Genomic DNA, 57,039 nt, shown 5'->3' on the forward strand with positions numbered 1-57,039 from the left:
CTTCACGGTCAATCGCCCGCACTCTGAAGTGATGGCGGTAAACCACGCGGCGGGCAGCCACCCGGTGGTGGTTAGCCCGCCGGTTTACGAGCTGATAAAACGCGCCAAGGCCGTGAGTTTGCTCGAAGACAGCCTGTTCAACTTCACTATCGGCCCTGTGGTAAAACGCTGGAAAATTGGCTTTAGCGGCCACAGCGTGCCCGCCGCCAGCGATCTGCAAAGCCTGCTCGCCCTGACCAATCCCCATGACGTGGTGCTCGATGACACCGCGCGCTCCGTCTTCCTGCAATACGCCGGAATGGAGATCGACTTAGGCGCGATAGCCAAAGGTTATATTGCTGACGTGGTGAGGGATTTCCTGCTGTCCGAGCAGGTGCCGCACGGGCTGATTAACCTCGGCGGCAATGTCCAGACGCTGGGCGCCAGTGGGGAACAGGGGTGGGGGATTGGGCTGAAAAAGCCGTTTGCCGCCGAAGATGCGCTGCTGGGGGTGATCCATGTCAGCAACAAATCTGTGGTTACGTCGGGCATCTACGAACGTTATTTCGAGCTGGACGGCCGCCGCTACCACCATATTCTCGACCCGAAAACCGGGTATCCGCTGGATAACGAGTTACAGAGCGTGACGGTGATTTCTGAGGATTCCATCGACGGCGATATCTACACCACGCTGTTGTATGGCATGGGGGTAGAAAAAAGCCTCGAGTATCTGCAAGACCTTGCACATATCGAGGCGATTTTTGTCACTAAACAGCAGCAGATTGTCTGCTCGTCACAGCGCCAGTTTGGCTTCACGCTGCTGGATAATAGCTACCAGCTGCTGCGCTAATTCCCCAAATACTACTGGCAATACTGTTTTAGCAGGGCGTGATGATCTTCTTGCAGCCGATAGCGATAGACCGGCCTTCCCGTCACCCCGTAGTGAATGCTGGTGAACAGGATATGGCTGTCAGCTAGCCAAATCAGGTACTTACGGCAGGAAACGCGCGAGATATTCACCGAGTGCGCCAGCTCGTCGGTGGAGAACTCGGTGTCAGGATGGGCGTCAATCCACTGGCACAGGGTGCGCAGGGTCTGCGGCGTTAAGCCCTTCGGCAGCTTTTTGTTGTCAGACGTGGTCTGCGGCTCGCCGTGTATCAGCCGATCCACGTCAGACTGCTCATAATACTGATGGTGATCCATCAGCGTTTTCTTCTGCTGCCAGTGGGTCAGCGCCTCTTCAAAACGCGGGAACTGGAAAGGCTTGATCAGGTAATCCACCACGCCGTAGTTCAGCGACTTCTTAATGGTGGCGGCATCGGCGGCGGAGGAGATCACAATCACGTCGATTGGCCGACCGGCATCGCGCAGTACGGGGAGCAAATCCAGCCCGTTCTCCTGCTGCATATAGACATCAAGCAAAATAAGGTCGATAGGATGTTGAGGATTCAACACCAGATCTTTGGCTTGTTGTAAGGTTGAGGCCACGCCAGTGCAGGTAAACCCTTCAATCTGAGTCACATAACAGCGGTTAAGCTCTGCAACCATGGCATCATCATCGACTATCAGCACATTGATCATGCCGGTTTCCTCTCACTATCCCACGGGAGTTGTACAAAAAATTGGGTGTATACGTCAGGTTCTGACTCAACGCTTATGCTTCCGCCAAGGTTCTCAATTTGCTGTTTCGCCAGGGATAACCCGACGCCGCGCTCTTCACCTTTCGACGAAAACCCTTTCTCAAAAATAGCATCAATATGCTCAGGCGGAATGCCGGGGCCGTCATCGCTGACCACGCCAGCGAGCCAGCCATTCTGGTAATGCAGCAACACGCTTATCTCTCCGTTCGGCTGCTGGCCCAGAGCGTCCAGCGCATTCTCAATCAAATTACCTAGCGCGGTGATCAGCGCCGCCACCTGATCTTCATTGGCATTGTCGGGCAGCAGGCTATCATCGCTGAGCGTCAGCTGATGGTGCATATCCGTGGCGCGTTTCATCTTGCTTAACAAGAAACCGGCAATAACAGGCGATTTGATTTTTAACAGCAACGAGCCAATTTCTGTCTGATAGTTATTGGCCGTTTTGAGAATGTAATCCTCAAGCTGCGTGTAGCTCTTCATGTGCAGTAACCCGAGGATCACGTGCAGCTTGTTCATAAACTCGTGCGAGCGCTCACGCAGCGAATCGGCGTAGTTTACCATGCCGCTCAGGCGCTGCATCAACTGGCTGACTTCGGTCTTATCCCTGAAGGTACAGATAGCGCCGATAATCACCCCATTGCTGCGCACCGGCACGGTATTACTCAGCAATAAACGGCCTTTGACATTGATCTCTTCATCCTGACGCGGCACGCCAGTTTGCAGCACGTCGTTAAGATTATGGATCAGTGGCTGGGAGCCGCCGATGTTTTCGACATTAATGGAAAACTCGGGGGCGGTTTCGCCAAACAGGTGGCGCGCTTCCTGATTAATCAGCGTCACCCGCGCGTCTTGGTCTACGGCAATCACCCCCTCTTTGATCGACTGTAACATCGCCTGCCGCTGTTCAAAAAGCGTCGATATTTCATAAGGTTCCAGCCCGAACAAGATGCGTTTGAGCATCTTCACCAAGGCGAAGGTCCCCAGTGCGCCGACCAGCGTACCAAACAGCACGGTCCACAAAATGCTCCAGCGGCTCTTATTGATTTGCTCGGTCACTTTGCTGAGGGAAATGCCAATCGCCACCACGCCAATTTGCTTGTGCTGGTCATCATAAACTGGCGTGAACACCCGCAGCGCCTCCACCAACACCCCGTGATTGATCGCCACATTCTCTTTGCCCTGCAAGGCTGGATTGATGTCGTCACCAATAAAGCGGCGGCTAATCACCTCTTTATTCGGATGCGAGAAGCGAATGCCGCTCATGTTGGTCACCACCACGAACAGCAGGTCATTTCTCTTCTGCGCCGCGTCGGCAATCGGCTGAATGATGCCGCTGTCCGAAGGCTGAGTCAGCCCGCGCCTGATTTCCGGCAGGTCAGCCAGCGTGCGGGCCACCGCCAGCGCCTTCTCTTTCACGCCGTCGCGGGTGGTATCGCTGACCTGAATAAGATAGAGCAGATGTACAACCAGCAGGACGGAGAGGATCACTGCGCCAATCATCAAAATGACCGAGGTCATCAGTTTCATGGGGCGTTTGCGCGTGGCAAAAGGTTGTTTGGTGTCTCTCATTGAAGTCTCAAGGAAAAGTGTCGTTAACCATAGGGGGTAGCTTATGGTCCACGTTTGTCAGCCGAGAGTCTAGCTTGTTACTCTATTGCCGCAAACTGAACGCGAAGCTTTCTCGCCTGATGGCTAAACGATTATTTTTTGCTCAACTCCCGTGTCGAGGGCGCGCAATTTATGTTAAAACGTTCGCTCTCAAAATTCGCACCCGCTCGACTCTCTCCACCAAAGGTTTCATGACATATGACAGATAATCTTCTCGAACGCATTTCGACAGCGTTAGAAGCAGAATATACGCTCGAAGGACTGGTTCGGCAGTTGCTGGAGATGCTCGAGCTGGTGACCAATATGGAGTCCACCTACCTGACTCGTATTGACGAAGATGGCGGGCAGCAGCACATTCTGTTTTCCCGCAATGGCAGCAATATGCATATCCCCGAGGGGCTGTCGGTGCCTTGGGGAGACACCCTGTGCAAGCGCGCGCTGGACGAAGGCCGCCGCTACACCTGCGACGTTGCTGGGATTTGGGGGGATTCAGAAGCCGCGAGGGCGCTGGGGATCACCACCTATGTCAGCACGCCGGTAACGCTGGCCGACGGCTCGCTGTACGGCACGCTGTGCGCCGCCAGCTCTGAACACCGCGAATTGTCCGAGCGCAGCGAGCAGGTGCTTCAGCTGTTCGCCAACCTGATTGCTCAACAGATCCAGAGCGAGCAGTTGTTGAAGAAATTACAGCTCGCCAACGACGCGCTGACCACCGCCAGCTATACCGATGAGCTGACCGGCTTGCCGAACCGCCGTTCGCTGTTCAACCAGCTGCCGACCCTGTTTTCTCAGGCCCACGCCACTTCGCGCTATGTGCTGATTGCCTTTGCCGATCTGGATGATTTTAAAGAGATCAATGACCTCCACGGCCATGAAGTGGGGGATGATTTTCTGGTGGCGGTGGGAGAGAGGCTGAAAGAGGGCGTGCGCGGCGATGAAGTGATGGCCCGCGTGGGCGGCGATGAGTTTGTGGTCGCGGGGGCCGGGCCGATGGAGTTTAGCGAAGCTCAACAGGCGGCGCAGGCTTTCAAAAAGCGCCTGTCCGAACTGCTGACCGGCGAATATCAGCTGCAATCTTGTCTGATTGATTACGCCGGGCCGAGCATCGGCGCGGTGGCCATCAACCCGACGGACAGCACGCCGGACATGGCGCTGCGCGAAGCCGACGCCCAGATGTATGAAGAGAAAAACCGCCGCAGAAGATGGCGCGTGGCCTGACTTTTTCCTTTCGCCCGGCAAAATCCCCCAAACCTCCCCAGTAAACGGGGAGGCATTGTTGATTCAATCAGTCGTTTTTCTTCTGGGGAATAAAGCCCGGCACGCCCGTCTCCACCACCGAGTTCAGGCGAATGCGGGTAGTAATCTCCTGCTTCATTCTGCTCAGCGCGCTCTCCGGCAGGGTCGAAATATCCCAGTTTTCTTCAATGTGGCTGCGGCGGGTAGACGTGGTCAGGAACGCTGTGCCGCGCTGCGCCGCCCAAGCCAAGGCCACCTGCGCCGGGGTTTTCTCCACCTGCTGAGCGATTGTGGTGATCACGTTATTCTCCAACACTCGCGGCTCCATGCCGTGCCCCAGCGGGGCGAATGCCAGCAGGATAATGCCCTGCTGTTGGCAAAACTCCAGCAGCTCCCACTCGGGCAGGTAAGGGTGGGACTCCACCTGCACCACCGCCGGTTTGATGCGCGCGTCGGCGACAATCTGTTTTAACGCGGGCAGGGTGATGTCGGACAAACCGATAGCCCTGCAGCGCCCGTCGTCCACCAGCTTCTCCATCGCCCGCCATGTCTCGAGTAAGGTCACGCCAGAGTCATAAATCACTTTCCCCTCGGCGTCGCGCGGGTCGAGATTGTCTCCCGGCTGGAAAGCAAATGGCGTGTGAATCAAATAACAATCCACATAGTCCACCTGCAAACGGCGGCAGCTGGCCTCCAAAGCCGGGGCGACATATTCCGGGCGATGGTGGGTATTCCACAGCTTAGTGGTGACAAACAGCTGCTCGCGGCTAACCTTTCCAGAGGCTAATGCCTGCTGAAACGCCGCGCCAACCTGAGCTTCATTTTGGTAGCGCTCGGCGCAGTCGAAGTGGCGGAAACCGGCCTCCAGCGCCTCTGTTACTGCCTGCGTGGTGACGCTAAGATCCTTAAATAGCGTGCCAAACCCTGCCGCTGGCATCGCGCCGCTGCCGTGTTGAATCGGGAATCTTGTCTCGCGGAGCCTGTCTTGGGTACTCATATTCTGACCTCTTGGGTTCTATTTACGGGCTGGGTTTTCGTAACAGCAGCACCAGTGGACTCACCACCAGCATCACCACCATTAACGTTTTGAACTGGCCGATCAGGGCGATAAACGCCGCCTGGCCGGTGATGGCTTCATTCAGCGCCGCCAGCTGTGGCAGATTGGCGGCGGGGATGCGATCAGCCGCGAAGTAATACGGCGTCAGGTGGCTGGCGAAAGCCAGGTGCAGCGCCTGCGTATGGTTGAAAAACAGCGCCTGCACCACGGCGACCCCCAGAGTGCTGCCATAGGTGCGGGCTAAATTAAACAGCCCGGCCCCTTCTGGGCGAAGCTGCGGGGCAAGGGTGCTAAAGGCGACATGGCTCAGAGCTGGCATTAACACCCCCAGCCCAAGGCCCTGAATCGCTCCGGCAATCGCCACCGGCGGCCAATCCATTAACGGCGAGTAATCGAGCATCGTGGCATTGGCATAAATCACCGTGGCGGTTCCCGCCGCTACCGCCAGCCGACGGTCAATCCCCCTCGGCGCGCGGCTCATCAATACAAACCCACCGACAATGCCGATGCCGCGAGGAAGGGTCAGCAGGCCGGTCGTCATGGGCGGGTAGCCCAGCAGCTCGTCGAGCATCGGCGAAGTCAGCGCCATGGTCGGCAGCAGCACAAAACCGGCGGCGAAAAACAGCAGTGTGCACAAGACAAAATTGCGATCGCGAAACAGCGCTTTGCTGAGGAAATGGCTTGGTGAAGTCAGCACGTGCACCACCAACCAACAGAACCCAAGCAGCGCCGTGGCGGCTTCCAGCCAAATCTCTGGCGAGTCCCACCACTCCAGCCGTTCGCCTCGATCCAGCACCATTTGCAGGCCGATAATGGCGGCGGTAAAACTGATAAAGCCAAAGAAATCAAAGCGTGCGGGCTGCGCGGATTTTTTCTCCAGCAGATCCAGACTGGTCACTAAGGCGATAAACGCCACCAAGGGAATGCTGGTGAGAAACAGCGACGGCCAGCCAAAGTCGTCGGCCAGCCAGCCGCCAATCGCCGGGCCGCTGACAATGCCGAGCAGCACGATGGCGGTCCAGCTCGCTGCAAAATGGGGGCGACGCTCCGGGGGCAGGGTTTCCAACGCAATCGCCATGGAAAGGGGCGCAATAATGCCGCTGGCCGCGCCCTGAACAATACGCGTGGCGATAAATCCCAGTGGGGTATTGGCCGTGGCCGCCAGCCATAGGCCGCAAGCAAAGGTTGCTAAGGCCGCCAGATAGGTCCTCTTCAAGCCAAAACGGCCCGCGAGCCACTGGGCAATCGGCAGGGTAATGCCGCTGGCGGCCAGATAAGAGGTGAAAATCCAGCCCGCCTGATCGTCCGCCATCGACAGGCCACCCTGAATAAAACGCAGTGCCGAGTTGGGGATGGACAGGTTCATCGCCTGAAGATAGGTCGCCAGCAGGGCGGCAAAACGCAGCGCGCGGCGACTCATTTTGCTATCAGCCCGCTTAAGGCTTGCCACCAACTATGCTTGCCGGTTTCCACTTGTACGCTGGCGCTGGTGCCGGAAAACAGTGGGATTTGCGTCGCTATCTCCTCCAGTTCCAGGCGCACCGGCACGCGCTGCACCACTTTGACCCAGTTACCCGTGGCATTTTCCGGCGGCAGCAGGGAAAAGTCAGACCCAGCTCCCGGACTCATGCTGACCACGCGGGCCTTAAAAGCCCGGTCTGGGTAGCTGTCGAGATGCACGGTCGCCGACTGCCCGGCGCGCATCTGGCTGATTTGGGTTTCGCGGAAATTGGCCTCAATCCACACGTGTTTCTTTGACAGCAGGGCAAAGGCCGGCGCGCCGCTATTGATAAAGTTGCCGACCTGTAAGTCGTCAACCTTGGTGACAATGCCATCTTCTGGCGCGCTGACGGTGGCGTAAGAGAGGTAAAGCTGGGCCTCGTCGAGCTGGCTCTGGGCCTCGCGTACCGCCGGGTGGCTGTCGACGTGGATATTTGGATCGCCATTCAGGGACACCAGAATATTCGCCACCTGCTGTTCAATGGAGGCGATGCGCTGGCGGGCGACTTTCAGGTCGGTATCGGCGCGCTCGTACATCGACTGCGACACAAACTGATTCGCCAATAAGGCTTTTTTACGGGCAAAATCCTTTTGCTCGAAATCGGCCTGTTCGCGGGCTGATTGCAGCTCCGCCAGCTGTTCGCGGTAGCTGGTTTTCAGCCCTTCAATCCGCAGGCGAGCCACGCTGAGCTGGGCCTGCGCCCGGTTTACTGCGATTTGTAATGGCTCTGGGTTTATCTGGAACAGCACCTGACCCTTGCGCACCGGCTCATTGTCCACCACGGCAATATTGACCACCTGCCCCGACACTCTGGCGTTAATGGCGGTTTTCGCCACTCGCGCATACGCGTTATCAGTGGAAACCGAATTTAGCGTTGCCAGAAAGTAGCCGCCGCCCACCAGCGTGAGCAGCACGGGCAATCCCACCAGCAGTATCGGGCGTGTAAAGTGGAGGCGTTGCCGGGTTTGAGTGGCAGTGTTATCAGCGGCTTGGGTCATGGTAACTATCACTTTTCTCAGAGTGCGTGGTGAAAACCTGGAGCGATTTCAGCTCAGACAGGCACAGTTTTTATTTTTGTGCGACAATGTAAGAATATCGATCCGCTAACCGAATTCAAGGAATTTTGTACAACATGGCACAAAATAAAGCGAAGGAGTCAAAAGGCCGTGGGCGTCCTCGCGCCTATAACCCTGAGGAAGCCTTAGGGCAGGCGTTGGGCGTATTTTGGAATACCGGCTTTTCAGCGGCGTCGCTGGACAGCATCGCCAGCGCGGCGGGCATGAATCGCCCAAGTTTGTATGCTGCATTTGGCGATAAGCACGCGCTCTACCTCAAGGCGCTGGGCCATTATTGGTCGCAGGCCGCCGCCGCCATGGACGCCGCGCTGGGCGATGACGGCCTCACGCTGCGGCAGGCGCTGATACAGTTCTACCAAGGCCAACTGGAGATCTATTTCTCGGGCGAGGGACAGCCTCGCGGCTGCTTTATGATTGGCACCGCCGCCACGGAAGCCATTGAAGATGCTGAGATTAAAGCTTTTCTGCTCGAGGGGATGGGCAAACTGGATGCTTTTCTTACCGGGCGAATTCAGGCTGCCATTGACGCCGGAGAGCTAGGCCAAGAGGCCAGCGCCGCGACCTTGGCGATGCTGGCTTCATCGGTTTTACACAGTATTTCGATACGGGCGCGGGCCGGGCAATCTCGCGCAGAACTGACCGAGATTGCCGATGGCGCGGTGAAGATGATTTGCGGTTAGGAAGGCTTAAACCCGCCAGAACTTCTTCTTACTGGTTTTGCCGACCCCGGCGTTGAAACTGTTGGTTGGGTCAAGCTGGTGCATATGCCGCTCGTAGTCCGGCGAGGCGTGGTACTGGTTGCCGACATTGTGCTCGGCGGGGTATTTCGCCCCGCGCGTTTCGACATACTCCAGCACGCCGTGCTTGAAGGCAGTCGGGTCATAGCCGGGTTTGAGGATATAATCCTGATGATTGACGAAACAGAAGAAGTGGCCGCAGCAGGACTCCAGCAGCACCTGCTGTTGTAAATGAGCCGGTAGTTTCAGCCGCCATTCGGGGTCGTTGGAGCGCAGCGCTACGTCGAACGCCACCAGACGCTGGTTGATATCCAGCCCCTTGCCTTCGCAATAGTAGACGGTACAGGCCCCGACGCCGAAGCGAATCAAAAACGCATTCTTCTCTTCGGCGCTGCTGCACTCAAAGAATTTACCCTGCCGGCTGGCAAAGAAACTCTGCAAAAGTTCTTTCAGCTCCGGCGCGTCTTTTTGCTCGGTTTTCAGCATCAGGTGATGCTCAAACTGGTGGTGGAAATCCATGATGCGCGGCTCCACGCCGTCTGCCGTGACGCGATTGTAAAGCTGGATCAGGCTGTCAAACGCGTGGTTTGGCAGGATCGGGATGGCGCGAACGATTTTATCAATCTGGTTTTTCTGCGCGAACATTTCAGGGATCTTTGCCGCGCCCTGTTTGCCAATGGCCTTATACACGTGTTTGGCATAGCGAATAGTTAAATCAAAGGCCTGACGGTGAATGTATTCAGCCTGCAACGGCGAGGCTTTAAGGCTTTTTAGCAAAAAGCGGCGCAGCTCCACCAGTTCGGTTTCGTCATTGGCGCCGATGTAAAACGTGGTGGTGCCACGGCTGCTTTCAAAGGTCGGCAGGCGCACCGAGAATACCGCCAGCTTGCCGCTGGAGCCGGCACTTTCGTGCAGATATTCAGGGTTGCCGTTGTAGCGCGTCGGCTGGTCAGAATCGACATCGCGCAGCTTTTTCTCATAATCATCGGCCCAAATCCGCCCCTGCCAGTCCGCCGCGTTGCCGGTGGTGTATTTTTGGCTGACCAGATTGGCGAGGATCTCTTCGGGCGTTTCGCCCAGCTCAATGCCCAAATGGTTAATCAGCTGCAGCTGGCCCTGCTCATCAATGGCGGCATAGAGCGATTTTTCAGTGAAGGCAGGCCCACGGCGGATCAGCGAACCGCCAGAGTTATTGCAGATGCCACCAATCACCGACGCCCCGATGCAGGAGGAGCCAATCACCGAGTGCGGCTCGCGTTGGTAAGGCTTCAGGGCATTTTCCAGCTCGGTGAGGGTCGTGCCGGGGAAGGCCAGCACCTGATTGGCATTATCCAGCAGATGCAAACCGTTAATTTTGCGAGTGCTGATAATCACGATATCGCGGTCATAATCATTGCCGTCCGGGGTGGAACCGCCGGTGACGCCGGTGTTGGAGGCTTGCATCAAAATGATGACATCATGGGCGACGCAGACTTTCAGCAGCTGCCACATCTCTATCAGTGAATTCGGCAGCGCGACGGCCAGCGCCTCGCCCTTGCCGACGCGAAAACCTTTGGTGTAGGGCACTTTGTCGTTGGCTTTGGTCAGCACGTGGCTATGCCCAACCACGTCTTTTAACTGGTTAATCAGAGAGGTAGTCATGATAAATGCTCGTTTTAGTTGATTTTCTTCCTACTGTATCAATTTATGACCAGATTGCATGTGAAAGTCAGCCAAGAAAATGCGCATAAAAAAGAGGCTCGGGGAGCCTCTTGTCGAAGGGAGTTAGCCAGCGATTATTGGAAATCGGTTGAGCGCGAAACGGCTTCCCACTCGCTGAACTCCTGCTGCAAAAACGTCAGCTTTTCGCCAACCAGTTTCACCGCGTCGCTGCCCAGCAGCAGGTGCATCGGCGGGTTTTCCGTGGCGATCAGCTTCAGCATCACCTGCGCGGCCTTGACTGGGTCGCCCAGTTGCTTGCCGCTGTACTCCTGACGGCGCTGGCGCAGCGGCTCGAACACGACATCGTAGTCGCCGATGCTGCGCTCGCCGCGAGTCATCGAGCGACCCGCCCAGTCGGTGCGAAAACCGCCCGGTTCCACGGCGGTGACGTGAATGCCCAAGCCTTTGACCTCTTTCGCCAGACTTTCCGAGATGCCCTCCAGCGCAAATTTGCTGCCGTGATAGATGCCCAGGCCCGCCATGGTGATAATGCCACCCATCGAGGTGACGTTGAGAATGTGCCCCGCGCGGCGCTGGCGCATATAAGGCAGCACGCCCTGAATCATCGCCACCGCGCCAAATACGTTGACTTCAAACTGCTGGCGCACGGCGTCCAGCGAAGCTTCTTCCACCACGCCCTCGTAGCCGTAACCGGCGTTGTTCACCAGCACGTCAATCGGCCCGACCTCGGCTTCGATATCAGCAAGAGTGGCGGGGATCAGTTCATTGTGAGTGACATCAAGCACATAGCCGAAGGCGCTGCCCGGCTTGAGTTGTTCGAACGCCTTGGCGTCCTGCATATTGCGCAGCGTGCCTGCCACTTTGTGTCCCTCTTTGAGCGCCTGCTCGGCCAAGGCGCGGCCAAATCCAGAGGAAACACCGGTGATCAGAAGCGTTTTTGCGGAAGATGAATCTGTCATTTTGCGACCTTATTTATCAGAAGGGATGCCTGTAGAACTCGCTACAGGCTACTCCTCAGGTCGCGGGGCGATAATCCGTATAATGGTTGTCGAGTCATGAAGAAAAACTTCACAATTAGAACTGATGGGCGAAGCTATCTTTGGCGATGGTCGAGCCGGAGGTGGCCAGCTCCTGCTTTAAGAAGTCGATAAACACGCGCAGTTTCAACGACATTTGGCGGCGGTCGGGATAATAGAGGCAAAAACCCGGCACCTGCGGGCACCAGTCGGGAAGGATCGAAATCAGCCGCCCCTCGGCGATCAGGTTTTCCACGTAGCCGCTGATCATCCATGAAACACCCACGCCGTCGAGGGTGGCCTGCATCATCGCCAGCGAGTCGTTGATAATAAAGCGACCATTGACTGGCAGAGTTAGCTCTTCGCCATCTTTGCTCAGGCTCCAGCGTTCGCGCTGGCCGCTGGTGTTGTGGCGGAAAACGATGCAGTCGTGATGCAGTAGATCGGTAGGTTTTTCGGGCATGCCGTGGCGCTCAAGATACTCGGGCGTCGCGACAATATAGGTTTTCAGCGGCGGCCCGAGCGGCACGGCCACCATGTCTTTATCCACCATCGTGCCGAAACGGATCCCGGCATCGAAGGCGCGACCGACAATGTCTACCAGCGCATTTTCGATCATCACTTCCAGCTGGATCCCCGGCCACGCGTCAAGAAAACGGCGCAAAATCGGCTGGAGAAGAATCAGATGGGCACTGCGGGGAATGTTAATGCGCAGCAGCCCGGTGGGGGTTTCGCCAGACTGGCCAAGTTCTTCGCTGGCTGACACCAACTCCTGCACACAGGGCAGGGCGCGCTCCATAAACTGCTTACCGGCGTCGGTCAGCGACACGCTGCGCGTGGTGCGGTTGAACAGCGTGGCGCCCAGCCGCTGCTCCAAGGTGCGGATTGACTGACTAACGGCAGAAGGGGAAACACCAAGACGCGCCGCCGCCGCAGAGAAGCTGTACTCTTCCGCCACCACGATAAATGACACTATGCCGTCCAACTGATTTTGCCGCATATTTGTTCCTCTGACGCTCTTGCCCGGCGGCTACTATATCGCTGGCGCAGGCGTCATTACAGCCCCCGATTGAGCATATTGCGCAACACTGCCCGCTTGCCCACCATCGCGTGAAAACGGGCAGAACGCGCGCTGCGATTTTGCCGCTAAATCCCGGTTTTTAGTGATCCTTTTCACAGATTAGCCGCGCAATCACCCGATGAGGCGGGATGCCTCTTTCCAATCTTCCGCGAAGTGATAACCATCCCTACAGAGGATGCGCCGAGGTGAGGGGAAAAGATGCAAAAAAAGATCGTGATTGTTCTGGACTGTGGAGCCACCAATATTCGCGCGATGGCCATCGATAGCCAAGGCAATGTGTTGGCCAGCGCACATGAGCAAAATTTTACGCTGAACTCGGCAGAAAATCCGCTGTGGCACATTTGGCCGCTGGCGAGAATTATGCAAAGCCTCGAAAGCTGCTGCCAGTCGTTGGTGGCCAAGCTGCCCGACCATCCGGTGCGCGCCCTGACCGTCACGGCCTTTGGCGTCGACGGCGCGCTGGTGGACCGTCAGGGCGAGCTGCTTTACCCGGTGATCAGCTGGAAATGCCCGCGCACCGAAGCCGTGATGAACAACATCGATAAATACCTTCCCGCCGCCGAGCTTAAGGCCATTACCGGCATCGCGCCTTACAGCTTCAACACGCTGTATAAGCTGATTTGGCTGCGCGAAAATGCTCCAGACTTGCTCGACCGCGCCCACGCGTGGCTGTTTATGTCGTCGCTGATTAGCTTCCAGCTGACCGGCGAAATGACCACCGAAAGAACCATGGCGGGCACCAGCCAGCTGCTGGACGTCACTCAGGAAGTGTTCAGCCAGCGGCTGCTGAAACTGGTGGGCATCGACGCTTCGCTGTTCCCGCGCATGATTAATGCCGGAGATAAAATTGGCGAATTGCAGCCGCAGATGGCGGCGCGGCTGGGTTTGACGCCGGGCATTCCGGTGATTTCTACCGGCCACGACACCCAATTTGCCCTTTACGGCTCGGGCGTGGGCATCAACCAGCCGGTGCTGTCATCCGGCACTTGGGAGATTTTGATGGTCCGCTCGGCCAGCATCAATACGGATCTGCTGCAATCTCACCACGCGGCGACCTGTGAGCTGGACAGCGCCCATGGCTACTTTAATCCCGGTTGCCAATATCTGGCTTCCGGCGTGCTGGAGTGGATCCGCAAACTCTATTGGCCTGAGGTGCCCGCGCCGCAGGTTTATGAACAGATGCTGCTGGAGGCCGGGCGTATTCCGGCGGGGAGTGAAGGGGTGACCATGCGCAGCGACCTGATGGGTGATAAGCAGGCCGGGTGGCAGGGCGTCACGCTTTCCACCCAGCGCGGCCATCTCTATCGCTCGGCGCTGGAGGCGCTGTCTGTGCGCCTGCGCGAGCAGTTGGCGATGCTGGAGCAGGTGGCCGGATTTAACACTCAGGAGCTGGTCTTAGTCGGCGGTGGCAGCCGCAATGCCCTGTGGAATCAGATAAAGGCTGATACTTTGCAACTGCCGGTGAAGGTGCTGGCAAAGGCGGAAACCACGGTGTCGGGCGCGGCGATGTTTGCCTGGGCGGGAATTGGTGTTTATGGCTCAGCCGACGAGGCGCGCCAGCAGGTCAGCTTCGATTACGATACCTATTATCCCCGTTAAATTATTGGCGGATAACCGTCGTCACGGCCGAAACCTGGCCGATAATCACCTCACCGCTGCGCTCAATTTTGCTGGAATCCACCAGCAAAATGCTTTGCAGGCTCTTCTTCAGCATAAATTTTTTAAACAGCGTGTTGCCGTTATCCGTGTCCCAGATATTGCCGTCGGCATCCACGCCGTCGCAGGAGAAAATGAATAAATCGATGTCGATATTGCGCACCATGTGCAGCGGCGAATCATTAATATAACTGGCGTATTTCCTGTCCAGCGTGCCGCCAGAGCATAAAATCTCAATCTGCGCTTTTTTCTCTAACTCGTGGCAAATTCGGTAGCTGTTGGTGTACACCGTCAGCGGCTGGTCGCGCAGTTTCTTCGCCAAGTGCCAGCAGGTTGAACTGGCATCCAACGCGATGCACATCCCCGGCGTTATCCACTCAATACCTTTATCCGCCAGTAGGCTTTTGCGCTGGGCGTGGCTTTTCGAGCGCGACTCGAAGGCCACGCTCGGGTCGTCGGAGGGGCGTTTCAGGCTTTTGGCTTTACCATACTCCCTCACCAGCAGGCCTTTGAGTTGCAGATATTTGAGATCCCGGCGCAGCGTCTCTTTGCTGACATTCAGTGACTCGGCGAGATCATTGACCCGCAGAGAGGCATTGCCTTTGAGTAAGGCAACAATTTCATCCAGCCGTGCCTGCTTGTTCATCTTCACTGCAACCCCTTATTCGACATTCGGCGGCTCAATAAATGGCACTTTTCGGCCCGCCAAGTCAAGGATGCGCCAACTGCCCGTTTGTCGCAAAGGCGCTGAAAACGGGCGCTGGAGAGGTTTTTCGGCGTGGGTGAAATCGCGCTTTTTTCAGCGATATTTTGAAGACGGTCACACATCCACGCGGCCAACTGTTGCCAGCCGGCATCGCACCAGAAGATAGGCGCAACGTCACCACACCGCAGTTTGCCGCGCCGAGGAAATCACCATGGAAAGAAACGTTATTGCACGCCAGATAATCGACACCTGTCTGGAAATGAGCCGCATGGGCCTGAACCAAGGCACCTCTGGGAATATCAGCGTTCGCTTTGGCGACGGCATGCTTATCACGCCGACCAGCGTGCCCTACGAGCAGTTGAGCGAAGACGACATCGTGTTTGTCGATGGTCAGGGCAATGCCGAAAGGGGTAAAACCCCCTCCAGCGAATGGCGTTTTCATCTGGCGATTCTGCAAGCCAAACCGGCGGAAAACGTGGTGTTGCATAACCACGCGGTACACGCCACGGCGGTGGCGATTCTGAATAGTGAGATCCCGGCGATCCACTACATGGTGGCAGCGGCGGGTGGCAAAAAGATCCCCTGCGCGGGGTATGCGACCTATGGCACTCAGGCGCTGTCGGACCATGCGGTGACGGCGTTGACCGGCTATAAAGCCACGCTGTTGCAGCATCACGGCATGATAACCTGCGGGAAAACCTTAGAAAAAGCGCTGTGGCTGGCGCAAGAGGTCGAGGTGCTGGCGAGGCTCTATCTGCTGACGCTGGCCGTCACGCCGGAAGTGCCGTTGCTGAGTGATGAAGCCATTGATGAAGTGCTGCGCAAATTCCACGGCTATGGCCTGAGCGACGTGGCCTAAACAGCCATAAAAAAGGGCACGCGAGGTGCCCTTTTCCACTATCGGCCGTTATTACAACACCTTACTCAAGAACGACTTGGTGCGCGGATTGGTTGGATTGGTAAACAACTGCTCCGGCGTGCCTTGCTCTTGGATCACGCCCTGATCGATAAACACCACGCGGTCGGCCACTTCGCGGGCAAAGCCCATTTCGTGGGTAACGATCACCATCGTCATGCCTTCCAGCGCCAGCTGTTTCATCACCGCCAGCACTTCGCCAACCAACTCCGGGTCCAGCGCCGAAGTCGGCTCATCAAACAGAATCAACGCCGGTTCCATCGCCAGTGCGCGAGCAATCGCTACGCGCTGCTGCTGACCACCGGACAGGCTGGAAGGCCAGGCGTCGATTTTGTCGATCAGACCGACCTTTTGCAGCAGCTTTTCAGCGCGCGACACGGCTTCGGCTTTCGACAACCCTTTCAAAGACATAGGCGCCATGATCAGATTTTCCAGCACCGTCATGTGCGGGAACAGGTTGAAGCGCTGGAACACCATGCCCACGCCGGAACGCAGCGTGTTCAGGTTGGTTTTCGGGTCGTGCACCGCAAAACCGTTGACCACTACTTCGCCGCCGTTTGGCTTCTCCAGCGCGTTTAAGCAGCGCAGGAAGGTACTTTTGCCAGAGCCTGACGGGCCAATCACGCAGACCACTTCCTGCTCCGCGATATCGCAAGAGATGCCGCGCAAGACGTGAGTTTCGCCAAACTGCTTCTGTAAATCCTTAACGTGAATCACTTTTGCCGAACCTCTTTTCCATGTGTTGAACCAGCAGCGACAGCAGGAACGTCAGTACCCAATAGACTAAGGAGATAGTCAGGTAGGGTTCCCAATAGGTGGCATAAGCGCCGGAAACGGTACGCGCGGCGTAGGCCAGGTCGGCCAGCCCGATAGCCGAGGCCAGCGAGGAATCTTTAACGATGGCGATGGCGTTGTTGCCCAGCGGCGGCAGAATGCGGCGAAACGCCTGCGGCAAAATCACTTTGCGCATGGTTTTGCCCCAGCCCATGCCGAGCGCGCGGGACGCTTCCATCTGGCCGTTGTCGATTGACTGAATACCGGCGCGGAAAATCTCCGACACGTAGGCACCGGCGTTCAGGGTGATCGCCACTACACAGGAGAGGAACGCGCCGTAGTCCGATCGCAGAGAGCGAGCGAAGTCCGAGGACATCAGGCCGTTGGCGACTAAAATGCCGTCACGCGGGTTAATAAATAATGGCACCAGTGCGAAGTGCACCACCATGATTTGCACAAACAGCGGCGTACCGCGGAAGGCGCTGACGTAAACGCGCACCGGCCACTGGACCGCGAAGCGCAAAATGAGTTTCCACGGACCATCATCGGCGCGGGCCATGCGACCCAGACCCAATAACAGCCCCCAGGCGGTGCCCAAAATAACGCAAATAATGGTGCATTTGATGGTCATCAACGCGCCCTGAACAAACAGCGGGGCATATTCGGAGATGATCTCCCAACGAAATCCGGTCATGCTTTTCCTTGATTGGGGGCCGATGAAGCCCCCCTTTTTATGCGTAATTACTTAGTTGGCAGGGTAGGAACGTTGCTATCGAACCAGTTGGCGTAAATCTTGGCGTAGGTACCGTCGGCAATAATGGTTTTCAGACCGGCGTTGATTTTGCCCAGCAGCTCGGTGTTACCTTTCGCCACCGCGATGCCGAAGTACTGGCGCTGGAATTTGCTGTCCGGAACCAGCTTCAGCGCTTTCTCAGGATGGGATTTGATGTAGTACTTCACCACGCCCACGTCGCCAACCGCCGCGCCGATACCGTCTTCAGACAGCTCTTGCAGCATCAGCGGGGTGTTGTCGAAACGTTTGATATCTGTGCTGTTTTTGCCCAGCTCGTCAGACACCACGATGTCGCCGGTACTGGAGTTAACTACGCCCACTTTCTGGCCTTTCAAGGCCGCGACGGAGTCTACTTTTGAATCCGCTGGCACCACGATGGACTGCTCGGCCGGGAAGTAAGGAGTAGAAAAATCAACCATTTGCTGACGTTTGTCAGTGATAGTGATACCGGAAATGATGATGTCGCGGTCGCCAGAGTTCAGCGTCGCGAAGATACCTTCCCACGGCGTATTCACCAGTTTCACGTTGAAGTTCTCGGCTTTGGCGATGGCTTTAATGATATCAATATCAAAACCTTCCAGCTCTTTCTGGTTGTTTTCATATTCGAACGGACGGTATGTACCACCTGAGCCAACCACGTAGGTTTGCTGTGCCGCGAAAGCAGAAGTGGCGAGAGAGGAAAGCAGGCACCCGGCGAGAATAAAGGACTTAAACATGGTAACTCCTGTTGTGTTTGTTGTTTTATGCACTTAACTTGCATAAAAATACATAAGTTGACGAATAGCTTCAACTAAAAACAACGGAGTTTTGTGTATTACATGGCGGGCAAGCGAGGTGGATTAAGGGTTCCAGCACCAATGCCAGGGTTCGTAAATGAAGCCCCAAGGGTTATTCGGCGGGAAGGAGAGGGTGAAACCAAAACGCGTCGCGTTGCCGCTAAGCCAGCGGAAAGCCTCGGTTTCGCCGAAAACGCCGGTGACTTCGTCACAATCGGGGGTATTGATGTCCACCGCACGGCCGGTGTGGTGTTCGCTACAACCTGGAGGGGCCAGCGAGCTGAAAATCTTCTCGGGCGAAAGCCCGGCTTGCAGCTTCTGCTCAATCAGCCCGGATTGATAAGCCACATCGCGCCATGCCGAAATCAGCACAATCTCCACGCCATCCAGCTCGGCGGCGCGCTTCATCGTCAGCCAGGCATCGGCAGCGGGGGCCGTCAGCCGATGGGCTTTGCCGGTTTGGTCCGTCTCGGCAATGACCAGCAGGCTGGGATCGATATCCTCGAAAAACGGCAACGCGCGGTGAGCAATCACCTGTGGGTCAATGCCCAACGCGCGTAAGGCCTGTTCGGTGGTCGCAGCCAGTGGGCGACTCATTCTTCAGCCTTGCCCAGACGGTTCATCGCCAAGGCCATGGCCCGGCCGCTGCTACGCATGTTCTGCTGATAATGGGTGGCGGCGCTGACGAAGGCGGCTAACAGCTGCTGGTCCTGCTCATGCTGCTGATATTCAGGATGCCACTGCACGCCAAGGCAAAAATCGTAGCCTTCGCACTCAATCCCTTCGATCACCCCGTCCGGCGCGACGGCGTTGACGCGGCAACCTTCGCCGACGCTTTTCACCGCCTGGTGGTGGGAGCTGTTGACCTCATAACGAGCAGCCTTCACGCAGCGAGCAAGCAGGGTATCAGCCACAATGTCGACCTGATGGCGGGCGCGCTTTTTGCCGCCAGCGTTCTCGGTATCGACCGTGGTGCTGTGCTCGAGGGCGTCAGGCAGGGCGTCGGGAATGTGCTGATGCAGAGTGCCGCCGGTCAATACCGCCAGCAGCTGTTGCCCACCGCAAATACCCAGCAAGGGCATGTTGCGGCGCATTGCCCCTTGGATAATGGCGATTTCGAACTCAGTTCTGGCAGGTTTCAGGCGAATCTGGTCGCTCGACTGCTGCTCGTTAAACAGGGCGGGGGAAACATCAAACGCGCCGCCCGTGACTACGATGGCGTCGCAGAGTGACAAATACTCTTCAGCCAACTCGCCGTGATGAGGGAGCGCCAGCGGCACCGCGCCGAGCGAAGCCAGACTCGTCATATAATTTTGCCGTAACGCATACCATGGAAAATCGGCATAGCCTCCAGCCTCTTCACTATCAAGTGTCACACCAATAACCGGTTTAGAGGGAAAATTCGCGCTCATAGCTCTCCGCCGAGTTCTGTTATTAACTCAAATTAAAATGATGAGAAAAACACTTTCCCTCAACATATCAACAGGGCGGCGCGTGAAACAATACAAATTATCAATGTTTTTGTTATTTGATATTTGGCTCTGTAATGGGTTCGTTACGCTGGCTGGAAAGGTTGGTTTAGAGTGGGGAAGTGGCGTGCGTGCCAACTTTACTGATCCCACGGCGCTGGGGTATTCAGTAAAGCATGCAGACGATCATTGCTCAGGGCTGGTTTTTCAATACGAGTGACCAATTCGATGTAAGTCTCTGGACTAACCGTTATCACACCTTGGTCCAGCAATATAGCTTGTGCGCTTTGCTCTGGTTCTAGTTTCATTTTCTAACACTCTGGAAGGTGGAGGTTATTAATTTGGCGCCAGATAGCGCCAATGTTGCGAGTTTCAGATTAAATACTCATATTTCTTCAACACCAACTGGGTGCCCTCATTGAGCAAATCATTAATCGAGTGCCCCGTGGCCTGTGAAGCTATAACCAGCGCTTCATGGTAGGCCGGAGACAGTCGGGTGGTGACTTTGCCACTGAAGGATTTAAACGGATTTATCTCTTTCTCTTTGCAGACGTCGAAAAACACCTTCAGGGAAATAGCCCCTTCTTTCTTCAGCTGCTCAACACTGTCGGCGTAAAAATCGGCACCGCCGTTAAGGTTTAAAAACTCGCCGCGAAACATTTCAATGTCCGGGTCAAAAGTGATAACAGCCGTGACTCCGTCAATTTTAAGGGTATTGCGCATCATGGTTTAAACCCTAATTTTTGGCATGATTTTCATACAATGATGATACCAAAAAATGACACTACGACAAGCTGTTTTAGTGTCACAAAATGGTGTCATTGGTTGGTAATCTTTCTCACTTACGCTCAATTCAATGTTAGAATTCCACCCATTCACCCGAAATATACTTTCTTAATTGTTAACGCAATCTTTGCGTAGTCCTAAAACCGCCGCAGGTATTTTTCGGGATAATAAATGCCGGGTAACGGAACTCTCTGGTTGAAGGATCGTTTTCAGCTGCTTTCTTCTCATAATTAGTGCGAAGCCAATAACTTTATGCTGCCAAATACCTCTTCTCGTCCTAAGAACCGCAATAGATTGTGGTTAGTCATCGCGGTGATTATCGCGGCTATTCTGGTTTGGTATTTTGCCTTCCATCACAGCAGTTCGAGCGCGCCAGAAAAGCATGCCGGGCAGGGCCGTGGCGGTATGCGCGGTGCGGCCATGGCGGGGATGCAAACGCCAGTGCAGGCGGGGAAAGCGGAACAGGCCGACGTGCCGGTTTATTTGCGCGCGCTGGGGACCGTGGTCGCCAATGCCACGGTGACCGTCACCAGCCGGGTGGACGGTCAACTGATGAAGGTCTACTTCACCGAAGGGCAGAAAGTGGAGCAGGGGCAGCTGTTGGCGCAGATTGACCCACGCAGTTATCAGGCGACGTTGGAGCAGTATCAGGGCGAATTAGCCCAGAATCAGGCGCTGGCGAAAAGCGCCGAGCTGACCCTGGCGCGCTATAAGAAACTCTACGCGCAAGACTCCTTAGCCCGACAAGATTTAGAAAGCCAGATGGCGACCGCCGGTCAGTACGCCGGTGCGGTGAAGGCCGATCAGGCGCAGATCGCCGCCGCCAAGTTGAACCTCGAATTTGCCAAAATAACCGCGCCGGTCAGCGGCCACGTCGGCCTGCGTCTGGTCGATCCGGGCAATATGGTGACTAGCGGCAGCACCACGGGCATCGTCACCATCACCCAAACTCAGCCGATTGCCGTCACCTTTAGCGTGCCGCAAAGCAATCTGCAAACCCTGCTCAAAGCCCTGCGTGGCGGGCAACAGTTGCCGACCACCGCCTTTGACCAAGACGGCAGCGAGGTGCTCGGGCAGGGCAAGTTACAGTTCATCAGCAATGAAATCGACACCAGTACTGGCAGCATCAAGCTAAAAGCCCTGTTCGACAATCAGGATGAAAAGCTCTATCCGAATCAGTTTGTAAACGCGCGTCTGCAAGTTGGCACGCTGGAAAAAGCCACGGTGATTCCGGCGGCGGCCTTGCAGCTCAGTGGCAACGGCGACTTCGTCTATGTGGTGAAAGCCGACAACTCCGTCGAGCGCCGCGAAGTGAAATCTGGCCCAGCCTTTGGCGATGACAAAGTGGCGATTCTGTCCGGCATTCAGCTGGGTGAGCAGGTGGTGACGACCGGCATTGACCACCTGAATAATGGCAGCAAGGTGCAGGTGGTAACCGCCAGCGCCGAGGATGAAGCCACCGCCAGCAAGGCCGGAAGCTCGAAACAGCGCGCCGAGCAAGGCGGCGTTGATAAGGCCACCACCGGCAAAGACAGCGGGTCGAAATGAATCCATCACGCCTCTTTATCCAAAGGCCGGTCGCTACCATCCTGCTGATGGTGGCGGTGATGCTGTCGGGCATTTTCGCCTACAACATGCTCTCTACCTCGGCCTTGCCGCAGGTGGATTACCCGACCATTCAGGTGACCACGCTCTATCCGGGCGCCAGTCCTGACGTCATGGCGTCGGGCATTACCGCGCCGCTCGAGCGCCAGCTTGGGCAGATGGCCGGGCTGAGCCAGATGTATTCCACCAGCGCCAGCGGCTCGTCGATTATCACCCTGAAGTTCTCGCTAGACCTCTCTCTCGACGTCGCCGAGCAGGAAGTGCAGGCGGCGATCAACGCGGCGGACAACCTGCTGCCAAAGGACTTGCCGAACCCGCCAACCTACAAAAAGGTTAACCCGGCTGACAGCGCGGTGCTGACCATGGCAGTCACCTCTGAGTCGCTGCCGCTGACCAAAGTGCAGGATCTGGTGAACACCCGCGTGGCGCTGAAGCTGTCGCAGATTTCCGGCGTCGGCATGGTGACGCTGGCCGGCGGCAACCAACCGGCGATCCGCGTGCAGGTCAATCCGCGCGCGCTGGCGGCCCACAATCTGACGCTGGAAGACATCAACACGCTGATTGGCAACAGTAATGTTAACGGCTCGAAGGGCGGTTTCGACGGCAAGCACCACTCCATCACCATTGACGCCAACGACCAGCTGCGCACCGCGGCGGAGTACGGCAACCTGATTGTCACCTACCAAAACGGCGCTGCGCTGCGTCTGCGGGACCTCGCCACGCTCTCCGAAGCGCCGGAAAACCAATATTTATCTGCCTGGGCCAACAAGCAGCCAGCGATTATCATCAGCGTTCAGCGCCAGCCGGGGGCCAACGTGATTGCGGTGGTCGACGGTATCAAGCGCCAGTTGCCGACGCTTCAGGCCGCGCTGCCAGACTCGGTCAAAGTCACTATTTTGTCCGACCGCACCCAGACCATTCGCGCTTCAATCAGCGATGTGCAGTTCGAGCTGATGCTCTCCATCGCGCTGGTGGTGATGGTCACTTTCCTGTTCCTGCGCAACGTGGCGGCGACGCTTATCCCGAGCGTCGCGGTGCCGCTGTCGCTGATTGGCACCTTTGGCGTGATGTATCTCTGCGGTTTCAGCCTCAACAACCTGTCGCTGATGGCGCTCACCGTCGCCACCGGCTTTGTTATTGATGACGCCATCGTGGTGGTGGAAAACATTACCCGGCGGCTGGAAGAGGGCGAAACGCCGATGCAGGCGGCGCTCAAAGGCTCGGCGCAAATCGGCTTCACCATCATCTCTCTGACCTTCTCACTGATCGCGGTGCTGATCCCGCTGCTGTTTATGGGGGACGTGGTCGGGCGGCTGTTCCGCGAATTTGCTATCACGCTGGCGGTGTCGATATTGGTGTCGATGGTGGTCTCCTTGACCCTAACGCCAATGCTCTGCGCCTATTTGCTGCGCCACATTCCCGAAGAGAAACAGAGCTGGTTCTACCGCAAAGGCGGCCAAATTTTTGACCGACTGATAGCCGGTTATGACCGTCTGCTGATCGTGGTACTGAATCATCAGCGCATCACTCTGCTAGTGGCGGCGGCGACCTTGGTATTCACCGCGCTGCTCTATGTGATGGTGCCGAAGGGCTTCTTCCCGTCGCAAGATACCGGCATGATTCAGGGGATCACCCAGGCCTCGCAGGACGTCTCTTTCGGCGAAATGGGCCGTCGCCAGCAGATGCTGACTGCCGCTATTTTGCAAGATCCGGCGGTGGACAGCGTCTCCTCCACCATCGGCGTGGACGGCAATAACACCAGCCTGAACAGCGGCCGTCTGCAAATTAACCTTAAATCCTTCGACCAGCGCGACGAGCGCGCTCCGGCGATTATTGCCCGCCTGAAGCAAGAAACCGCCTCGGTGCCGGGCATTTCGCTCTATATGCAGGCGTCGCAGGATTTAACCGTGGACGATCAGGTCACGCCAAGCCAGTACCAGTTCACCCTCGACGATGCCGATAGTGAAAATCTGGTGACCTGGACGCCGAAACTGACTGAAAAGCTCAGCCAGCTGCCGGAATTCAGCGACGTGGTGAGCAACCTGCAAAATCAGGGGCAGGTGGCCTATGTCGAGCTGGACCGCGACGCCGCGGCGCGTTTTGGCATTACCGCGTCGGATGTCGATACCGCGCTGTATAACGCCTTTGGCCAGCGTCTGGTGTCCACCATCTTTACCCAGTCGAACCAGTACCGCGTGGTGCTGGAAGTCGCGCCGCAATATCAGCAGTCTCCGGCGTCGTTCGACGATATCTATCTGGCGACCAGCAATACCAATTCGTCTTCGTCGGCCTCTACCGATGCCAACAGCACCACCACCACCAGTGCCTCGGGCTCGACCACCTCGACGTCCGACACCGGCACTTCCACCAGCTCGGCGACGGGCATGGTCAAGCTGACCTCGATTGCCAAAATCCATATGCGCACCGGCGCGCTGTTGCAGGCGCGATTAAACCAGTTCCCGACGGTGACGGTTTCCTTCAACGTCAAAGACGGTTATTCGCTGGAGCAGGCGCAGGCCGCCGTCAAGCAGAGCATGGCCGAGCTGAAGGTGCCGGACAGTATCACGTTGCGCTATCAGGGGGCCGCTGCCTCGTTTGAAAGCGCCACCGGCAACACCCTGTGGCTGATCCTCGCCGCGCTGCTGACCATGTACGTGGTGCTGGGCATTCTGTACGAAAGCTTTATTCACCCGGTGACTATCCTGTCGACGCTGCCGTCGGCGGCGGTGGGGGCGCTGCTTTCGCTGCTGTTTGCCGATACGGAGTTCAGCCTGATCGCACTAATTGGCGTTATCTTGCTGATTGGTATCGTGAAAAAGAACGCGATTATGATGATCGACTTCGCGCTGGAGGCCGAAACCAAGCACGGCATGTCGCCGCGCGAAGCCATTCATCAGGCCTGTTTGCTGCGATTCCGCCCGATCTTGATGACCACCATGGCGGCGCTGCTCGGCGCACTGCCGCTGATGCTCGCCAGTGGATCGGGTGCTGAACTGCGCCAGCCGCTGGGCTTGGTGATTGTCGGCGGGCTGATCTTCAGTCAGGTGCTGACCCTGTTCTCCACGCCGGTGATTTACCTGATGTTTGACCGTCTGGCGACCCGCTGGAACCCGCGGCTGAAACGCAAACGCGCCGCTAAGCTGAACCAACAGCAGGCTGGCGAATAGATGAATATCTCGCGCTTTTTCATCTTCCGGCCCGTCACCACGCTGCTGCTAACCAGCGCGGTGCTGCTGCTCGGGCTGCTTGGCTATCGCCTGCTGCCGGTGGCCCCGCTGCCGCAGTTGGACCTGCCGGTGATTCTGGTGAGCGCCAGCCTGCCGGGAGCCAGCCCGGAAACCATGGCGGCCACGGTGGCGACGCCGCTGGAGCGCGCGCTGGGACAGATTGCGGGCGTCACTGAGATGACCTCCAGCAGCTCGCAGGGCACCACCAGCGTGGTGCTGCAGTTCGACCTCGACCGTGAAATCAACGGCGCGGCGCGCGACGTGCAGGCGGCGATTAACGCCTCGCGGGCGCTGCTGCCGAGCAGCATGCCGTCGCTGCCGACCTATCGCAAAGCCAACCCGTCCGACGCGCCGATCATCATGCTCTCTCTGACTTCGGCCACGCGCAGCAAGGGCGAGCTGTACGACATTGCCTCCAGCCAGTTGCAGCAAAAAATCGCGCAGGTGAACGGCGTGGGGCAGGTTTCGATTGTCGGCTCGGCGCTGCCCGGCGTGCGTATTGACCTGCGCCCGGAGGCGATCAGCCATTACGGCATTTCCCTCGACACCATTCGCGCCGCCATCGCTAACAGCACCACTAACTTGCCGAAGGGCGTGCTGCAAGGCTCGAACCAGTCGTGGATGATTGAAGGTAACGGCCAGCAGAGCACGGCGGCGCAGTACAAAACCCTGATTGTGACTTATATCAAGGGCGCGGCCATTCGCCTGAGCGACGTCGCCAATGTCTATGATTCGGTTGAAGATAAATACAACGTAGGCTACTACAACAGCACACCGTCGGTGATGCTGGGCGTGACGCGGCAGGCCGGGGCCAACATGCTGGAAACCATTCAGGCAATTAAAAATGCGTTGCCGCAGATGGAAGAGAACCTGCCGGGCGACGTTGAGCTGCACATCGCGCTGGACCGTTCCGGCACCATTTCTGGCTCGCTGCGCGCCACCGAAGTGACCCTGCTGGAAGCCACGGTGCTGGTGATCGCCGTGGTGTTCGTCTTCCTGCGCAACCTGCAGGCGGTGATCATTCCGGCGCTGGCGCTGCCCGTCTCGCTGATTGGCACCTGCTCGGTGATGTACCTGCTGGGCTACAGCCTGGATAACCTATCGCTGATGGCGCTGATCATCGCCACCGGCTTCGTGGTGGATGACGCCATCGTGGTGCTGGAGAACATTACCCGGCATATCGAAGAGGGGCTGGGGCCAGTGCGCGCGGCAATCAAAGGCGCGCAGGAAGTCAGCTTTACCGTGCTGTCGATGACCCTTTCGCTGGTGGCGGTGTTTATTCCGCTGCTGCTGATGGGCGGCATCCTCGGGCGGCTGTTCCGCGAGTTCGCCGTCACGCTCACCGTGTCGCTGGTGATTTCGATGCTGGTGTCCCTCAGCCTGACCCCGATGCTGTGCGCCCGTTTTCTGCGGCGTAAACCGGCGGTGGAAAAGCGCCAGCCGCGCATTTATCGCCTGATTGAACATTGGCTTAATCGCCTGCTGGCGGGCTATGCGGCGGCCCTCGGCTGGGTGATGCGCCACCAGTTGATCACCATGTTCGGCCTGCTGCTGACCATCATGCTTAACTTCTACCTGTACACCGTGGTGGAGAAGGGCTTCTTCCCCGAGCAGGATACCGGCATGCTGATGGGGATGATGCGCGCGGATCAAAACACCTCATTCCAGACGATTCAGCCGAAGCTGCTGGAGTACAGCAAGATCATTCAAGACGATCCGGCGGTGGACGCGGTAATGAGTTCGGCGGGCAGCGGCGGCTTTGGTTCGCGCAACACCGCGCTGTTCTTCGTTCGCCTGAAAGACATTAAAGACCGTACCGCCACCGCCAGCCAAGTGGCCAACCGGCTGATGGCGAAAACCAGCAAACTGGCCGGGGCGCAGCTGTTTATGCAAGCCGCGCAGGATCTGCGAGTCGGCGCGCGCAGTGCTAACGCGCAATACCAGTACAGCCTGCAAGCCGATGACCTTTCGCTGCTGCGCGAGTGGGGGCCGAAGGTCAAAGCCGCGCTGGAGAAGCTGCCGCAGCTGACCGGCGTGGATTCTGACTCGCAAACCGGCGGGCAGGAAGTGATGTTGAACATTGACCGCGACAAGGCCACGCGGCTGGGGGTTAACATCAAGATGATCGACACGCTGCTCAATAACGCCTTCAGCCAGCGGCAGATCGCCACCATCTACAAGACGCTGAACCAGTACCACGTGGTGATGAATCTGACCGACGACTACACCAGCAATCCTGACGTGCTAAACCAGCTTTACGTGGTCACGGACAGTGGCGAGCAGGTGCCGCTGTCGGCCTTCACCACCTTTAGCGGAGCCAACGCGCCGCTGTCGGTGGCGCATCAGGGGCAGTCGGCAACCACCACGCTGGCCTTTAACTTGTCCGACGGCGTGGCGCTGGGGGATGCCCAACAGCTGATTAAAACCACCATGGCGAAAATCGGCCTGCCGGACACGGTTCAGGCCGGATTTGCCGGCACGGCGCAGGCTTTTGACTCGTCGGTGAGCATGATGCCGTGGCTGATTCTGGCGGCGCTGGCGGCGGTGTATATCGTGCTCGGCATGCTCTATGAGAGTTACATTCACCCGCTGACCATTCTGTCCACGCTGCCCTCCGCCGGGCTGGGCGCGCTGCTGCTGATGCTGCTGACCAATACCCAGCTGACGGTGATCGCGCTGATCGGCATCTTGCTGCTGATTGGTATCGTGAAGAAGAATGCGATCATGATGATCGACTTCGCGCTCGACGCCGAGCGCCGCCTCGGGCTGACGCCGCAGCAGGCGATCACCCAGGCCTGCCTGATGCGTTTTCGCCCGATCTTGATGACCACGTTGGCGGCCTTCTTCGGTGCCTTGCCTCTGGCGCTGGGCAGCGGCGGCGACGCCGACCTGCGCAGCCCGCTAGGCTTGGCGATCGCCGGTGGTCTGGCCCTGAGCCAGATTCTGACCCTGTTCACCACGCCGGTGGTCTATCTCTATATGGACCGTTCGAGCCGGGCGACGCGCCGTTTATGGCATCGCCTGCGCCCGCACCATGAGCCATCGCCACCGGCAGGTTCACATGACTAATTCATTGAAAAGCGAAACGACTTTGATGACATTGCGTAATTCCGGCTCCGCCGTTTTCCGTCTCGCCCCGCTGGCGTTGGCATTGCTGCTGGTGGGTTGTACCGTCGGGCCTGACTATCAGCGGCCTTCGGCCCCTCTCTCTTTGGAGTTTAAAGAGGCTAAGGGCTGGACGGCGGCCATCCCGAAGGATACCCAAACCAAGGGCGACTGGTGGGCGGTGTATCAGGACCCTGAGCTGTCGTCTTTGCTGAGTCAGGTACAGATTTCCAACCAAAACGTAGCCCAGTACGCCGCGCAGTATCGCCAGGCGCAGGCGCTGGTTTCCGAGGCGCGCGCCGGGCTGTTCCCGACGATTAGTGCTACCGGCGACAGCACGCGCAGCGGCACGGCGCAGGCGGTGACCAAGCAGCAGTCGGCCAAGCTTGGCGCCAGCTGGGAGCTCGACCTGTGGGGCAAACTGCGTCGCACCGAGGAGCAGGACCGGGCCAGCGCGCAGGCCAGCAAGGCCGAGCTGGCAAACGCCACGCTGAGCGCCCAGTCTGAGCTGGCGCAGGATTACTTCCAACTGCGGGTGATGGATGAACAAATCGCGCTCTATCAGCGCAGCATTGCCGCCTACGAGCGCTACCTGACGGTGATCCAGAACCAGTATGAAGGCGGTAATACCTCGCGCGCCACGCTGGCTCAGGCACAAACTCAGCTGGAAAGCACCCGCGCCTCGGCGCTGGAGGCCCAGTGGCAGCGCGCCCAGTTGGAGCACGCCATCGCGGTGCTGATTGGCAAGCCTCCGGCACAGTTCACCCTGACCGCGCGGGAGATCAAATTCACCCTGCCGTCGATCCCGCCGGGCCTGCCGTCACAGCTGTTGCAGCGCCGCCCTGATATCGCTATTGCCGAACGCAACATGGCCTCGGCCAATGCGGCGGTGGGCGTGGCGACTGCGGCCTATTATCCGGATCTGACCCTCAGCGCCAGCGGCGGTTTTGCCAGCGACGCCTTCCACAACCTGTTCTCCCTGCCGAACCGCGTCTGGTCGTTGGGGCCGGAACTGAGCCAGACGGTGCTCGACTTCGGCGCGACCAGCAGCCGCGTAGCGCAGGCCGAGGCGGCCTATGACGCGCAGGTGGCCGCCTATCGCCAGAGCGTGTTAGGGGCGTTGCAGGAAGTGGAGGATTATCTGGTCGAGCTGCGCACGTTGGATGCCCAGACGCTGGCCCAGCAGCGCGCCGCCGACGCTGCCAAGGAGTCGGCGCGGGTGACTTACAACCAATATCAGGCGGGGATGATTGACTATCTCGACGTCGCCACCACTGAGAACACCAGCCTCAGCCAGCAGCAAAACGTCCTGTCCCTGCTCAGCACCCAGATGGTCACCAGCGTTAAGCTGATTGCCGCGCTGGGCGGCGGCTGGAATGGCGATGTAGGTCAGTAAGGTTTTAGATTCAGCTAAAGAAAAGGCCAGCGCTGAGCTGGCCTTTTTGCTTTGGTTTTGGGCCTATTTTGAGGCGTCGCGTGCCGCTTTCACCTGTTCGGCGGTGACGGCTTCGGCCTGATTTCCCCAGCTGTCGCGCAGCGTGTTAGTCAGCTCCGCCACTTGCTGATCGTTCAGCGCCCAGCCGTATCCCGGCATGGTTTTCGACATATGCTCGGCGGTGACTGGCGTCTGCCCGCCACTCAGGATAACCCGCAGCAGGGTTTGTGGATTTGGCGAGGTGACCGTCACATTGCCCGCCAGCGCCGGAATGTTGAAGTCCTGACCTTCGCCCTGAGTGCCGTGACAGGTCGAGCAGTAGCGCGCGTAGGTCTGCTGGCCGCTGGCGGTGACAGTTGCCGGTTTCGCCGGGGACCCGGCTGGCTCCGCTTTCAGACTCAACAGATAAACCGCCATGCTGTTGAGGTCGGCGTCGGTCATGAACTGCGTGCTGTTGGTGATCACTTCGCCCATCGGCCCGCTGACCGCCGCGTGGGTGTTGCGGCCCGTTTTCAGCAGGGTAACCAGCTCTTGCTGGCTGCCTTTTATGCCGCGCAGGGAAGGGGCGTACCAGCCGTCCAGCTCGCCACCGCTGAGGAATTTAGCGTCGCTTTCATCCTCGGCTTTCTCCTGCTGCGCCCAGCCCCGTGGCGTATGGCAGGCACCGCAGTGCCCCGCGCCTTGCACCAAGTACGCGCCGCGATTCCACTCCTCGCTTTGATCGGCCCGTGGCTTAAATTCGCCGGAGGAGAGGAACAGCGAGTTCCACACCCGCAGCGGCCAGCGCATTGACAGTGGCCAGCTGATGGGGTTTTCGCGATTGGCTTCTGGCTGGGGTTTCACCTCATTCATCAGATAGGCGTAGAGCGCGCGCATGTCCCTGTCGCTCATTTTGGCGTAAGACGTATAAGGCATGGCCGGGTAGAGCGGATGGCCGTCTTTGGCGATGCCTTGGCGCATGGCTTTGTCGAAATCGTCAAAGCTGTAATTACCGATTCCGGCGGTTTTGTCTGGTGTGATATTGGTGGAGTAGATGTCGCCAATCGGCGTGGCAAAGCGCAGCCCGCCCGCCATGTCGCGGCCCTGCGGCGCAGTGTGGCAGGCGGCGCAGTCGGCAGCTTTGGCGACATATTCCCCTTCGGACATCGCCAGCGCCGAGGAGCTGGCCACCATCAGCACGGTAAACATCATCAACTTTTTCATGCGTTCACCTTCTTCATGGCGGTCAGTTCGTTGACGGCGCGCCACGCCTGATCGATGGCCGAGTTGGCGTACGGGCTCCAGTCTGCGTCGGAGTTGGCAATGGTGATACGTCCGACCGGCTGGCGGGCGCGCTGAATGATTTTCTGCGCTTCGGCTTCATCATCGAACATGCCGCTGAGGAAGTAGGAGTAGCCGTGGGACCAACGATTGACGGTGATCGCCATGATGTCGCGCTGATGGTCAAAACCGGCTTCGCCAAACATGCCTTGCAGCTGCTCGCGGATCATCTTCTCGTGGGCGTCAAACGAGGTGCCCAGCAATAAAGCCCGTCCCTTGCGCGACTGCTCGCGCGGGCTGAGGCCGCTGCCCGGCAGGGTCGGCACGTAAACCATATGCAGACCAATGGGCTGGTTAGGGTCGCGCGGGTGCTGGTAGCCGCCCATGTTGACCGGATAGTCGAGCTTGACGCGGCTGTAGGGCGCGGCGGGGGAGTAAATCTCATGCACACCAAGCTTGATGAACGGCTGCCAGTTGCGGATCACCACTTTGGAATAAACCAGCGGCGCTTTGACGTTCTCTTTCAGCGCGGCTTTCTGCTCTTCCGCCATCTCCGGCACCAGATAGGGGATCATCATGTTGTAACCCGCCATCACCGCCTGCCCGGCGCGCACGCGGTGCAGCTTGCTGCCGGTCATGTAGGTGACTTCCACCGCAGGCTTGCCCTGATGCTCAATGTTTTCGACGTGCATGCCGGTGCTGTTAAGGCGCAGGCGCACCGGCGCGCCGTCGCGGTCGAGCTGGCTGTAATCGAATTTCGCCAGCACCACGTCGTCCATGGTGCTGCCCGGCGCCACTTCGGGGATCAGATGGCGCACCATCAGCCGCGCCAGACCGGCGTTGCCGTCCGGGAAGTGGAAGATGTAAGGCTCGTCGAGGTCGGCGAGGGATTCGGCATCCAGCGGCGGCAAGCCCATGCCTTCCAGACCCGGCAGGGCGCAGATCCGCGCGTCGCTGCACGAGGTGGCGTCAATGCCCACGGCCTGGAAATCGTTGGTCCGCTGCTGGAAGTAGCGAATGGCGATTTCGCTCAAGCCCACTTTTTCGCGCAGGAACTGGGTGTAGCTGTGGCTATCGACCCACTCGATTTTCTGCTCTTTACTCATGCCTGCCAGATAATCTTTTGACTCCGTATGTAGCGCAATCAGCGCCTTACGGTCGGCGTCCGACAGCGGGAAATCGCTGATAAAGTCGCTGATGTCGCGGCCGTTGAGGCGCTCTGGCGGGATGTCATCGGCCACGGCGCGGCCCGGATCGCCACTGACGATTTTATCCACGCCGAAGTTTTTGCGGTCGAAATAGACGCCGCGGCTGAGGTGCAGGTCCGGATAGAAGGTCTGGTCGAAGTCTTTCGCCATGCGCTCGATATCGACATCCAGCGTCTTCAGCAGGCCCATCGCCACCGGGCTGAAATTGGTGCGCGGTGACTGAAAAGACTCACTGCCGCCGTAGCCGAGAATAGTTTTATCTTCGACGTGAAATTCATTGCGCTTGGCGTGACCGCCAAAGTCGTCGTGGTTATCCAGCAGCAGGATACGTTGCTGCTTGCCATGCTGCTCCTGCCAGAAGCACGCCGCCGCCAGCCCGCTGATGCCCGCGCCGACAATCACCAGATCAAATTCACCCTCAATCGGCAGGCTGGAAGGATCGACTTTTTTGCCTTCACGCCCAAGCAGGTGCGCCGCCTCATAAGAGCCCTGATGGTTGCCGCGCAGCCCGGTGAGCGAAGGCGGATAATAGAGCGTTTGCGTCGCGGTTTGCGGCGAGGCCTGCAGCGCCTGCCACGGCGTCATGCCGGCAGTGACGGTAATAGCCACACCGTTGAGAAAATCGCGGCGAGAGATAGCCATAGTGCTTCCTTAAAGAGTCTTGATTAACCCGCGCTTGGAGTGACGCGGTAAAAGTAGGGCTTTTATGGGGTAGTAATATTTTTAACAATTTTAACATAAGGAGATGTTTTGTAGGAAGTTGGTGGTACAGCTGCCCTTTATTAAACAAGCAAACGCTTGTTTAATTGCGTGGGGATAGGGTATGGTGGCCGGGTGAATTTCCAGCAATAGGATGCTAAATATGGCTATTTTGACGACTCCCCATGCAGTGATTGATTATCAGGACAGCGGCGTTGGCGAGACGGCGCTGCTGCTCATGCCGGGATGGTGCCAGCCAAAAACCGTTTTTGCCGAGTTCTCCACGTTGGCTGCTCCTCACTTTCGCATCATCAGTATCGACTGGCGCGGACACGGCCTGTCCACCACGGATGGCGAAGATTTTGCTGGCGAAGCCTTGGTTGAAGACGCGCTGGCGCTGGTGGATCATCTGGAATTGAAACGCGTGGTGCCGGTGTCCGTGGCGCACGCCAGCTGGGCGGCGGTAGATCTGGTGGAGCGTTTGCAGGATCGCGCTCCTGCTGTAGTTTTTCTCGACTGGATCATGAACCACCCCGCGCCGGGCTTTTTTGCGTCAATCAGCCAAATGCAGCAAGAGCACAGTTGGCTGCAGGCGCGCGACGCGCTGTTTGAGTTTTGGCTAGCGGGGGATACTTCGTCAAAGATGACGCAGCATATGTATCGCGATATGGCCGAATCCAGCTTTCAACTCTGGCGCCTTGCCGGGCAGGTGATCGCCGATGCCTACCACCAATACGGCTCCCCGCTACAGCGCCTCGCCGGGCTGAAAAAACCGCCAAAATCCCTGCACATCTACTCCCTTGACCGAGACGACGAGTATCTCGCCCTCCAGCAGCGTTTCGCGGCAGAGCATGATTTCTTTAAGGTGAAACGCCTGCAAAATGCCAAAACGCATTTGGCGGTGCTGGAAAATCCGGAGGAGGTGTTGCAAGGGATTCGCGGAGTTTTAGCTTTAGTCTAGTGGCATACGATATACCCCAAACTGTGATCCCATTCATACTCTCGGTCATTATGTCTATACAACTATACATTATGGTCTTTACTCAATAGGTGGTTCTTTTTTCGCCAACTTATTGAGGGGAAACGGATGATCAAACTAGGCAGCAAAATCCACGATCTGGGTAAAGCGCTGATGACGCCGATCTCAGTGATCGCGGCAGCCGGTATTTTTCTGGGTCTGGCGGCGGCATTGCAGAACCCGGCGGTAACGGGCGAAGCGTTCGCTGAGATAAAATCCTTACAACTGGTGATCGGCTTTATTCGTCAGGTTTCCGGCGCGCTGTTCGCCAACCTGCCGCTTTTCTTTGCCGTTGCGACGGCAATGGGGCTGGCCAATGCAGAGAAAGCCACGGCGGCTTTCTCTGCAGTGATCGGCTTTGTGGGGCTGCACGTTGGGGTTAATTATAGCTTACTGGCGCAGAATATTACGCCAGACACCATCAGCGTGGCGCACCTTACCGCGCAGGGCATGTCGCAAAGTGAGGCGATGATTTACGCCGCCGAGTTCACCCAAACGCTGGGTATTTTCACCTATAACATGAGCGTGCTGGGCGGGGTCTTGGTCGGTTTGATCACCATGTGGCTACACAATCGCTTCTACACCATCACCTTACCGACGGCCATCGCCTTCTTCGGCGGTCGGCGCTTTGTACCGATTATTACCGTGCTGGTGCTGCCAATTGTCGGCGTGCTGATGTCGCTGGTTTGGCCAACGGTGGCCGAAGGCATTCAGTGGGTGGGAGAGTTAATCGGGCGCACCGGCGAGATAGGCACCTTTATTTACGCCACCTCTGAGCGTTTACTGATCCCCACCGGTTTGCATCACATCATCAACGAAACCGTGCGTTTCACGCCAATCGGCGGGGTGACGACGGTGGACAATCAGAGCATCGTCGGCGCGCTGAATATCTTCAACGCCTCGCTGGCTAACCCCGGCGCTATTACCGATACCGTCACCCAGCAGGCCACGCGCTTTCTGGCTCAAGGGAAAATCCCGGTGATGATGTTTGGTCTGCCTGCGGCGGCGCTGGCGATGTATCACTGCGCGCGGCCCGAGCACAAAGGGCGGGTGAAAGCCTTGATGCTGGCCGGGGCGCTGGCCTCCTTCACCACTGGGATCACCGAGCCGCTGGAGTTCTGCTTTATCTTTGTTTCGCCGGTACTCTACGTGCTGCACGCCGTGCTGACCGGGATCTCCTTTGTGCTGATGCAGATGTTCCACGTGATGATCGGTAACGTGCAGGGTGGGGCGATCGACTTCCTGATCTTTGGGGTGCTGGGCGGGGCGAAAACCCACTGGTGGTATCCGCTGATCCTTGGGATCATCTACGCGCCAATCTACTACTTCAGCTTCCGCTGGGTGATCTTACGCATGCAGATCAAAACGCCGGGGCGCGAAGATGAGAATGATGCCGAAGAGCGCGCCAAGCCTGCCGAAGGCAACCAGAAGACCAAAGACATCATTCTGGGGCTGGGCGGCGAAGGCAATATCTCTCAGGTGGATTGCTGCTTTACCCGCCTGCGCGTGAAGGTGAAGGACATGTCGCAGGTGCAAGATGACAAGCTGCTGAGAACCGGGGCGATGGGCGTGAAGCGCGTGACTGACAATGACGTGCACGTGATTTATGGTCCGCAGGTCGAGCAGGTGGCGAATCTGGTGAAAGCCGAGCTTTCCGGTATTAGCTAATGCGTGTTGAAGAAGAGTAAGAAGTAAGAAGGCTGGCCCTGGGGTCAGCCTTTATTTTTGCTCTTGCCTTTGACTCTGGCCCGAATGCTGAAGCTGTAGTGCTTCTGGTTGTAATACACGTCTGAGACTTCAAACAGCGTACCGTCGGTGAATTCCGAGATGGCGTGGGCGTGTAGCACCGGCTCATCGCGCGACAGGTGCAGGGCCAGACGGATTTCATTGGCGGGAAGTTCTGCCGATATCTGCTTATTGCTGCCTGCCGGTTCATAACCTCTAGAGCGCAGATAGGCGTATTTCGAGGTTTCCAGATGCCGTGGTGTCAGGTCGGGGAACAGATCCGCCAGTAGCCAGCACTGCTCATAAACAAAAGGCTCTTCCCCCAGCAGGCGTAGGCGCACCATAAAGTGCAGGGCCGTGCCGACCGGGACTTGCAGCGCGTTGGCGATGTCGGGCGTGGCCGACACGCGCTCGAAAGCCAGCACGCGGTTTTCAATCGGCGCGTTGATTTCAACCGCCAGCTCGCTGGAGGTCAGGTGGCGGTCGAGAGGCAGGTTCACTTTGCGCGTCAGGGCCTTTTTCACCACAAAGGTGCCGCGCCCGCGAAAACGTTCGACCCGACCTTGGCGCACCAGATAGTCCACCGCCTTGCGCGCTGTCATGCGCGAGACGCCATAAATGTCACACAGCGCGGCTTCGGTGGGGATCGGATCGCCTGGTTTGATCTCTCCGGCGCTGATCCGTTCAGTAAGCTGCTGTTCTATTTGTAGATAAAGCGGTACGAACGAGGTTTTGTCGATTTTCATCAGCCCTCCGGTTGTCAAAATTAATTGTATAGCGGGGTATACAATTGAACAAATTTGAGGCGGAGAATTGTGCGCTAGGATGGGTTTTAGCTTGCCTCTCCCTGCGCAGGGGCGAGAAGAGGCAAGAAAGGCGAGTGTTAAAGCTTACTCAGGTAATAGCGCGGACGCCGAGAAGTGGCTGCCGCCCTCTTCGCTGCGTTTGAAGCGCCAGCAGTGCTGGTGGTACTTGGCGACGCTATTGCGGTGCGCCACGCTTATCACCGAAGTGCCAGGCAATTCGCTGACTAACAGGCTGTACATGCGCTGCTCGGTTTCGTCATCCAGCGCGCTGGTGGCTTCGTCGAGGAACAGAATGGCAGGCTTAATCAGCAGTGCACGAGCAAACGACAGGCGCTGTTGCTCACCCGGCGACAGGCGCTGGCTCCAGTTGGCATAGTCATCCAGCACGCTTTGCAGATGCGGCAGGCAGCACTGTTCCAACACGGTATTCAGCTGGTCGTCAGTGTATTCACGATCTGACTGCGGGTAGCTTAGCGCTTCGCGCAAAGTGCCAATCGGAATATAACTGCGCTGTGGCAGGAACAAATAATTTTTGCCCGCGGCAAGGTGAATACTGCCCGCCCCGTAAGGCCAGATACCGGCGATAGCGCGCAGCAGGGTGGACTTACCGCAGCCAGACGGGCCGGCGATCAGCACGCGCTCACCGGCCTGCAGGCTGGCGGAGACATTGCTGAACAGCGCGGTGCCGTTCGGCAGCTTGAGGGTTAAATCGTCGAGTTGTAGATCCAGTTTGTCGGATTCGCGCACGTCAATGCCGCGCGGCTGGGCGTTCACCTGTTCAATGGCGGCGTTAAAACCGGCCAGACGGTTAACACAGGCTTTCCAGCTGGCTAAATCGGTGAAGGCGCCGATAAACCACGACAATGCGCCCTGCACCTGACCAAAGGCCGAGGAGATTTGCATCAAGGAACCCATCTGGATGGCGCCGGAGAAGTAACGCGGCGAAGCCACCAGAATCGGGAAGATGTTAGCGAACTGGGCATAGAAAGTGGACGCCACGTTGAGGCGACGGGTCACTTTCATAATCGACCACCAGTTGGTTTTGATGGATTCAAACTTGCTGCTCAGCTGGTCGCGTTCACTCTTCTCACCGTGATAAAGGGCGATGGCGTCGCTGTTCTCACGGATACGGATCAGGCCAAAACGGAAGTTTGCTTCGAACCATTCTTGGTTGAATCCTAAACGAACCAATGGCTTACCCACCCACCAGACAATCACCGAGCCGACCACCGCGTAGAGCAGGGCGAACCACACCATGTAGCCCGGAATGGTGAATTCATGGGAGGAAAACATAAAGGTCAGCGGGCCGCTGATCGACCACAGAATAAAGACAAAGGAGAACAGCGTGACCACGCTGGATAGCAGGCCAAGCACCAGCGAAAGGGTGCCGCTGGTCAGCGCGTTGAGGTCCTCAGCAATACGCTGGTCGGGGTTATCGACCTGATGCTGATACTCCGTGTAATAATAGGCGTGATTGCCCAGCCACTTGTCCATATACTCTTCGGTCATCCAGCGACGCCAGCTCATTTGCAGGCCCTGGGTCAGATAGACTTTGTAGATGGCAATGACGATAAAGATCAGTGCAAGCCAGGTGAATTTCAACAGCTGGGCTTTGAATACGGGGTAATTACGATTTTGCAGCGCATCGTAAAAGACTCTGTTCCATTCATTTAGCTGGACGCTCAAATAGACGCCGGCCAATGAGAGGATAATGATGGCGGATAACATGCCCCAGGCACGCCACTTCTCTTCGGAAAGCCAATAAGGCTTAATCAACTGCCAGACAGCACGCCAAGGTGCCGATTTCCCAGGTTTGTTAGTCATAAATAGCCATGTTTCAATATATTCATGTTGTGAATGCGTAATCATCCCAGAATGGGTCAGCCAGCGCGAGAGGGCAATGGCACACATGTAAGGATGTTTTTCCTGCAAAAAGTTCCATTTGGTTATAAGAAAAAGGTGTTCGATGAAATTGGGGTTGAATTTGCTGCTGGTGGCGGGCTGTTCTGTCAGTCTTCAGGCGTTGGCGAAAATCGATGAGCCTGATATTGAAAAGGATTGTCTGAAGGCGGGGATTTACGCGGCGGCGGGGAAAGTCTCTTATCAGCAAGGCGCTTATGACAAAGCGCGCGAGCTATTCCGCGATCAGGTGGCCTGGAGCGAGTTTTGCCACAAGCCGCAGGACACTATCGCCACGGCCTACAACAACATCGCGCTGACCTATATCCGTCAGGGGCAATATCGCAAAGCTAAAGCCTGGCTGATGCTGGCGCCGGATGATAAAAAATCACAATTTAATCTTAGCCAAATCCAACCCCAGCTCGATGCCTTGCCTGCGGCACCCAGCGTGGCCGGGCAGTATTGGCAATATGCCGGTTACGGCAGTTGGAACGAAGTGGATGTCAAAGCGGAAGAAGCCCAGTTTAAAATCGATTTCAGCGGCATGTACATGGGGCTGATGTCGCTCTATTACGGGCCGAATACCGGCGAATTCTCGGTGGTAACGGCCGTGAAAGACGGCAAAGCGGTTTACAATCAGGCAGATGACCAGAACGCGGGCGGCGGAGAGTGCAAAGTAAGCATGGAATTCGCGCCAGAAACTGTCAAATTGCATACCGACGGTGACTGTGGCTTTGGCATGAACGTGCAGGCTGCGGGGACATTTGTTCGCGTACAGCCTTAATCAGTCGATACTCACTCTGCTTTGCAGATTATGTTGGAATCTGGCAGGCCATAAATAACCCTGCATCCCCTTGATATTCAGTGATTTTAAACCTCTGAGCTGCTCGGAGGTTTCCACCCCTTCGACAATAACGCCCTGACAGCTGCGGCCTAGCTGCTGAATCACCGACTTCAGCTCCTCGCTGCCCTGATGCTGCCAAAAGAAATGTTTATCCACTTTAATGCACTCAAACTGGTTGAGCATGACGGGCGATAAGCGTTGATGATCGGCGCTGAAGTCGTCGAGCCAAAGTGGGCAGCAGGCGGCTAACTTGCTGAGCAGAGGCTGGGGGCTTGGGTGGAAGAGTTCTGGGAAGTGCTCGTTGATCTCCAAACGAATAAAACCCATAGATTTGAGTCTATTGGTTAATGCCACGGAGCGAACGATGCCCTCGGCAATCTCCGTATCCACATTTAAAGAGACGCTAAACCGGTGCTCTAAGAAGAACTCCGCTTGATGGCTCAGCGTATTCAATTGGGTGTAAAAAATATCGAACTTGTGTTCAGGATGCAGCTGAGAAAATAGATGTTCAATGCTTCGGCATGGCCCATTGAGCGAATTTTGCCGCGTGAGCATTTCAAAACCCAGCACATTGCCTGCCGGGTCGACGATGGGCTCGAAAACAAAATAGAATTCTGACGCCGAAGCTGGGTCCATTCTTCTTTCTCTATATTTATCGCGGCTGGTATTTGCAACATCGCCAGACTATCGCTCTAGAGCGCAGTCATATCCGCAACGCTGTGGTTAAAGAGAAAGAATAGTTCCTGATTATTCGTTATGCCTATTTTTTTAAATAGATTGCATTTATGTGCACTGACCGTTTTGATGCTTCTTTTTAATATCATTGAGATATCGCGGATAGAAACGCCTGATACCAGCATAGAAAGAATCTTTATTTCCATTTTGGTGATCACCAGAAAGTGCTGATCGCATAAGTCTGAAATATCTTTTAGCAGGATAAACTTGGTAATGAGGCTGGTCGTCTCTTGTAAGTTGTTGTTTTTAGAAAAAGAACGAATTCCTCTTTTCAGCAGCGTGGACATGATGGTAGCGTCCAGCGACTCAGAGTAAAAAATCATCCGGTTATCATCCATTCTCTCATGATGCGCTAATAAAAACTCATAGCATCGAGAGAAGCTTTTATGTGAAGGGTCAAGGATAAAATAGTCAGAAGAGTCGAAAATAATATTATTTTTATTTTGTGGGAAATTTAAAACATCAACGTGGAAAGGCAACTTTAGAATAAGTGTCTCAAGCGCCAGTTGAGTGAATTGACATTCACTCCATATAATAACTCTTGGCATGATAGCCTTCCATGTAACACAAATAATCCAGTCAAAAAGGCGATTCACACAGAGAAAAAAACCACCCAAAAGCATAAAGCATAAGCCCAGAAAAGAATTTTCTGCGCAAAAGGTTGGTGAGTTTTTTATGAATAATTAACAATCAATATAAATTATATAAAGTTCGAAACAAATCGTTTAACCCGATGTTTGGGATTACTTTTAATAGGTTTTGACGATTGAAATGCTTTCACTGATCGTTTGAAGTGATTGGTTATTAAGATAATACTGAACATAATTAATTAAATAGTTAGAATAAACAATAAGATAATTATAGTTTGGTTATTTGAGGGTTGGAAGTAAGAGTTTTCTGAAGATACTGCTGGAAGAACCGACAACGCCGCTAAAAAGCCAATTTTCTCTATTTAGAGAGCACTATTTGCCTTACTGGCGGAAATTTATGGAGAAATAGTCCCGTAAAAACTATTTATTCGAAAGTTGAAGATTTATCGATTGGCGTTAATAGTGTGAGGAAATTCTTAAGAAGGAGATTGGGACAGGATTATTGAGTATTTTTCGAGGTGTATTCTTATCAGTCTGCTAATTATTGCTCATTAACCTGGTTTTGTTATGACGTTAAAAAATGGGTCCACTTTTAAGGACCCATCAAATCGTTTTATGCATAAATTGACTTATTTTACTGCGGCCACTTCATTTCGCCTTTCAGCACTTTGGCGCTCATTTCTAATGACTCATCGCCTTTCAGTGCCGGGTAATGTCCTTTCATGGCTTTCACCAGCGCCTCCGCATTCTTAGCTTTTGGCAGTTCTTTCTCCAGCGTCTGTAAATACTGCTTGGTGAACTCGACCGACTTCAGCGTCTGTGCCGCACCGGGCAGGAAGTGGCCCGGCACCACCGTAGTTGGCTGCAACGCCGTGATCTGGTCCAGCGTGGCAATCCAGGCTTGGCGTGATTCAGGCGTTTGTGTATCTGCGACCCACAAATGCTGGGTATTACCATCAACAATAACGCCGCCGACTACGGCTTTCAGCGCCGGTATCCATACAAAGGTGCGGGCGGGAGTTTGCCCTTTAATTTCAAACTTTTTGCCTTCCAGCTCGAAAGAATTGCCTTTCAGCGGCTCAGGGACAATCATCGTTTTTGGCGCGTTGTCTTTCAACTGCGGGCCCCAAAACGCCACTTTGCCGTCTTTGGTGGCGTTGATTTCATCAATTGTCGCCTGAGTGGCGACGATTTTGGCCTTAGGGAAGGCGGCGTGCAGGGTGTCCAGGCCGAAGTAGAAATCAGGATCTGCCTGGCTGATGTAAATAGTGGTGAGGTTCTTGCCACTGGCTTTGATCATCTCCACCAGCTTCTGCGCATCGTTGCGCTGGAACTGGGCATCAATCAGCACGGCGTCTTTCTCGCCAGAGACAATTTCTGAGGAAACGGCAAAAATGCTGTTTTGACCCGGATTGTAAACGTCCATTTTCATGTCGGCAGCGCGAGCCGTCAGGCTAGTGCCCAGAAGCAGCGCGGCGGTAAGAGCCAATTTTTTCAGGCGCATAATGTGTCCTCGGAGGTTGGGCGTTGTCGCCAAATAATGTGGGTTAATGCCGCTACTTTACGTTGCATAAATCGAGAGAAAAACCGGATAATGCGCAACTGTTTATTGCATAAATCGGATGAATAATATGGACAGGATCACCGCAGCCGAAGTCTTTGTCGCCATTGTTGAACGGGGAAGCATGGTCAGCGCCGCCGAATCGCTGGATATGTCCCGTGCGATGGTCACGCGCTATTTATCTGAAATGGAGAAGTGGTCCGGCGCGCGCCTGCTGCACCGCACCACGCGCAAACTCAGCCTGACCGATGCCGGGGAGAACACGCTGGCGCGCTGCCGGAAAATGCTGTCGGTGGCGGCTGAAATGGCCTGCGCGGGGGAGAGCGAAGATGACGCGCTGCGCGGCCTGCTGCGCCTGAGCTGCTCTCAGTCCTTCGGGCAGGGGGCGGTGGCGATCGCCGTGACCGAGTTCTTGCGGCTACACCCGCAGGTGAGTATTGATCTGCAACTGGAGAGTAAGGCGATCAATCTGGTGGAAGATCGAATCGATCTGGCGCTGCGCATTACCAATGATCTCGATCCGAACCTGATTGCCCGGCCGCTGGCCGAGTGTGCCTCGGTGATCTGCGCCTCTCCTGCCTATCTGGCGGCCCACGGCACCCCGCAAAAGCCGGAGGATTTGGCGCTGCATAACTGCCTGACCTACAGCTATTTCGGCAAAAGCCTGTGGCAGTTGGAGCGCCAAGGCGAAAAGCTGGCGATACCGGTGAGTGGCAATCTTAGCGCCAACGAGTCGCAGGTATTGCTGAGCGGGGCAGTAGAGGGGGCAGGGATTGTGATGCAACCCTACTACTCCGCCGCGCCGCTAATTTCCAGCGGGCAGTTGGTGGCGCTGCTGCCGCAATGGCAACCGCAAACCTTGGGGATTTACGCCATCTATGCGTCGCGCCGCCAAATGCCAGCCGCATTGCGCGCCTTGCTGGATTTTCTGGTGGCATGGTTTGCCGGAAATCCTCGCTGGGTCATGGCCGGGGCCTAAACTCCATTTTTCGAAATATTTGCACACATCTTCTAACTGATTATTTATCAGTGAGTTATCACTTATTCCCTAACAATTTGTGCCGTTGATTCGGCCGCTAACTGGTCAAAAGTGTGATCTGCGTGGTATTTCTGTTGGCAAGATACAACATTGCGCTAACAAATGAATTAACGCAGCAATGTACTTTGCGACGGGTTTTAGCGGCCCGTTTCACCATCCTGATATCTTGATCTCTTGCTTACTTTTCGCGGACTGACTGCACGAGTCAGCCCGCTTTAGTGGTGTTCGTTGGGTAAATAATTAATTAATGGGGAGTTTCCTATGCCTGTTTCGTTACTGGCACTGGCGCTGAGCGCATTTGCGATCGGCACGACTGAGTTTGTCATCATGGGGCTGTTGCCCAATGTGGCCAATGATTTACAGGTGAGTATTCCGCTGGCGGGTTGGCTTATCAGTGGCTACGCGCTGGGCGTGGCCATCGGCGCGCCTATCATGGCCGTGCTGACCGCCAAACTGCCGCGTAAAAAAACGCTGTTGCTGCTGATGACTATCTTCATCTTCGGCAACCTGATGTGTGCGCTCTCTTACAGCTACGGCTTCCTCATGCTGGCGCGGGTTATCACGGCGCTGTGTCACGGCGCCTTCTTCGGCATTGGTGCCGTGGTGGCGGCCAATTTGGTGGCGCCGAACCGCCGCGCGTCTGCCGTGGCCCTGATGTTTACCGGCCTGACGCTGGCGAACGTGCTGGGCGTACCTTTAGGTACCGCGCTGGGCCAGGCGCTCGGCTGGCGTTCTACCTTCTGGGCGGTGGCAATTATCGGCGTGGCGTCGCTATTTGCACTCTATAAAAAACTGCCGGACACCAAAGACGAAGAGCCGACGGACCTGCGCAAAGAGATGGGCGCGCTGCGTGGTTTGGGCCTGTGGCTGTCGCTGTCGATCACCGTGTTCTTCTCCGCCGCGATGTTTGCCCTGTTCACCTATATTGCGCCGATGCTGACGGAAATCACCGGCGTGTCCGAGCACGGCGTGAGCTGGACTCTGCTGCTGATCGGCCTGGGGCTGACTATCGGTAACGTGCTTGGCGGACGTCTGGCTGACTGGCGTTTAGGCGCTACGCTGACCCTGATCTTCTTGCTGATTGCCATCTTCTCGGCACTGTTTAGCTGGACCAGCGTGAACCTGCTGGCGGCGGAAGTGACGCTGTTCTTCTGGGCGATGGTCAGCTTTGTCGCCGTGCCTGCGCTGCAAATTAACGTGGTGACTTATGGCAAGAATGCGCCGAATCTGGTGTCGACTCTCAACATCGCCGCCTTTAACGTCGGTAATGCCTTGGGGGCCTGGGTAGGCGGCGCGGTTATCGCTCGTGGCCTGGGTCTGACGGCGGTTCCGCTGGCGGCCGGGGCGTTGGGGCTGGTTGGCTTTGTGCTCTGTATTATCACTTTCCGCCGCGCGGCGAAGAAAGCTGAAAAAGCGCTGGCTTAAGACATTCACCGCCCTCTGGCTCTGGCCGGGGGCGGCTTCTTTCTTCTTATTATTATTGCTTTTTACCCGCCGCCGGGGTTATCCACACATAATCCGCCTGCTGGTTATCCACTTCCGCCCCCTGTTCCGCCAGCATGACTACCGTCACCTGCGCCTTAGGCTGTAAATCGCGAAGATGCACCGGCACCCCGACATTACGTTTGGCATGATAGCCACCGACGATCAGCAAAGCCGGCGTTGGCGCGGCTAGCAGCCGTTCAGCCATGCGGCGGTCGCGCTGTTGCTGGATTGCCAACATGGCGTGAAGCTGCTTCGGCTCGATATTCTGCTGATGCGAAACGCGAATGGTGTCGGCGATGGCCTCTCTAACTTTAGGGTCCGCACTGTTGGCTCCCGCCGGGAAGGCCGGTTTCTGGTAGAAAGCCATGATTTCGCTGCGATCCAGATTCGCCGCCAGCAGCGGATAAGGGGCTTTGATTGCTGGCATTACCACTTGGCCGTACATCGACCAATCCCAGCCTTTCTGCCATTTAAGCAGTTCCGCTACCTTCGTCGCCGACAGGTCCGGCTGGGTTTGCAACAGCCGCTTGGTGCTCTCGACGGCGGGTTGCTGGCTCGGCGTTAGCATCTCCATCAGCACGCTGCCCTGCGGGCGCTGGTCGGGCAGGTTTTCCACCAGCCAGGCTTCAATCTGGTGATGCGCCGGGTTGTCGTGCTTCTCGCCGACAATCACCCGTGGGTGTTTCGCCAGTCGCGCCAACAGCTGCTGCGGCGTGAGGGTTTCCCCGGTATGCAGGTCTTTAATGCTGCTGGAGGCCAAATTGGGCGACACCGGGTGCTGGGCGCAGGCGACCAGCAGCAAGGTGGCTAAAAACAGTAACTTTTTCATGACGATCCTCATCATCCCATAACCGGGTAAATCACAAGTTGCCAGCATGTTATGGATAATGATTATCATTTACAAGTCAAGGTTGCGCCTTATTCATGCGCCATTACCGCCTGTAAACGCTGAGGAAAACGCAGGGCCTGCTGATGACAGTGCTCGATAAAGGTTGAAACCAGCGCCGAGGCGGGGCGGTGCAGCGGACGGATCAGGCTGACGGTGAAGGGCACCGGCAGGCTGAACGCTCTGATCACCATGCCGCTGTTGCCACGCTCCACATAGTCCAGCGCGGTGAGTGGGTTGACTATCGATACCCCAACCCCTTCGCGCACCATGCTGCACACCGAGGCGGCGCTGTGGGTTTCCAGCACCAGACGGCGCGCCACCTGATGCTCGCCAAACAGCGCGTCCAGCAGCTGGCGGTAGCTGTCAGTCGCCGACAGGCTGATGAAGTTCTGCCCGGCGAAATCCTGCGGCGTCAGTCGCTTTTTCGCCGCCAGCGGGTGGTCGGCGGGCAGCACGCACACTTCGTTTAAGGTCAGCAAAGGCTGGCGCTCGGTGCCCGCGGGCGTATGGGTATTCTCCGTCAACCCAAGGTCGTGGCGCTGCGCGGAAAGCCATTCTTCCAGCAGCGGCGACTCCTGCGGCACGATGTTGAAACTGACGTCAGGGTAGCGATCCAGAAAAGGCTTACACACGGCGGGCAGCAGCGACTGGCTGAACACCGGCAGGCAGGCAATGGAGAGCTGCGCCTGCTCGAACTGGCGAATGCCCTCCGCCGCGCTGACGATACGATCCAGCCCGTAATAGGAACGCTGAACCTCCTCAAACAGCCGCAGCCCCTGCACCGTCGGGTAGAGGCGGCCGCGCAACCGTTCGAAAAGTTGGAGATTGAGCAGCTTTTCGCAGCGTGCCAATTCTCGGCTCACCGTCGGCTGCGAGGTGTTGAGCAGCGCGGCGGCCTCGGTCAAATTGCCGGTGGTCATCACGGCGTGGAAAATTTCGATATGGCGCAGGGAAATGGCGGGCATTGGCTTCTCCGTGGGAGAGGAATATCCATATCATAAATGAATAGAATGGTGCGAAATAGATATTTTTAAGCAGTCGCTGAGTGCGGGATACTCAGGTTAACTTTCGCTTCTTCAGACTTCAGGATCTTGTATGCCACGCGCCTTAAACGACACTTCTACTGCTCTGAACGCCGCTAATTTACTGGCACTGACCCAACAATTTGGCTGCCCGGTATGGGCTTATGATGCCGAGATCATCACTCAGCGTATCAGCCAGCTGCGCCAGTTCGACGTGATCCGTTTTGCTCAGAAGGCGTGCTCCAATATCCATATTCTGCGCCTGATGCGCGAGCAGGGCGTGAAAGTTGACTCAGTTTCTCTGGGGGAAATCGAGCGCGCGCTGCTGGCCGGTTTTAAGCCGGGCCGCGAAGCCAGCGAAATTGTCTTTACCGCCGATGTGCTGGACCAGCCGACGCTAGACCGCGTCACCGAGCTGGATATTCCGGTTAACGCCGGTTCTATTGATATGCTGGGGCAGATTGGCCGCCAGAAAGCCGGGCACCCGGTTTGGCTGCGCGTTAACCCGGGCTTTGGTCACGGCCATAGCCAGAAAACCAACACCGGCGGCGAGAACAGTAAACACGGTATCTGGTTCGGCGATTTGCCGCAGGCGCTGGCGGAGATTCAACGTTATGACCTGAAGCTGGTGGGCATTCATATGCACATTGGCTCCGGCGTGGACTACGGCCATCTGGAGCAAGTGTGCGACGCCATGGTGCGTCAGGTGATTGAAACCGGGCATGATATTGACGCCATTTCTGCCGGTGGCGGCCTGTCGATTCCTTACCGTTTCGGCGAAGAAGCCATCAATACCGAGCATTATTACGGCTTATGGAACCGCGCCCGCGAGCAGATTGCTGCACATCTGGGCCATGCCGTTCATCTGGAAATTGAGCCGGGCCGCTTCCTGGTGGCCGAATCCGGCGTGCTGGTGGCGCAGGTGCGTGCCGCCAAAAATATGGGCAGCCGCCACTTCGTGCTGTGCGATGCCGGTTTCAACGATTTAATGCGCCCGGCGATGTACGGCAGCTACCACCATATTTCCCTGCTGCCCGCCGATGGCCGCGACATCAGCAATGCGCCACTGATTGACTCAGTGATCGCCGGTCCGCTGTGTGAATCCGGCGACGTGTTCACCCAGCAGGCGGGGGGTGGGGTAGAAACCTTCGCGCTGCCACAGGTGGAAATTGGCGATTATTTGGTGTTCCACGACACTGGCGCTTACGGCGCGTCCATGTCTTCCAACTACAACAGCCGCCCGCTGTTACCAGAAGTGTTGTTTGAAAATGGCGTACCGCGCCTGATCCGCCGCCGCCAGACCATTGAGGAACTGCTGGCGCTGGAGCTGATTTAAGGCTTAGCTCGCCGGGCTGGTGACGGAATGACGGCGCACCAGCGTCGGGCTAAACATGTGGGTGGTTTCCGGCAGCGGCTGGTTGTTCGCTAAGGCTAATGCCAGCTGCGCCGCCTGATTGGCCATCGCCACTACCGGATATCTCACCGTGGTTAAACGCGGGCGCAGGTAGCGGGAAATCAGCACGTCATCGAAGCCGACCAGTGAAATATCGGTCGGCACATCAATGCTGTTGTCGCTCAGCACCGACAGCGCCCCTGCCGCCATCGAGTCATTGTAGCAAGTCACCGCCGTGAAGCTGCGCCCCAGCCCCAGTAAGTCCGCCATCGCCTGCTCGCCGCCAATCTCGTCCGGCTCGGCGTAGGCAATCAGTTTGTCGTCCACCGGAATATTGTGTTCTTGCAGCGCGTCCAGATAGCCCTGTAGGCGATCGCTGGCGTCCGAAATTCCGTGGTTGGAGCATAAAATCGCAATCCGCTGATGGCCGCTTTGAATCAGATGGCGGGTCGCCAGCCATGCCCCGTAGCGGTCGTCGAGCGCCACGCAGCGCTGCTCGAAACCTGCCAGAGTTCGATTAATCAGCACCATGCCGGGGATCTGTTTCATTAAGCTTTGCAGCTCGTCGTCCGGCAGCATCTTGGCGTGAACCACCAATGCCGCGCAGCGATGGCGAATCAGTTGCTCAATCGCCTGACGCTCTTTATCCACATTATGGTAACCGTTACCAATCAGCAGGAAGTTGCCGGTGGCGTAAGCCACCTGCTCGACGGCTTTCACCATCGCGCCAAAGAAGGGGTCAGAAACATCGGCCACGATCAGACCAAGGGTTTCCGTAGACTGCTGTGCGAGGGCGCGTGCATTGGCATTCGGATGATATTGCAAATGTTGCATGGCGCTAAGCACCGCCTCCCGCGAGCTGTCACTCGCCTTTGGCGAATGATTTATTACGCGAGAAACCGTGGCGACGGAAACACCCGCCAGTCTTGCAACATCTTTGATGGTAGCCATTACACGTCCAAAATTTGTGTGAGGGTAAACGCTTACACTATCAGTTTTACGGAAAATGACTCGGGCCGCAAGGCCATGGGATGGTAAGCATGTGATCTGGGTCAAAGGTTGACGGGGCAAATTCAACTTCAAGGTCAAGACCGTGGGCGGCGAGCCCACGGTCTTGACCTTAAGGCGGGCTTGGGCAGCCGCCCAAAAAAGTTCTCGGCGTTGAACTGAACGCCAAACTAGTGCATGTTTCCCCTGAAACTCCTACTCCCGAGACAGAAACCCTTAATGACTATTCGCCGATTCCCACAGTTGGCCCACTGGGGGGCTTACACCGCCGTTGTTGAAGATGGACGCCTGATCCGCTGTGAACCCCACATCGCAGACAGCGATCCCTCGCCAATGCTGGACTCCATCATCCCTCTGGTCTATTCCGACAAACGCATTCGCAAACCGGCGGTGCGGCGCTCTTGGCTGCAAAAGCGTGAGCACAGCAACCGGGCGCTGCGGGGCAAGGAGGACTTTGTCGAAGTGGATTGGGATCTGGCGCTGGATCTGGTGGCGGAAGAGAACCGCCGGGTGCGGGAAAAATATGGCGCGGCGGGGATCTTCACTGGCTCCTACGGCTGGTCGTCGGCGGGGCGTTTGCACCACGCGCGTTCGCTGGTGCGGCGCTTCTACTTTACCGGCGGCGGCGGGGTGGATCAGGAGGGGAACTACAGCTGGGGGACGGCGCAATTCTTCCTGCCTTACATTATCGGCACCTTCACGCCGCTTACTGGCCGGGTGACGACTTGGCCGAGCGTGGTGGATAATGCCGAGATCTTGCTGGCATTTGGCGGCTTAGCGCTGAAAAATGCTCAAGTGGCGTCGGGCGGGGCGGTGGCCCATACTCTCAAACCGGCGCTGGAACAGTTGGCGAAGAAAAGCACGCCGATCGTTAATATCAGCCCAATGCGCGACGACTGCCCGGAGTTCGCGAATGCCGAATGGATCCCTATTCGGCCCAACACTGACGCCGCGCTGATGATCGCACTGGCTTTTGAAATTCAAAGAGTTGGCGCACAGGATGATGCCTTCCTTGCCTCTCACTGCGTGGGTTATCCCCAGTTGGCGGCTTATTTACAGGGTAAAAGCGACGGCGTGGAGAAGACGCCGGAGTGGGCCAGCCAGATCACTGGCATCCCCGCTGCGCGCATCGCCAAACTGGCGCAACAGCTGATTGGCGTGCGCAGTTTCATTACCTGTGCCTACTCGGTGCAGCGCGCCCATCGCGGCGAGCAGCCTTATTGGATGATGATTGCCCTGTCGGCGATGCTCGGACAGGTTGGGCTACCGGGCGGCGGTTTCTCCTTTGGTCACGGCTCAATGAACGGCGTAGGCAACCCGCGTTTCGACACGCCGGGGCCTGCCGTCAGCACCGGACCGAACCCCTCGGGCTTATCTATTCCCGTGGCACGCATCAGCGACATGTTGCTTAATCCGGGCCAGCCTTATGAGTTTCAAGGCAAAACCTCTCATTATCCCGACATCCATCTGGTGCACTGGGCGGGCGGCAATCCCTTTCACCATCACCAGCAGCTGAATCGGCTGGTAGAAGGCTGGCAGCGGCCGGATACCATTATCGTGCAGGACAACGTCTGGACCGCGGCGGCGCGCATGGCCGATATTGTCCTTCCCGCCACCACTTCCCTTGAGCGTAATGACATTGGCGGCTCTTCGCGCGATCGCTACGTGCTGGCGATGCATCAGGCGATTGCGCCACGGCATCAGGCGCGCAATGACATCGACATTTTTGCCGATTTGGCTGAGCGCTTGGGCTATCGCGAGCAATTTACATTGGGGCGCGATGAGAATGCTTGGCTGAGGCAGATTTACCAGCAGTGCGGCGCGGCGCAGCAGGGGACGGGAGCGCAATGGCCGGATTTCGACACCTTTTGGCAGCGCGGCTCGGTCGAACTGCCCATGCCGCAGCAGGATTATGTGTTTTTCGAAGAATTTCGCAAAAGCCCGCGCGCCAACCCGCTGGCGACGCAAAGCGGCAAGATTGAGCTCTTCTCCGAGAAAATCGCCGGTTACGGCTATGACGACTTCGCGGGCCATCCTGAATGGCGGCCGCCGGTGGAGTGGCTGGGGTCGGAGACGGCAAAAACCTGGCCGCTGCACCTGATTTCCATTCAGCCTAAAGATCGTCTGCACAGCCAGATGGATCAATCCCCTCTGGCGCAGAGCAACAAGACTGCAGGCAAAGAGACGCTGCTGATGCACCCCGCCGATGCCGCCGCGAGGCAGTTGAAAAAGGGTCATCAGGTCAAAATTTTCAACGCGCGGGGCAGCTGTCTGGCGGGCGTGGAGCTGAATGAAGGTATTGCGCGCGGCGTGGTGCTGATGGCGACCGGAGCCTGGTTCGATCCGGGATTTGGCGGCCCGTGGCAGGAGACGGAGCAGGCGGGAAACCCCAACGTGCTGACCTTAGACATCGGCACCTCGCGGCTGACACAGGGGCCAAACGCCATGAGCTGTCTGGTGGAAGTAGCGCGGCATAAGTGAGGTCGAAATGACGGATTTCTGCACTGAAATGGTGAGATAAATGTTCAAAAAATGAGGTAACTGCCTGATGTTTCATGAATGGCTAAACTCAGGCAGTTTTTCACCACTGGTTACACTTTGCGTGATTATGTTGCGATTGGCTGCTGGCTGTTGATCGGCCAAAGCGGATAAATTGAACGTCCCAGAGGTATTGATTGGTGAATCATCAACGTACACTGTATGTTGATACCGATTAAATTTGCACCAACCTACGCGGATGCGTAGGTTTTTTTTTGCCAAAATTCGGTTGTAATATGGGCACACCTCGCAAAGTCTTAAACTTCTTCCCTTCCTTCGTCAAATCTCCGTCTCCTATAGTATGCTGTTTCTATAACCTTTTTTTTCTTAGACTCAGGGATGGCTCATAAGGAGATGGCACTGATGTATCGATTTCTTTTCGCTCTTTTCCGTATCGTATTCCGCCTGGCGTTTCGCGTGACGGTGACCCCGGCTCACCCCAATTTCAATTACCCTAAGCTGCTGATAACACCCAACCATGTGTCATTTATCGATGGCGTGCTGCTGGTGCTGTTTCTGCCCGTTAAGCCGGTGTTTGCGGTCTATTCGGATATTACCGACAGCTGGTATATGCAGTGGTTGAAGCAGTATGTGGACTTCGTGCCGCTGGACCCGACCAAGCCGATGGCAATCAAACGGCTGGTGCGGGAAGTGGAGAAAGGTCGCCCGGTGGTGGTATTCCCCGAGGGGCGCATTACGGTGACCGGCTCATTGATGAAAATTTATGACGGCGCGGCCTTTGTGGCGGCGAAGTCGCAGGCCACGGTGCTGCCGGTGCGCATTGATGGCGCGGAGTACACGCCGTTTGGCCGCCTGTTCGGCAGCTTTAAAATCCGCTGGTTCCCAAAAATCACTATCAACGTTTTACCGCCGCAGCAGGTGTCTATGCCTGAAGCCCCGCGCGCCCGCGACCGCCGCGTACTGGCCGGGCAAAAGCTGCACGACATTATGATGGACGCGCGGATGACGACCCGCGAGCCGCAAACGCTCTATCAGGCGCTGCTTTTAGCTCAAACTCGCTACGGCCGCCGAAAACCCTGCATTGCTGATATCGCGTTTAAAGAAGATAGCTATCAGGGGTTGCTGAAGAAATCCCTTGGCGTAAGCCGCATCCTGCAACGCTTTACCCGCGAGGGCGAGCACGTTGGCATGCTTCTGCCCAACGCGACCATTATGGCCGCCGCGCTGTTCGGCGCCTCGATGCGCAACCGTATTCCTGCTTTGCTCAACTACACCTCTGGCGCGAAGGGCATCAAAAGCGCCATGAAAGCGGCAAACATTGAAACCATCATCACCTCGCGCCAGTTTTTGGAAAAGGGCAAGTTGACTCATTTACCGGAGAACGTGCCTGAGGCGAAATGGGTCTATCTCGAAGACTTAAAAGATACCGTCACCAAAGAAGACAAACTGTGGATTTTATTCCACCTGATTTTCCCAAGCCGGGCCATGCTGCCGCAGAAGCCCGACGACGCCGCGCTGGTGCTGTTCACCTCCGGCTCCGAGGGCAATCCGAAAGGCGTGGTGCACTCCCACGCCAGTCTGCTGGCCAACGTCGAGCAGATCCGCACCATTGCAGACTTCACGCCGCGTGACCGTTTTATGTCGTCACTGCCGCTGTTCCACGCCTTTGGCCTGACCGTCGGCCTGTTAACGCCGCTGATGACCGGCGCACGCGTGTTCCTCTACCCAAGTCCGTTGCATTATCGCATCGTGCCGGAGCTGGTTTATGACCAGAACTGCACCGTGCTGTTTGGCACCTCCACCTTCCTCGGTAACTATGCCCGTTTCGCCCATCCTTATGACTTTGCGCGCCTGCGCTATGTGGTGGCGGGGGCTGAGAAGCTGTCTGAAGGCACCAAGCAAATCTGGCAGGACAAGTTCGGCATTCGCATTCTTGAAGGCTACGGCGTGACCGAGTGTGCCCCGGTGGTGTCGATTAACGTGCCGATGGCGACCAAAATTAAAACTGTTGGCCGTATTCTGCCGGGCATGGAGTCGCGACTGATCAAGGTGCCGGGAATTGAAGAGGGCGGCCGCTTGCAGCTGCGCGGGCCAAATATCATGAAAGGCTACCTGCGGGTAGAAAATCCGGGCGTGTTGGAAAAACCGCAGGCCGAGAACGCCGAGGGCGAGATCCAGCCCGGCTGGTATGACACCGGCGATATTGTCACGTTAGATGAGCAGGGCTTCTGCACCATCAAGGGCCGCGTTAAGCGTTTTGCCAAGTTGGCCGGTGAAATGGTCTCTTTGGAAAGTGTGGAGCAGTTGGCGCTGAAGGCGTCACCTGATGGGCAGCATGCGGCGACCTCGCGCACCGATAGCAGTAAGGGCGAGGCGCTGGTGCTGTTCACAACGGATGCAGAATTACGTCGTGACGCCTTATCCAAAGCCGCCCGCGAACTTGGGCTGCCGGAACTTACCGTGCCGCGCGATATTCGCGTGGTGAAAGCCTTGCCGCTGCTTGGCAGCGGTAAACCAGATTTTGTCACTCTGCGAGAGATGGCAGAAAAACCGGAGCCCCAAGAATGAATCAGCCTTTAGCCGCCAAATCTCCGCTGATGTCGCGCAGTATGGTCGCGGTAATTGTCGCCCAGTTTTTGTCAGCCTTTGGCGATAACGCGCTGCTGTTTGCCGCGTTGGCGTTGATTAAACAACAGCTTTACCCCGACTGGAGCCAGCCTATTCTGCAAATGGCTTTCGTCGCCACTTACATCATTCTCGCGCCTTTTGTCGGCCAGTTCGCCGACAGTTTTGCCAAAGGCCGGGTGATGATGTTCGCCAATATCCTCAAATTGGCGGGGGCGGCGGTGATCTGCGTCGGGCTAAATCCTTTCTTGGGTTACACCCTGGTGGGCATCGGCGCGGCGGCCTATTCACCCGCCAAATATGGCATTTTGGGCGAAATCACCGAAGGCGAGCAGTTGGTAAAAGCTAACGGCCTGATGGAAGGTTCGACCATCGCCGCTATCCTGCTGGGTTCCGTGGCGGGTGGGGCATTGGCCGACTGGAACGTGCTGGCCGCCTTGGGCGTTTGTGTGCTGACTTACGGCTTAGCCGTGGTGGCTAACTGGTTCATTCCAAAGCTGGCCGCGGCGCGTCCGGGCCAGTCATGGCGCTTGGCGGCGATGACCGGCACTTTCTTCCGCGCCTGCCGTATTCTGTGGAATGACGCCGAAACGCGATTCTCACTGGTTGGTACCAGCCTGTTCTGGGGCGCTGGCGTGACGCTGCGCTTCCTGCTGGTGCTGTGGGTGCCGGTGGCGCTGGGCATCACGGATAACAAAACCCCGACCCTGCTTAACGCCATGGTGGCGATTGGTATTGTGTTCGGTGCCGGTGCGGCGGCCAAGCTCATCACGCTAAAAACGGTGAAACGCTGTCTGCCTGCGGGTATCGCTATCGGCGTGGCGGTGGTGGTGTTCACGCTGCAAACCAAGATGCTGAATGCGTATATTCTGTTGGTGCTGGTGGGGATATTGGGCGGCTTCTTCGTGGTGCCGCTGAATGCCTTATTGCAGCATCTCGGCAAGGCGTCTGTCGGCGCAGGTAACGCGATTGCGGTGCAGAATCTCGGTGAGAATACCGCGATGCTGCTGATGCTCGGGCTGTATTCGCTGGCGGTGATGGCCGGTGCGCCGGTTCTCGCCATTGGTGTCGGCTTCGGCGTCGTCTTTGCTCTGGCGATTATCGCGCTCTGGGCGTGGCAGATTGCGCAAAAGCGCCGCGCGCCATAATGAGTCACAGATAAAAGAAAAGGGCGCCTCGGCGCCCTTTTTTGTGCCCACCGTTCAGACTTAAGGTGCAGGAATGGTGAAGCGTTTGTGGATCTCTTCCAGCGAGTTCAGCACTTCTTGGTCCAGCGTCAGGTTCTGGCTGTCGATGTTGGTCTTCAGCTGTTCCAGCGTGGTGGCGCCAATCAGGGTGCTGGCAACGAATGGCTGTTGGCGAACAAAGGCCAGCGCCATTTGTGACGGGTCGAGATTGTGCTTCTTAGCCAGCGCGACGTATTCGGCAATCGCCAGTTCAGACTGCGGCGAAGAGTAGCGAGTAAAGCGGCTAAACAGCGTGTTACGCGCGTTGGCAGGCTTAGCGCCGTTGAGATACTTGCCGCTCAGAGTGCCGAACGCCAGGCTGGAATAGGCCAGCAGCTCAACGCCTTCGTGCTGGCTGATTTCCGCCAGACCAATCTCAAAGCTGCGATTCAGCAGGCTGTACGGGTTTTGAATCGACACAATGCGCGGCAGGTCGTGCTTTTCGGCCAATTGCAGATAGCGCATCACGCCCCAAGGTGTTTCATTGGAGACGCCGATATAGCGGATTTTCCCGGCACGAACCTGCTCGTTTAACGCTTCTAACGTTTCCAAAATAGTGACAGGAGTGCTGTCTTCACTGTACTGATAACCCAGTTTGCCGAAGAAGTTCGCTGGGCGCTGCGGCCAGTGCACCTGATACAAATCGATATAGTCGGTGTTCAAACGTTGCAGGCTGGCATCCACTGCGGCGCGGATGTTCTTGCGATCCAGCATCTGTGCCGGGCGAATGGCGTTATCGTTATTGCGTGAAGGCCCGGACACTTTGCTGGCGAGAATGATTTTCTCGCGATTGCCGCGCGCTTTCAGCCAGCTACCAATATAAGACTCGGTCAGCCCCTGAGTTTCAGGGCGCGGTGGCACGGGGTACATTTCTGCAGTATCAATAAAGTTGATACCCGCCGCCACGGCGTAATCCAGTTGTTGGTGGGCATCGGCTTCGCTGTTTTGTTCACCAAAGGTCATGGTGCCGAGTCCCAGTAGACTCACTTCTAAAGAACTATGGGGTATACGGTGATATTGCATTGCCGGTCTTCCTTACTCTCTGAGAATGTCAGGCCGATAAAAGCGCCTCAACTGACTTATCTTCACAAAACGGGTGTTAACTGACTATATACAAGCGGTGCGAGTGGGGGAAGTGCGGCAGCGGAGATAGGCAGAAAATGGCAAGAGCGCCTAAAAGGCCAGCGGAAAGGGCCGCTGGCAATTCATGTTAATTAGCGTTTCATCACCTGACTCACGTTATCGTTGTTGATCTGACGCTCATTGCCTTGATCATCGGTGTAGCTCAGCAGGCCGGTAGATTTATCCAGCTTAGGTTTGCCATCGGTCAGGATCATACTGCCGTCTTTGGTGGAAATGACATAATCGCTGGCACACCCTGCCAAACCGACAACCATCAGCGCAGCGCTGATTATCATTAAGCCTTTTTTCATGATTATTCCTCTAAGTAATGGGCTGTAAATAAAGATAGTCAACAGCCTAGCAAAAGGGCCAGACGACCGTTGAAAAAAAAGCGTTTTATTTCGTATAGATCAATAAGGCTGATTTAAAGCAGGAAATGTCGAGCCAGCAGAGGGCCGGTAAAGCTTTTCTTCAAGTAAAAGCCACGGGGCAGGGTCATGATCGGCTGCCCAAACTCACCAATGGCTTCCGTCAGGGCTTTGCTA

48 protein-coding genes (2 of these 48 running past the window's edge) are annotated in these 57,039 nt (G+C 56.7%); 19 read left to right on the plus strand and 29 right to left on the minus strand.

The window, feature by feature from the left end; all coding sequences use genetic code 11:
• A protein-coding gene (locus ACT3RT_RS19055; protein WP_496203576.1) for an FAD:protein FMN transferase crosses the window boundary here: on the plus strand, positions 1-829 show its 3' portion. Its footprint begins 131 nt before the window's first position; the window shows 829 of its 960 coding nt (coding positions 132-960); its start codon lies off the left edge, out of view; it ends in the stop codon at positions 827-829.
• 11 nt (positions 830-840) lie between these two features.
• On the opposite strand, the gene dcuR is transcribed toward ACT3RT_RS19055, so the two are convergent.
• On the minus strand, positions 841-1,560 hold the full coding sequence (dcuR, locus tag ACT3RT_RS19060) for a two-component system response regulator DcuR (RefSeq protein ID WP_353503315.1): 720 nt from the start codon (positions 1,558-1,560) through the stop codon (positions 841-843).
• The gene (locus ACT3RT_RS19065; RefSeq protein ID WP_485903966.1) at positions 1,557-3,188 is read right to left on the minus strand and encodes a sensor histidine kinase; all 1,632 of its coding nucleotides are present in this window, start codon (positions 3,186-3,188) and stop codon (positions 1,557-1,559) included. The genes dcuR and ACT3RT_RS19065 overlap by 4 nt, the downstream gene beginning before the upstream one ends.
• A gap of 237 nt (positions 3,189-3,425) precedes the next feature.
• On the opposite strand from ACT3RT_RS19065, the gene ACT3RT_RS19070 reads away from it, so the two are divergent.
• Complete coding sequence (locus ACT3RT_RS19070; RefSeq protein WP_353503313.1) at positions 3,426-4,445, plus strand: sensor domain-containing diguanylate cyclase; 1,020 nt, start codon at positions 3,426-3,428, stop codon at positions 4,443-4,445.
• A 67-nt stretch (positions 4,446-4,512) separates the two neighbouring features.
• Here the strand turns inward: ACT3RT_RS19070 and ACT3RT_RS19075 are convergent, their stop codons facing one another.
• From ACT3RT_RS19075 to ACT3RT_RS19085, 3 genes are read right to left on the minus strand one after another with little or no spacing between them, the layout of a single operon-like run.
• Positions 4,513-5,460 (minus strand): aldo/keto reductase, encoded by a 948-nt coding sequence (locus ACT3RT_RS19075; protein ID WP_353503312.1) that lies wholly within the window; start codon positions 5,458-5,460, stop codon positions 4,513-4,515.
• A gap of 22 nt (positions 5,461-5,482) precedes the next feature.
• Entirely contained in the window at positions 5,483-6,940 is a 1,458-nt protein-coding gene (locus ACT3RT_RS19080; protein ID WP_485903970.1) for a DHA2 family efflux MFS transporter permease subunit, read from the minus strand.
• Positions 6,937-8,019 carry an HlyD family secretion protein gene (locus ACT3RT_RS19085; protein WP_353503310.1) on the minus strand — a complete coding sequence of 361 codons (1,083 nt, stop codon included), beginning with the start codon at positions 8,017-8,019 and terminating at the stop codon, positions 6,937-6,939. Before ACT3RT_RS19085 ends, ACT3RT_RS19080 begins: the two co-directional genes overlap by 4 nt.
• A gap of 134 nt (positions 8,020-8,153) precedes the next feature.
• On the opposite strand from ACT3RT_RS19085, the gene ACT3RT_RS19090 reads away from it, so the two are divergent.
• Positions 8,154-8,777, plus strand: coding sequence for a TetR/AcrR family transcriptional regulator (locus ACT3RT_RS19090; RefSeq protein ID WP_485903974.1), 624 nt, complete (start codon positions 8,154-8,156; stop codon positions 8,775-8,777).
• Positions 8,778-8,783: 6 nt separating this feature from the next.
• On the opposite strand, the gene dld is transcribed toward ACT3RT_RS19090, so the two are convergent.
• The 3 genes from dld to ACT3RT_RS19105 form a co-directional block, all read right to left on the minus strand.
• Positions 8,784-10,475 carry a D-lactate dehydrogenase gene (gene dld / locus ACT3RT_RS19095; protein ID WP_485903976.1) on the minus strand — a complete coding sequence of 564 codons (1,692 nt, stop codon included), beginning with the start codon at positions 10,473-10,475 and terminating at the stop codon, positions 8,784-8,786.
• 134 nt (positions 10,476-10,609) lie between these two features.
• A complete protein-coding gene (locus tag ACT3RT_RS19100; protein WP_496203577.1) occupies positions 10,610-11,455 on the minus strand; it encodes an oxidoreductase in 846 nt (281 codons plus the stop codon).
• 115 nt (positions 11,456-11,570) lie between these two features.
• Positions 11,571-12,512, minus strand: a complete 942-nt coding sequence (locus ACT3RT_RS19105; protein ID WP_353503306.1) for a LysR family transcriptional regulator — start codon at positions 12,510-12,512, stop codon at positions 11,571-11,573.
• A 279-nt stretch (positions 12,513-12,791) separates the two neighbouring features.
• On the opposite strand from ACT3RT_RS19105, the gene fucK reads away from it, so the two are divergent.
• Complete coding sequence (fucK, locus tag ACT3RT_RS19110; RefSeq protein ID WP_496203578.1) at positions 12,792-14,192, plus strand: L-fuculokinase; 1,401 nt, start codon at positions 12,792-12,794, stop codon at positions 14,190-14,192.
• A 1-nt stretch (position 14,193) separates the two neighbouring features.
• Here fucK and fucR read toward each other — a convergent pair whose 3' ends face one another.
• Positions 14,194-14,895 (minus strand): L-fucose operon activator, encoded by a 702-nt coding sequence (gene fucR, locus ACT3RT_RS19115; protein WP_496200202.1) that lies wholly within the window; start codon positions 14,893-14,895, stop codon positions 14,194-14,196.
• Positions 14,896-15,166: 271 nt separating this feature from the next.
• Between fucR and ACT3RT_RS19120 the strand changes: the two genes are divergently transcribed.
• Positions 15,167-15,814 (plus strand): L-fuculose-phosphate aldolase, encoded by a 648-nt coding sequence (locus ACT3RT_RS19120; protein ID WP_496203579.1) that lies wholly within the window; start codon positions 15,167-15,169, stop codon positions 15,812-15,814.
• A 51-nt stretch (positions 15,815-15,865) separates the two neighbouring features.
• On the opposite strand, the gene ACT3RT_RS19125 is transcribed toward ACT3RT_RS19120, so the two are convergent.
• The 5 genes from ACT3RT_RS19125 to ACT3RT_RS19145 all read right to left on the minus strand — a co-directional run bounded on the left by ACT3RT_RS19125 (position 15,866) and on the right by ACT3RT_RS19145 (position 19,626).
• Positions 15,866-16,588, minus strand: coding sequence for an amino acid ABC transporter ATP-binding protein (locus ACT3RT_RS19125; RefSeq protein WP_353503303.1), 723 nt, complete (start codon positions 16,586-16,588; stop codon positions 15,866-15,868).
• Positions 16,575-17,339, minus strand: coding sequence for an amino acid ABC transporter permease (locus ACT3RT_RS19130; RefSeq protein ID WP_353503302.1), 765 nt, complete (start codon positions 17,337-17,339; stop codon positions 16,575-16,577). The genes ACT3RT_RS19125 and ACT3RT_RS19130 overlap by 14 nt, the downstream gene beginning before the upstream one ends.
• Before the next feature lie 47 nt (positions 17,340-17,386).
• A complete protein-coding gene (locus ACT3RT_RS19135) occupies positions 17,387-18,154 on the minus strand; it encodes a basic amino acid ABC transporter substrate-binding protein (RefSeq protein WP_353503301.1) in 768 nt (255 codons plus the stop codon).
• A gap of 123 nt (positions 18,155-18,277) precedes the next feature.
• Entirely contained in the window at positions 18,278-18,811 is a 534-nt protein-coding gene (locus tag ACT3RT_RS19140; RefSeq protein ID WP_496203580.1) for a M15 family metallopeptidase, read from the minus strand.
• Complete coding sequence (locus ACT3RT_RS19145) at positions 18,808-19,626, minus strand: gamma-glutamyl-gamma-aminobutyrate hydrolase family protein (RefSeq protein WP_496203581.1); 819 nt, start codon at positions 19,624-19,626, stop codon at positions 18,808-18,810. The genes ACT3RT_RS19140 and ACT3RT_RS19145 overlap by 4 nt, the downstream gene beginning before the upstream one ends.
• An 82-nt stretch (positions 19,627-19,708) precedes the next feature.
• On the opposite strand from ACT3RT_RS19145, the gene ACT3RT_RS19150 reads away from it, so the two are divergent.
• A complete protein-coding gene (locus ACT3RT_RS19150) occupies positions 19,709-19,903 on the plus strand; it encodes a hypothetical protein (RefSeq protein WP_485904046.1) in 195 nt (64 codons plus the stop codon).
• On the opposite strand, the gene ACT3RT_RS19155 is transcribed toward ACT3RT_RS19150, so the two are convergent.
• Positions 19,824-19,991, minus strand: coding sequence for a type II toxin -antitoxin system TacA 1-like antitoxin (locus ACT3RT_RS19155; protein WP_485903990.1), 168 nt, complete (start codon positions 19,989-19,991; stop codon positions 19,824-19,826). The two genes, ACT3RT_RS19150 and ACT3RT_RS19155, sit on opposite strands and share 80 nt — an antisense overlap.
• Positions 19,992-20,055: 64 nt before the next feature.
• Entirely contained in the window at positions 20,056-20,409 is a 354-nt protein-coding gene (locus ACT3RT_RS19160; RefSeq protein WP_496203582.1) for a type II toxin-antitoxin system HicB family antitoxin, read from the minus strand.
• Between the two features lie 312 nt (positions 20,410-20,721).
• Between ACT3RT_RS19160 and ACT3RT_RS19165 the strand changes: the two genes are divergently transcribed.
• Genes ACT3RT_RS19165 through ACT3RT_RS19180 form a run of 4 tightly spaced genes read left to right on the plus strand, consistent with a single transcriptional unit; the run spans position 20,722 to position 29,802 of the window.
• Positions 20,722-22,017 (plus strand): MdtA/MuxA family multidrug efflux RND transporter periplasmic adaptor subunit, encoded by a 1,296-nt coding sequence (locus ACT3RT_RS19165; protein ID WP_496203583.1) that lies wholly within the window; start codon positions 20,722-20,724, stop codon positions 22,015-22,017.
• Positions 22,014-25,241 (plus strand): efflux RND transporter permease subunit, encoded by a 3,228-nt coding sequence (locus tag ACT3RT_RS19170; RefSeq protein WP_485903996.1) that lies wholly within the window; start codon positions 22,014-22,016, stop codon positions 25,239-25,241. Before ACT3RT_RS19165 ends, ACT3RT_RS19170 begins: the two co-directional genes overlap by 4 nt.
• Positions 25,242-28,370 (plus strand): efflux RND transporter permease subunit, encoded by a 3,129-nt coding sequence (locus tag ACT3RT_RS19175; RefSeq protein ID WP_485903998.1) that lies wholly within the window; start codon positions 25,242-25,244, stop codon positions 28,368-28,370.
• 25 nt (positions 28,371-28,395) lie between these two features.
• Entirely contained in the window at positions 28,396-29,802 is a 1,407-nt protein-coding gene (locus tag ACT3RT_RS19180; RefSeq protein ID WP_437342039.1) for an efflux transporter outer membrane subunit, read from the plus strand.
• A 63-nt stretch (positions 29,803-29,865) separates the two neighbouring features.
• On the opposite strand, the gene ACT3RT_RS19185 is transcribed toward ACT3RT_RS19180, so the two are convergent.
• Complete coding sequence (locus ACT3RT_RS19185) at positions 29,866-31,044, minus strand: cytochrome c (RefSeq protein WP_496203584.1); 1,179 nt, start codon at positions 31,042-31,044, stop codon at positions 29,866-29,868.
• Entirely contained in the window at positions 31,041-32,951 is a 1,911-nt protein-coding gene (locus ACT3RT_RS19190) for an NAD(P)-binding protein (RefSeq protein WP_496203585.1), read from the minus strand. The genes ACT3RT_RS19185 and ACT3RT_RS19190 overlap by 4 nt, the downstream gene beginning before the upstream one ends.
• 220 nt (positions 32,952-33,171) lie before the next feature.
• Between ACT3RT_RS19190 and ACT3RT_RS19195 the strand changes: the two genes are divergently transcribed.
• Positions 33,172-33,969, plus strand: a complete 798-nt coding sequence (locus ACT3RT_RS19195) for an alpha/beta fold hydrolase (RefSeq protein WP_496203586.1) — start codon at positions 33,172-33,174, stop codon at positions 33,967-33,969.
• A gap of 126 nt (positions 33,970-34,095) precedes the next feature.
• Positions 34,096-35,694 carry a PTS transporter subunit EIIC gene (locus tag ACT3RT_RS19200; protein ID WP_353503289.1) on the plus strand — a complete coding sequence of 533 codons (1,599 nt, stop codon included), beginning with the start codon at positions 34,096-34,098 and terminating at the stop codon, positions 35,692-35,694.
• Between the two features lie 44 nt (positions 35,695-35,738).
• On the opposite strand, the gene ACT3RT_RS19205 is transcribed toward ACT3RT_RS19200, so the two are convergent.
• Together ACT3RT_RS19205 and ACT3RT_RS19210 are read right to left on the minus strand one after the other, a co-directional pair.
• Positions 35,739-36,497 carry a GntR family transcriptional regulator gene (locus ACT3RT_RS19205; RefSeq protein WP_485904006.1) on the minus strand — a complete coding sequence of 253 codons (759 nt, stop codon included), beginning with the start codon at positions 36,495-36,497 and terminating at the stop codon, positions 35,739-35,741.
• A 144-nt stretch (positions 36,498-36,641) separates the two neighbouring features.
• Positions 36,642-38,381 carry an ABC transporter ATP-binding protein/permease gene (locus ACT3RT_RS19210; RefSeq protein WP_485904008.1) on the minus strand — a complete coding sequence of 580 codons (1,740 nt, stop codon included), beginning with the start codon at positions 38,379-38,381 and terminating at the stop codon, positions 36,642-36,644.
• A gap of 142 nt (positions 38,382-38,523) precedes the next feature.
• Here ACT3RT_RS19210 and ACT3RT_RS19215 point away from each other — a divergent pair, with 142 nt between their 5' ends.
• Positions 38,524-39,240: a tetratricopeptide repeat protein gene (locus ACT3RT_RS19215; protein ID WP_485904010.1), complete on the plus strand. Its 717-nt coding sequence runs from the start codon at positions 38,524-38,526 to the stop codon at positions 39,238-39,240.
• Here the strand turns inward: ACT3RT_RS19215 and ACT3RT_RS19220 are convergent, their stop codons facing one another.
• From ACT3RT_RS19220 to ACT3RT_RS19230, 3 genes are all read right to left on the minus strand, one after another.
• Positions 39,241-39,936 (minus strand): EAL domain-containing protein, encoded by a 696-nt coding sequence (locus ACT3RT_RS19220; RefSeq protein ID WP_496203587.1) that lies wholly within the window; start codon positions 39,934-39,936, stop codon positions 39,241-39,243.
• Between the two features lie 56 nt (positions 39,937-39,992).
• The gene (locus tag ACT3RT_RS19225; protein WP_353503284.1) at positions 39,993-40,583 is read right to left on the minus strand and encodes a helix-turn-helix domain-containing protein; all 591 of its coding nucleotides are present in this window, start codon (positions 40,581-40,583) and stop codon (positions 39,993-39,995) included.
• A 676-nt stretch (positions 40,584-41,259) separates the two neighbouring features.
• Positions 41,260-42,129, minus strand: coding sequence for an MBL fold metallo-hydrolase (locus ACT3RT_RS19230; RefSeq protein WP_485904012.1), 870 nt, complete (start codon positions 42,127-42,129; stop codon positions 41,260-41,262).
• 127 nt (positions 42,130-42,256) lie between these two features.
• Between ACT3RT_RS19230 and ACT3RT_RS19235 the strand changes: the two genes are divergently transcribed.
• Together ACT3RT_RS19235 and ACT3RT_RS19240 are read left to right on the plus strand one after the other, a co-directional pair.
• Positions 42,257-43,165, plus strand: a complete 909-nt coding sequence (locus tag ACT3RT_RS19235) for a LysR family transcriptional regulator (protein ID WP_485904014.1) — start codon at positions 42,257-42,259, stop codon at positions 43,163-43,165.
• 321 nt (positions 43,166-43,486) lie between these two features.
• Positions 43,487-44,650: an MFS transporter gene (locus tag ACT3RT_RS19240; protein ID WP_496203588.1), complete on the plus strand. Its 1,164-nt coding sequence runs from the start codon at positions 43,487-43,489 to the stop codon at positions 44,648-44,650.
• A gap of 52 nt (positions 44,651-44,702) precedes the next feature.
• Here the strand turns inward: ACT3RT_RS19240 and ACT3RT_RS19245 are convergent, their stop codons facing one another.
• Both ACT3RT_RS19245 and ACT3RT_RS19250 read right to left on the minus strand, forming a co-directional pair.
• A complete protein-coding gene (locus tag ACT3RT_RS19245) occupies positions 44,703-45,539 on the minus strand; it encodes a ChaN family lipoprotein (protein WP_496203589.1) in 837 nt (278 codons plus the stop codon).
• Between the two features lie 89 nt (positions 45,540-45,628).
• Positions 45,629-46,564 (minus strand): LysR family transcriptional regulator, encoded by a 936-nt coding sequence (locus tag ACT3RT_RS19250; protein ID WP_353503279.1) that lies wholly within the window; start codon positions 46,562-46,564, stop codon positions 45,629-45,631.
• Positions 46,565-46,694: 130 nt separating this feature from the next.
• Here ACT3RT_RS19250 and lysA point away from each other — a divergent pair, with 130 nt between their 5' ends.
• On the plus strand, positions 46,695-47,957 hold the full coding sequence (gene lysA / locus ACT3RT_RS19255; RefSeq protein ID WP_353503278.1) for a diaminopimelate decarboxylase: 1,263 nt from the start codon (positions 46,695-46,697) through the stop codon (positions 47,955-47,957).
• Positions 47,958-47,960: 3 nt separating this feature from the next.
• Here the strand turns inward: lysA and galR are convergent, their stop codons facing one another.
• Complete coding sequence (gene galR, locus ACT3RT_RS19260; protein ID WP_353503277.1) at positions 47,961-48,965, minus strand: HTH-type transcriptional regulator GalR; 1,005 nt, start codon at positions 48,963-48,965, stop codon at positions 47,961-47,963.
• Between the two features lie 276 nt (positions 48,966-49,241).
• Between galR and ACT3RT_RS19265 the strand changes: the two genes are divergently transcribed.
• The 3 genes from ACT3RT_RS19265 to lplT all read left to right on the plus strand — a co-directional run bounded on the left by ACT3RT_RS19265 (position 49,242) and on the right by lplT (position 55,294).
• Positions 49,242-51,503 (plus strand): molybdopterin guanine dinucleotide-containing S/N-oxide reductase, encoded by a 2,262-nt coding sequence (locus ACT3RT_RS19265; protein ID WP_496203590.1) that lies wholly within the window; start codon positions 49,242-49,244, stop codon positions 51,501-51,503.
• 420 nt (positions 51,504-51,923) lie between these two features.
• Complete coding sequence (gene aas / locus ACT3RT_RS19270) at positions 51,924-54,089, plus strand: bifunctional acyl-ACP--phospholipid O-acyltransferase/long-chain-fatty-acid--ACP ligase (protein WP_496203591.1); 2,166 nt, start codon at positions 51,924-51,926, stop codon at positions 54,087-54,089.
• Positions 54,086-55,294 carry a lysophospholipid transporter LplT gene (lplT, locus tag ACT3RT_RS19275; protein WP_496203592.1) on the plus strand — a complete coding sequence of 403 codons (1,209 nt, stop codon included), beginning with the start codon at positions 54,086-54,088 and terminating at the stop codon, positions 55,292-55,294. Before aas ends, lplT begins: the two co-directional genes overlap by 4 nt.
• A 60-nt stretch (positions 55,295-55,354) precedes the next feature.
• Here lplT and ACT3RT_RS19280 read toward each other — a convergent pair whose 3' ends face one another.
• From ACT3RT_RS19280 to mutH, 3 genes are all read right to left on the minus strand, one after another.
• Positions 55,355-56,395 (minus strand): NADP(H)-dependent aldo-keto reductase, encoded by a 1,041-nt coding sequence (locus ACT3RT_RS19280; protein WP_353503273.1) that lies wholly within the window; start codon positions 56,393-56,395, stop codon positions 55,355-55,357.
• A gap of 191 nt (positions 56,396-56,586) precedes the next feature.
• The gene (locus ACT3RT_RS19285; RefSeq protein WP_353503272.1) at positions 56,587-56,805 is read right to left on the minus strand and encodes a YgdI/YgdR family lipoprotein; all 219 of its coding nucleotides are present in this window, start codon (positions 56,803-56,805) and stop codon (positions 56,587-56,589) included.
• Between the two features lie 113 nt (positions 56,806-56,918).
• On the minus strand, positions 56,919-57,039 hold the 3' portion of the coding sequence (gene mutH / locus ACT3RT_RS19290; RefSeq protein ID WP_353503271.1) for a DNA mismatch repair endonuclease MutH. 566 nt of this gene lie beyond the right edge of the window; 121 of the gene's 687 nt are visible here — the last part of the coding sequence; its start codon lies off the right edge, out of view; the stop codon is at positions 56,919-56,921.

Source organism: Ewingella sp. AOP9-I1-14 (assembly GCF_052375995.1).
Lineage (GTDB): Bacteria > Pseudomonadota > Gammaproteobacteria > Enterobacterales > Enterobacteriaceae > Ewingella > Ewingella allii.

What these genes read in the sequence shown, in the direction of transcription:
- ACT3RT_RS19235 (WP_485904014.1), top strand. Translation starts at nt 42,257, where the DNA reads ATGGACAGGATCACCGCAGCCGAAGTCTTTGTCGCCATTGTTGAACGG.
- ACT3RT_RS19065 (WP_485903966.1), bottom strand. Translation starts at nt 3,188, where the DNA reads ATGAGAGACACCAAACAACCTTTTGCCACGCGCAAACGCCCCATGAAA.
- ACT3RT_RS19070 (WP_353503313.1), top strand. Translation starts at nt 3,426, where the DNA reads ATGACAGATAATCTTCTCGAACGCATTTCGACAGCGTTAGAAGCAGAA.
- lplT (WP_496203592.1), top strand. Translation starts at nt 54,086, where the DNA reads ATGAATCAGCCTTTAGCCGCCAAATCTCCGCTGATGTCGCGCAGTATG.
- ACT3RT_RS19105 (WP_353503306.1), bottom strand. Translation starts at nt 12,512, where the DNA reads ATGCGGCAAAATCAGTTGGACGGCATAGTGTCATTTATCGTGGTGGCG.
- ACT3RT_RS19220 (WP_496203587.1), bottom strand. Translation starts at nt 39,936, where the DNA reads ATGGACCCAGCTTCGGCGTCAGAATTCTATTTTGTTTTCGAGCCCATC.
- ACT3RT_RS19080 (WP_485903970.1), bottom strand. Translation starts at nt 6,940, where the DNA reads ATGAGTCGCCGCGCGCTGCGTTTTGCCGCCCTGCTGGCGACCTATCTT.
- ACT3RT_RS19145 (WP_496203581.1), bottom strand. Translation starts at nt 19,626, where the DNA reads ATGAGCGCGAATTTTCCCTCTAAACCGGTTATTGGTGTGACACTTGAT.
- dcuR (WP_353503315.1), bottom strand. Translation starts at nt 1,560, where the DNA reads ATGATCAATGTGCTGATAGTCGATGATGATGCCATGGTTGCAGAGCTT.
- ACT3RT_RS19120 (WP_496203579.1), top strand. Translation starts at nt 15,167, where the DNA reads ATGGAAAGAAACGTTATTGCACGCCAGATAATCGACACCTGTCTGGAA.
- ACT3RT_RS19250 (WP_353503279.1), bottom strand. Translation starts at nt 46,564, where the DNA reads ATGCCCGCCATTTCCCTGCGCCATATCGAAATTTTCCACGCCGTGATG.
- ACT3RT_RS19130 (WP_353503302.1), bottom strand. Translation starts at nt 17,339, where the DNA reads ATGACCGGATTTCGTTGGGAGATCATCTCCGAATATGCCCCGCTGTTT.
- ACT3RT_RS19205 (WP_485904006.1), bottom strand. Translation starts at nt 36,497, where the DNA reads ATGAAAATCGACAAAACCTCGTTCGTACCGCTTTATCTACAAATAGAA.
- ACT3RT_RS19140 (WP_496203580.1), bottom strand. Translation starts at nt 18,811, where the DNA reads ATGAGTCGCCCACTGGCTGCGACCACCGAACAGGCCTTACGCGCGTTG.
- ACT3RT_RS19165 (WP_496203583.1), top strand. Translation starts at nt 20,722, where the DNA reads ATGCTGCCAAATACCTCTTCTCGTCCTAAGAACCGCAATAGATTGTGG.
- ACT3RT_RS19190 (WP_496203585.1), bottom strand. Translation starts at nt 32,951, where the DNA reads ATGGCTATCTCTCGCCGCGATTTTCTCAACGGTGTGGCTATTACCGTC.
- ACT3RT_RS19225 (WP_353503284.1), bottom strand. Translation starts at nt 40,583, where the DNA reads ATGCCAAGAGTTATTATATGGAGTGAATGTCAATTCACTCAACTGGCG.
- ACT3RT_RS19200 (WP_353503289.1), top strand. Translation starts at nt 34,096, where the DNA reads ATGATCAAACTAGGCAGCAAAATCCACGATCTGGGTAAAGCGCTGATG.
- ACT3RT_RS19100 (WP_496203577.1), bottom strand. Translation starts at nt 11,455, where the DNA reads ATGACAGATTCATCTTCCGCAAAAACGCTTCTGATCACCGGTGTTTCC.
- ACT3RT_RS19180 (WP_437342039.1), top strand. Translation starts at nt 28,396, where the DNA reads ATGACATTGCGTAATTCCGGCTCCGCCGTTTTCCGTCTCGCCCCGCTG.
- ACT3RT_RS19240 (WP_496203588.1), top strand. Translation starts at nt 43,487, where the DNA reads ATGCCTGTTTCGTTACTGGCACTGGCGCTGAGCGCATTTGCGATCGGC.
- ACT3RT_RS19135 (WP_353503301.1), bottom strand. Translation starts at nt 18,154, where the DNA reads ATGTTTAAGTCCTTTATTCTCGCCGGGTGCCTGCTTTCCTCTCTCGCC.
- ACT3RT_RS19215 (WP_485904010.1), top strand. Translation starts at nt 38,524, where the DNA reads ATGAAATTGGGGTTGAATTTGCTGCTGGTGGCGGGCTGTTCTGTCAGT.
- galR (WP_353503277.1), bottom strand. Translation starts at nt 48,965, where the DNA reads ATGGCTACCATCAAAGATGTTGCAAGACTGGCGGGTGTTTCCGTCGCC.
- ACT3RT_RS19075 (WP_353503312.1), bottom strand. Translation starts at nt 5,460, where the DNA reads ATGAGTACCCAAGACAGGCTCCGCGAGACAAGATTCCCGATTCAACAC.
- ACT3RT_RS19185 (WP_496203584.1), bottom strand. Translation starts at nt 31,044, where the DNA reads ATGAAAAAGTTGATGATGTTTACCGTGCTGATGGTGGCCAGCTCCTCG.
- ACT3RT_RS19230 (WP_485904012.1), bottom strand. Translation starts at nt 42,129, where the DNA reads ATGCGCCTGAAAAAATTGGCTCTTACCGCCGCGCTGCTTCTGGGCACT.
- aas (WP_496203591.1), top strand. Translation starts at nt 51,924, where the DNA reads ATGTATCGATTTCTTTTCGCTCTTTTCCGTATCGTATTCCGCCTGGCG.
- ACT3RT_RS19175 (WP_485903998.1), top strand. Translation starts at nt 25,242, where the DNA reads ATGAATATCTCGCGCTTTTTCATCTTCCGGCCCGTCACCACGCTGCTG.
- ACT3RT_RS19155 (WP_485903990.1), bottom strand. Translation starts at nt 19,991, where the DNA reads ATGAAACTAGAACCAGAGCAAAGCGCACAAGCTATATTGCTGGACCAA.
- ACT3RT_RS19265 (WP_496203590.1), top strand. Translation starts at nt 49,242, where the DNA reads ATGACTATTCGCCGATTCCCACAGTTGGCCCACTGGGGGGCTTACACC.
- fucR (WP_496200202.1), bottom strand. Translation starts at nt 14,895, where the DNA reads ATGAACAAGCAGGCACGGCTGGATGAAATTGTTGCCTTACTCAAAGGC.
- ACT3RT_RS19245 (WP_496203589.1), bottom strand. Translation starts at nt 45,539, where the DNA reads ATGAAAAAGTTACTGTTTTTAGCCACCTTGCTGCTGGTCGCCTGCGCC.
- ACT3RT_RS19160 (WP_496203582.1), bottom strand. Translation starts at nt 20,409, where the DNA reads ATGATGCGCAATACCCTTAAAATTGACGGAGTCACGGCTGTTATCACT.
- fucK (WP_496203578.1), top strand. Translation starts at nt 12,792, where the DNA reads ATGCAAAAAAAGATCGTGATTGTTCTGGACTGTGGAGCCACCAATATT.
- ACT3RT_RS19170 (WP_485903996.1), top strand. Translation starts at nt 22,014, where the DNA reads ATGAATCCATCACGCCTCTTTATCCAAAGGCCGGTCGCTACCATCCTG.
- ACT3RT_RS19195 (WP_496203586.1), top strand. Translation starts at nt 33,172, where the DNA reads ATGGCTATTTTGACGACTCCCCATGCAGTGATTGATTATCAGGACAGC.
- ACT3RT_RS19210 (WP_485904008.1), bottom strand. Translation starts at nt 38,381, where the DNA reads ATGACTAACAAACCTGGGAAATCGGCACCTTGGCGTGCTGTCTGGCAG.
- ACT3RT_RS19090 (WP_485903974.1), top strand. Translation starts at nt 8,154, where the DNA reads ATGGCACAAAATAAAGCGAAGGAGTCAAAAGGCCGTGGGCGTCCTCGC.
- ACT3RT_RS19085 (WP_353503310.1), bottom strand. Translation starts at nt 8,019, where the DNA reads ATGACCCAAGCCGCTGATAACACTGCCACTCAAACCCGGCAACGCCTC.
- ACT3RT_RS19285 (WP_353503272.1), bottom strand. Translation starts at nt 56,805, where the DNA reads ATGAAAAAAGGCTTAATGATAATCAGCGCTGCGCTGATGGTTGTCGGT.
- lysA (WP_353503278.1), top strand. Translation starts at nt 46,695, where the DNA reads ATGCCACGCGCCTTAAACGACACTTCTACTGCTCTGAACGCCGCTAAT.
- ACT3RT_RS19280 (WP_353503273.1), bottom strand. Translation starts at nt 56,395, where the DNA reads ATGCAATATCACCGTATACCCCATAGTTCTTTAGAAGTGAGTCTACTG.
- dld (WP_485903976.1), bottom strand. Translation starts at nt 10,475, where the DNA reads ATGACTACCTCTCTGATTAACCAGTTAAAAGACGTGGTTGGGCATAGC.